At 56.2% G+C, this 45,422-nt stretch carries 23 protein-coding genes and 1 pseudogene (1 of these 24 only partly in view); 3 read left to right on the forward strand and 21 right to left on the reverse strand.

Features of this window, described 5'->3' with window-relative positions; genetic code table 11:
- The 10 genes from AC3WJN_RS09635 to AC3WJN_RS09680 form a co-directional block, all read right to left on the reverse strand.
- Positions 1-4,062, reverse strand: partial view of a beta-ketoacyl synthase N-terminal-like domain-containing protein gene (locus AC3WJN_RS09635; protein WP_492329255.1) — the 5' portion only. Its footprint begins 333 nt before the window's first position; the window shows 4,062 of its 4,395 coding nt (coding positions 1-4,062); it begins with the start codon at positions 4,060-4,062; its stop codon lies beyond the left edge, outside the window.
- 29 nt (positions 4,063-4,091) lie between these two features.
- Complete coding sequence (locus AC3WJN_RS09640) at positions 4,092-11,093, reverse strand: amino acid adenylation domain-containing protein (RefSeq protein WP_492329256.1); 7,002 nt, start codon at positions 11,091-11,093, stop codon at positions 4,092-4,094.
- Positions 11,086-16,023, reverse strand: coding sequence for an SDR family oxidoreductase (locus AC3WJN_RS09645; protein ID WP_492329257.1), 4,938 nt, complete (start codon positions 16,021-16,023; stop codon positions 11,086-11,088). Before AC3WJN_RS09645 ends, AC3WJN_RS09640 begins: the two co-directional genes overlap by 8 nt.
- Positions 15,941-18,208 (reverse strand): beta-ketoacyl synthase N-terminal-like domain-containing protein, encoded by a 2,268-nt coding sequence (locus AC3WJN_RS09650; RefSeq protein WP_492329258.1) that lies wholly within the window; start codon positions 18,206-18,208, stop codon positions 15,941-15,943. The genes AC3WJN_RS09645 and AC3WJN_RS09650 overlap by 83 nt, the downstream gene beginning before the upstream one ends.
- Positions 18,120-18,788 (reverse strand): beta-ketoacyl [acyl carrier protein] synthase domain-containing protein, encoded by a 669-nt coding sequence (locus tag AC3WJN_RS09655; protein WP_007786670.1) that lies wholly within the window; start codon positions 18,786-18,788, stop codon positions 18,120-18,122. The genes AC3WJN_RS09650 and AC3WJN_RS09655 overlap by 89 nt, the downstream gene beginning before the upstream one ends.
- Positions 18,789-18,826: 38 nt before the next feature.
- Positions 18,827-19,639, reverse strand: a complete 813-nt coding sequence (locus tag AC3WJN_RS09660) for a transglutaminase family protein (RefSeq protein WP_007786671.1) — start codon at positions 19,637-19,639, stop codon at positions 18,827-18,829.
- A complete protein-coding gene (locus AC3WJN_RS09665; protein ID WP_007786673.1) occupies positions 19,632-24,614 on the reverse strand; it encodes a non-ribosomal peptide synthetase in 4,983 nt (1,660 codons plus the stop codon). Before AC3WJN_RS09665 ends, AC3WJN_RS09660 begins: the two co-directional genes overlap by 8 nt.
- Positions 24,560-28,378 (reverse strand): non-ribosomal peptide synthetase, encoded by a 3,819-nt coding sequence (locus AC3WJN_RS09670; RefSeq protein ID WP_237716696.1) that lies wholly within the window; start codon positions 28,376-28,378, stop codon positions 24,560-24,562. The genes AC3WJN_RS09665 and AC3WJN_RS09670 overlap by 55 nt, the downstream gene beginning before the upstream one ends.
- 303 nt (positions 28,379-28,681) lie before the next feature.
- Entirely contained in the window at positions 28,682-28,936 is a 255-nt protein-coding gene (locus AC3WJN_RS09675) for a hypothetical protein (RefSeq protein WP_005833632.1), read from the reverse strand.
- Between the two features lie 21 nt (positions 28,937-28,957).
- The gene (locus AC3WJN_RS09680; protein ID WP_005833634.1) at positions 28,958-29,242 is read right to left on the reverse strand and encodes a hypothetical protein; all 285 of its coding nucleotides are present in this window, start codon (positions 29,240-29,242) and stop codon (positions 28,958-28,960) included.
- Positions 29,243-29,630: 388 nt separating this feature from the next.
- On the opposite strand from AC3WJN_RS09680, the gene AC3WJN_RS09685 reads away from it, so the two are divergent.
- Positions 29,631-30,002, forward strand: a complete 372-nt coding sequence (locus AC3WJN_RS09685) for a cytochrome P450 family protein (protein ID WP_007786678.1) — start codon at positions 29,631-29,633, stop codon at positions 30,000-30,002.
- A gap of 331 nt (positions 30,003-30,333) precedes the next feature.
- Here the strand turns inward: AC3WJN_RS09685 and AC3WJN_RS09690 are convergent, their stop codons facing one another.
- The 8 genes from AC3WJN_RS09690 to pdhA all read right to left on the reverse strand — a co-directional run bounded on the left by AC3WJN_RS09690 (position 30,334) and on the right by pdhA (position 40,012).
- Positions 30,334-31,326: an ABC transporter substrate-binding protein gene (locus AC3WJN_RS09690; RefSeq protein ID WP_007786684.1), complete on the reverse strand. Its 993-nt coding sequence runs from the start codon at positions 31,324-31,326 to the stop codon at positions 30,334-30,336.
- Positions 31,327-31,477: 151 nt separating this feature from the next.
- The gene (locus tag AC3WJN_RS09695; RefSeq protein WP_492329259.1) at positions 31,478-33,115 is read right to left on the reverse strand and encodes an ABC transporter substrate-binding protein; all 1,638 of its coding nucleotides are present in this window, start codon (positions 33,113-33,115) and stop codon (positions 31,478-31,480) included.
- Positions 33,116-33,287: 172 nt separating this feature from the next.
- On the reverse strand, positions 33,288-33,545 hold the full coding sequence (locus AC3WJN_RS09700) for a hypothetical protein (RefSeq protein ID WP_051353883.1): 258 nt from the start codon (positions 33,543-33,545) through the stop codon (positions 33,288-33,290).
- A 70-nt stretch (positions 33,546-33,615) separates the two neighbouring features.
- Positions 33,616-35,034, reverse strand: a complete 1,419-nt coding sequence (locus AC3WJN_RS09705) for an FMN-binding glutamate synthase family protein (RefSeq protein WP_026557221.1) — start codon at positions 35,032-35,034, stop codon at positions 33,616-33,618.
- Between the two features lie 134 nt (positions 35,035-35,168).
- Entirely contained in the window at positions 35,169-36,596 is a 1,428-nt protein-coding gene (lpdA, locus tag AC3WJN_RS09710; protein ID WP_197186566.1) for a dihydrolipoyl dehydrogenase, read from the reverse strand.
- Positions 36,597-37,946 carry a dihydrolipoamide acetyltransferase family protein gene (locus tag AC3WJN_RS09715; protein WP_026557223.1) on the reverse strand — a complete coding sequence of 450 codons (1,350 nt, stop codon included), beginning with the start codon at positions 37,944-37,946 and terminating at the stop codon, positions 36,597-36,599.
- Positions 37,947-37,964: 18 nt separating this feature from the next.
- A complete protein-coding gene (locus AC3WJN_RS09720; RefSeq protein WP_026557224.1) occupies positions 37,965-38,948 on the reverse strand; it encodes an alpha-ketoacid dehydrogenase subunit beta in 984 nt (327 codons plus the stop codon).
- On the reverse strand, positions 38,945-40,012 hold the full coding sequence (gene pdhA / locus AC3WJN_RS09725) for a pyruvate dehydrogenase (acetyl-transferring) E1 component subunit alpha (RefSeq protein WP_005833651.1): 1,068 nt from the start codon (positions 40,010-40,012) through the stop codon (positions 38,945-38,947). Before pdhA ends, AC3WJN_RS09720 begins: the two co-directional genes overlap by 4 nt.
- A 188-nt stretch (positions 40,013-40,200) precedes the next feature.
- Here pdhA and AC3WJN_RS09730 point away from each other — a divergent pair, with 188 nt between their 5' ends.
- Both AC3WJN_RS09730 and AC3WJN_RS09735 read left to right on the forward strand, forming a co-directional pair.
- Positions 40,201-41,610 carry a sigma-54 interaction domain-containing protein gene (locus tag AC3WJN_RS09730; protein ID WP_005833653.1) on the forward strand — a complete coding sequence of 470 codons (1,410 nt, stop codon included), beginning with the start codon at positions 40,201-40,203 and terminating at the stop codon, positions 41,608-41,610.
- A gap of 60 nt (positions 41,611-41,670) precedes the next feature.
- Positions 41,671-42,603 carry an aldo/keto reductase gene (locus AC3WJN_RS09735; protein ID WP_007786701.1) on the forward strand — a complete coding sequence of 311 codons (933 nt, stop codon included), beginning with the start codon at positions 41,671-41,673 and terminating at the stop codon, positions 42,601-42,603.
- Here AC3WJN_RS09735 and AC3WJN_RS09740 read toward each other — a convergent pair.
- The 3 genes and pseudogenes from AC3WJN_RS09740 to AC3WJN_RS09750 form a co-directional block, all read right to left on the reverse strand.
- Positions 42,573-42,776 (reverse strand): hypothetical protein, encoded by a 204-nt coding sequence (locus AC3WJN_RS09740; RefSeq protein WP_007786703.1) that lies wholly within the window; start codon positions 42,774-42,776, stop codon positions 42,573-42,575. The two genes, AC3WJN_RS09735 and AC3WJN_RS09740, sit on opposite strands and share 31 nt — an antisense overlap.
- Positions 42,777-42,849: 73 nt before the next feature.
- The gene (locus AC3WJN_RS09745; RefSeq protein WP_005833659.1) at positions 42,850-43,308 is read right to left on the reverse strand and encodes a GreA/GreB family elongation factor; all 459 of its coding nucleotides are present in this window, start codon (positions 43,306-43,308) and stop codon (positions 42,850-42,852) included.
- A 159-nt stretch (positions 43,309-43,467) separates the two neighbouring features.
- Positions 43,468-45,279: pseudogene (locus AC3WJN_RS09750) on the reverse strand (putative bifunctional diguanylate cyclase/phosphodiesterase); the annotation flags it as partial.
- Between the last annotated feature and the right edge of the window lie 143 nt (positions 45,280-45,422).

The raw sequence follows: 45,422 nt of genomic DNA on the forward strand, positions 1-45,422 counted from the left end.
CTGCAACGTAATATGCTCGTAGCGGCGAATGCGCACGATTTTTTTCTGCAAGGCGACAAACCACTCTTTGACCTGGTCCGCGTCGTTGTAGGTCAGCCGGACGGGCAAGCTGTTGGTAAACAGTCCGACCATTTTGTCCATTTGCCCGATTTCCGGGACGCGTCCCGATGTCATCAGCCCGATCAGGACGTCGCGCTGTTCGAGCAGTCGCGCCTGCGCCAAGCCCCACGCGCCCAAGACTACCGTATTTAGCGTTATTTGGTTCTTTCTGGAAAATTCTCTTACAGTATAGACCTCGTCTTGTGCCAGAGCAACACTTTTCACGGCGCTCACATAGCCGCTGCGCTGGCTCGGTGTCGTCGGCACAAGCTGTTCGCGATAGCGGAACGGCCCCAGCTCCCCTGTCCAAAATTGCCGCGCTTCCTGGTCGTCCTGCCTTTTTTGCCACTTGACATAATCGAGGAAAGGCGTCGCGGGCGTCTGCGGCTCGCGGATGAGCGCTTCGCCGAGCTGATAGTTCGCCCACACTTCCTGCAAAATGAGATTCATGCTCCAGCCGTCAAACAAGGAATGTTGATACGTCCAGACAAACTGGTAGCTTGCCTTGTCGTATTGGATGAGCTGAAACCGCATTTGCGGAACTTCGTCCACCTTGAAGCTCTTTTGCCGTTCCTGCGCGATCCATTCGGCCAAAGCTTGCTTTTGCTCGTCCGCAGACAGCTTCGTCCAGTCCAGCACGTCGATGGCAACGTCGACATGCCTTTTCACGAATTGAACCGGATGCGATATTTTTCTCCAGATGAATCCAGTCCGCAGCACGGAATGGCGGTCGATAACCCGCTGCCAGGCCAGTCGGAAATGGTCAAGCCTAAGCTCCTCTGCAATCGGGAACGCGAGCAGGCTGACCGTGCCTTGCCGCGCGTGCAAAATGTTGTGGTTCAGGACCAGTAACTGCATGAAGGTGAGCGGATAGACGCTTTCGACTTCCCGTGTATCCACTGTACGCAGTAAAATCTCCTGGTCGGCCTGGTCGACGTTGTAGAACAGCGTGCTTGGGGCGGATGGCTGGCTGGTGCTTTCCAGGCTGATCTGCCGCGCCTGTTGCTCCTGCGTCGGGTCATCTGCCGCCAATGCTCCTGTGGTTGATTGGCTGTCGCTTTCCCGCCCGACCTGCCGCGCCTGCTGCTCCTCCATCGTCGGGTGATCCCCCGCCAATGCTTCCGTGGACGGCTTGCTGTCGCTCCCCAGCCGAATCTGCCGCGCCAGCTCCTCCATCGTCGGGTAATCAAACAGCAGATCGGAGGCAATCTCAATGTGATGTTCTTTCAGACGCGAAGCGAACTGGATGGCCGTCACGGAATCGCCGCCCAGGTCAAAAAAGTCGTCTGCCACACTGATCGGGCTTTTTCCGAGCAACTCCTCCAAAATTGTGCACAGCCACGAAGCCATGTCCTCCTGACGCTGATTGCGCGGCTGCTGCTCGGTGGCCGGAGCGGAAGCCGAAGCGCTGGCGAGCGGTGCGAGCTTTTCTCCGGGAGAATCAGCAGCAAAGCTCGCCAACAACTCTTCTACTTGCCGCATCTGGTGCGCTTGTAACGTGTAGCTGGCCTGGCCGTCCTGGATGAACTCGCCGCCCTGTCTTATCAGGAGCGTAGAGGGAGGCAGACGCTTTTCATTGCCAAGCGTCTCCGCAGGCGCAGCGAACGCCCGCTCAATCCAGTAATACTTCCGTTCAAAAGCGTAGGTCGGCAGCGGGAGGCGGCTCGGGTGCGCTGGCGCATGGACGTTTTTCCAGCGGATGTTCGCCTTGTACAGCCACAGTCGCCCTAACGAAGCGAGCATCGTCTTGCAGGCCGATTCGTTTTCTCCGGGGGCGGGCAAGGACGGCAGCAATGGCGCGGAACGGAACCGTTCGCTTGCTGCCAGCCGTTCAAGCTGCGTTTTCCCTGGGCCGACTTCGAGAAATACCGGCTTTTGCACATGGGAGAGCACAGGCAAGCTAGCCACATCCACCCCTTGACCGGAAAAGCTGACCAGCTCCCGCCAATAGTCCATGGAGCTGGCCTGCTCCTCGGTGATCCACGTGCCGCTTCTGTTCGACAAAAACGGAATGCCCGGTTTGCCAAGCGCGATGGCATAAGCACAGTCCCCACGGAAACAGAGCAGCTTCAAAGCGTCTTCCCAAGCCAAAACGCCTGCGAGACACGCGCTGACGTATTCTCCGAGCCAATCTCCTGCCAGCGCTTTTGGTGTCACTCCCCAGTGACGCCATAGCTGCGCCAGCGAGTATTCCAGGATGAATTGGGCGATTGGGCCATGGGGCGAATCGTTTTCCAGCCATGTTTTGGCATCCAGCCGCAGCACCCGCTCCACGAACCGGAAGCATTGGTCCATCTGCTCGCGGAAGAAAGGGAACTGCCGATACAAGTCGCGGGCCGTGCTTCCACACGCGATTCCCGCCGGGGAAAAGACAAAGACGACCGCTTTCTCTTCCGCGCTTTCCTCCGTTTCGCTGCAAACAAGCCGCAGCGCATCCGGATGGGCAACCGCCTCTTCCGTGTGGCACAGGACGATCCCGCGAAAATCGAAATGCTCCCGGCCCGTTTGCAGCGTGTAGGCGACTTGCGACAAGCTTGCCTCGGGATTCTCGCGGAGATAAGCCAGCACATTTTCATAGTTGCGCTGTCTCGCCGCACTGGTTTTCCCCGAAATCGCCAGCAGATTCCACTCGCTCGCCGCTTCTAGGGCGGGCGTCTTTGGAGCCGTTTCGACAATGACGTGCGCATTGGTCCCGCCGATGCCAAAAGAGCTGACGCCTGCCACTCTTTTTCCCGACTCCGCCTGCCACCTTACCGGGGTGTTATTCAAGCGGAACGGGCTGTTTTCCAATTCGAGCTCCGGATTCGGCTTTTGCAGGTGCAAGAGCGGCGGAATCGTTTCGTGGTGGATGGCGAGAACGGTCTTCATCAGGCCCGCGATGCCGGAAGCGGTGTTCAAATGCCCCACATTCGCCTTGACCGAGCCGATGTAACACGGATCGGCCGGATCGCGCTCCTTGAACACTTCCTTGAGGGCGGCAATCTCTACCCGGTCCCCCAGCTTCGTCCCCGTGCCGTGCGCTTCCACATACCCGATCTCGTGCGGAGTCACTCCGGCCACTTCCATCGCTTCGGAAATGACTTGAATCTGGCCCTCGAATCCAGGCGCGGTGTATCCGACTTTGCCTGCGCCGTCGTTGTTGATGGCTGAACCGCTAATGACCGCGTAGATATGATCCTTGTCTTGCAGCGCCTCGTCCAGCCTTTTGAGCACAACGACGCCCACGCCGTCGCCGAAGACGGTCCCTTCCGCTTTTTCATCGAAGCAGCGGCAATGTCCGTCCGGCGATTCGATGCCCCCCTGCTTGTACAAATAGCCGTGCTTGCCGAGAAACTGGACGGACACGCCTCCTGCCAGAGCCATGTCGCACTCCCCGTTCAGCAGGCTCTGGCACGCCAGATGCACGCTCACCAGCGAGGAGGAGCAAGCCGTCTGAACGGAAAAGCTCGGGCCAGTCAAATTCAATTTGTAGGAAACCCGCGTCGTCAAAAAGTCTTTGTCGTTTCCGACCTCGATTTGGCGATGGTCCAAAATGCGCAACAAGTCGGGGCGACTGACCACATGCGTCACATATTTGTTCGCGCCGATCCCGGCGAACACGCCCACCGCACCCTCAAGCTGCGACACGCTTTGTCCGGCATCTTCGAGGGCATTCCAGGCAGCTTCCAGAAACAGCCGTTGCTGCGGATCAATAATCTCGGCTTCCCGCGGCGTATAGTGGAAAAAGGCTGCATCGAACCATTCGATCCCTGCCAGTTGACCGCAAGCGGGGACGTAGTCCGGCCGAGCGAGCAGAGCCGGGTCTACGCCCGACTCCAACAGCTCCTCTTTTGTGAAAAAGCGGATTCCTTCTACGCCGTCCACCAGGTTGTTCCAATACTTACGAATATTTTCGGCTTGCGGAAATTTTCCCGCCATGCCGATGATCGCGATTTTCTCGCTTGGCGCATGCGCATTTTCCATTCCGATTTTCCTTTCCCCCAAACGGCTCCCTAGCTTCGCATCGTTCTTCGTTTTTTGCGCAGCTCCGCTCTTTTTTGTCCCGTTTCCACGCTGGATCGGTTCACGGCCGTTCTTTTGATCTGTTCGGCTATCTTTTCGATCGTCGTATATTGGAAAAGCTCCACAATCGACAGCTCATGGAACAGCTCCGTCTGAATCATTTCCTGCAACTGCACGATCAGCAAGGAATTTCCGCCGATGTCAAAAAAGTTGTCGTGAATCCCGATGCTAGGCGCGCCAAGCAGCCTGCTCCATATTTCCGCGAGCTTTTGCTCGACGTCGTCCCGGGCTTCCGAAAACAGAGGCCCCGCGTCCAACTGCTGGCAATGTTGCTCCATTGCCTTCCAGTCCATCTTGCCGTTCGGAGTCAGCCAAAATCGCTCGACATGGAAAAATTGGGCGGGAACCATGTACTCCGGCAGTTTTTTCCGCGCGTACTCCTTCAATTGGCCCATCGGCAGCGGTCTGTCTGCTGTGTAGTAGCAAACGATTTTGCTTGTCTCCCCGTCTTTTACCGTCGTCACGGCGATCTGCTGAAGCGGCGCGGCATCCCGGAGCGCATGCTCGATCTCGCCAAGCTCGATGCGGTAGCCGCGCACTTTTACCAACTGGTCTTTTCTGCCGACAAATTCGATGTTGCCATCCGGCAAGTATCGACCGAGATCGCCTGTCTTGTAGCAAAGCTGGCCGCTGGCTCGCCGGATGAACGCTTGTCTCGTCCGTTCCTCGTCCTGGAAGTAGCCGCTGGTCACATTTCGGCCTGCTACGTAGATTTCACCGATCACGCCCGGCGGACAAACGTTGCCGTCCGGAGCCAAAATGATGATTTGATTATTGGCAATCGGCTTGCCGATGAGTACAGCTCCATAAGGGGCGTCTGCGTCTGGCTCCACCTTGTAGCTGGACACCCAGATCGTCGTCTCGGTCGGTCCGTACATGTTGCAAATGTCGGCAAACGGCAGCATCTGCCGCACCTGTTTCGCCAGGGCGAAGCTCCACGCTTCCCCACCCAGCAGCACATGCCTGAGCGCTGGCAGCACGGGAGAATGACCGTACCGCTCCTTGTTGGCTTTCCAAAACGTAGTGAGCTGTACCATCAAGCTCGGGACGGAATGCCAAACCGAAACTTGCTGCGTCTCCATGTACGCGAGCAATCCGTCCATATCCCGGAGCCGCTCTTGCGTCACGATGCAAAGCTGCCCTCCGCATAGCAGCGCGGCGAAGATTTCAAAGACCGAGATGTCAAAGCTGATGGACGTGACGAGCATGAATACATCGTCTGATCGCAACTGGAAGTCAGCGATGCTCCACGCCACAAAATTGTGGACGTTGGCATGGGTAACCGGCACGCCTTTTGGCTTGCCTGTCGAGCCGGAGGTGTACATGATATACATCCAGTCAGCGCCGCTGCTTTCCGTCGGCGGATTGGCAGTTGTCTCGAAAGCGGCCTCCGTCGCGGCTGCTTCCTGGAACACGCTCAGATTGACGATGTCGACCTGCTGCTGTTGTCCGATCCGCCCGGCTTTTTCGAGCAGGCGATTTTCGGTCAAAAGCAGTCTGGCTCCGCTGTGAGCGAGAATGTAGGCGATTCGCTCCTCGGGATAGCCCGGATCGAGCGGCACATAGACACCACCGGCTTTCAAAATAGCGAGGATGCCGACGACGGACTGCAAACCTCTGTCGACGAAAATGCCGACGGGCACGCGTTTGCCGACGCCCTTGCGGATGAGCAGCCTGGCGAGCTGATTGGCCTGTTCGTTTAACGTCTGATACGTCATCTGCTGCTCTTCGCAGGCCAGCGCGATCGCATGCGGCGTTTTTTGCGCCTGGGCTTCAAATTGCTGGTGGAGCGGCAGCGGCTCGGGCCAGTCCAGGTGCGCCCCTTGAAAACGGTGCAGCAGTTCGTCCGCCTCGGGGCCAGTCAGCAAAGCCACTTCTTTGATCGGCATTTCCGGACGCTCCGTCACTTGCGCGAGAATGTGCAGGAAAAAGCGGGCAAACTGCCGGATCGTGCTGTCCGCAAACAAGTCCGAGTTGTACTCAAAGGAAATCTCGATCCGCTGATCGCCTTCCTTCGCGAGACAACTGAGTTCAAACTGGCTGATCCCGTCGTTTTCCAGATGCAGCTTGTCAAAAAACTGGAACAGCACGTTGTAGACGGGATTTCGCGCCAAATCACGCTCGGGATTAAGCTTTTCCACCAGCAGGTCAAACGGGTATTGCGCTTTGTCGATCGCCGCCCACACTTTTTGCTGGACAGCATGCTGCAACTGGGCAAACGTCGCGACGTCCTGAAAAGAAAGGCGAATGCACAAAGTGTTGATGAATATCCCCACTACTTCTTCCCATTTCTTTTGGTTTCTTCCAGCCGTAGGTACACCGACGATCAGCTCGTCGTCCTGCGACAGCTTGTGCAGCAGCAGGAAGTAGGCGCTCAGCAAAACGTTGCTGTACGTAATCTGCTGCTGCTCGACGTGGCGCTTGAGCGTTTCATAAAGCGCTCCGCTGATTTCGAACTTGTGGTAGCTACCGTTGTACGTCTGGACGGGCGGCCGTTTTTTGTCAGTCGGCAGCGACAGCGTAGGCAACGGCTTGGCAAGCTCGGAAAGCCAGTAGCTTTCGTGCTTGGCAAACTCTTCGCTCGTTTCCCATTCTTTTTGGGCAGCAATCCAATCAAAGTAATCGGGCTTCGCCTCGGTCAGCCTTGGGGGCTGCTCTTGCAAAAGCGACTGGTAAATGCCAAACAGCTCGCGGTAAAAAATGTCGATGCTCCAGCCGTCCGTAATCACATGGTGAAAATTGACGTACAGGCAAAAGCGCTCCTTGGCAAGCTGGTACAAATAGATGCGGTACGGAGGCGATTCCAGATCAAACGGCTGCATTTTCTGCTCATGAATGCTTTTTTCCACAAAAAGCGCCTGGTCTGGCTGCTTCGTCGCGTCGATCACCTGGATCTCCGGACGGTACTTCGGCAGCGCTTCTTGCACAGGACTTCCGTCTTGCAGAGTGAACCTCGTGCGCAGCATCACGTGTCTGTCTGCGAGATAGGCGACGGCCTGCTCCAACAGCGCGACGTCAATGGCCATGTCATACGTGCGAATAAACGGCAAGTTGTAGGCGACCAGCTCGGGGGTCATCTTTTGCAAAAACCATATGCGTCGCTGTGCGTGCGACAGCGGCATGATCCGCTGGTCTGGCGCTGCTTCTCTTTGCTGCGGAGCGTCTTCCCCGCTTCGCTCCCGTTGTTTTTGCGAGACAAACTCGGCCAAGTCCGGGATGGTTAAATGCGTAAACACATCCTGCACCGACAGGGTGACCTGGCATTGCTCGTTAGTCCGGTTGGCGATCTTGATGCCCATGATCGAGGTTCCGCCCAGTTCGTAAAACTGATCGTGTATATCAATCGTTGGCAGCCGGAAGACGTTTCCCCAAATTTGCGCAAGCTGCCGTTCAAGCTCGGTATAGCCGCCATCCGCCCGGCCCGTCAGCTCTACCTGAATCTCGACCTCCGGCAGCTTGATTTTCGCCCGAATCCCCGCGGCAAGCGCGATCGGCAGGCTGCTGTTCCAGAACAAGTCATTGTCCGTGTTGATTTCCCCGATGACGACGTTGGACAAGTTTTTACGGAGAACATGCTCGAACGCTTTGACCGCCCGGCGAGGCGAGAGGGAGCGAAAAGCAGCATCGAGGCTCGCCCCTGCCTTTTTCGCCATGCCCGTATTCATCCACGTCGTCCAGTTGATCGCGACGATTCGCGTGGGCGCGCTTGCGACGCCGGAAAAAGCATCCAGGTAGCAATTGGCGGCGACGTAATCGCCCAAGTAAATCCCGCCGACCACTGCCGCGATGGAAGAAAACAGCACGAGAAACTCAGGCGGGTTTTCCCGCGTCAGCGCGTGCAGATGCTGCGTCCCTCTGATTTTGGCAGCGAGCGCGGCCGAAAAATCGGCTTCGTCCTTGTCGACGAGCAGACCGCTGCCCGGCAAGCCTGCTGCGTGGATGATGCCGTCGATTTTTCCGTGGATGCGGTAGATGTCGCGGATAGCCGCGGCGATCTCATCCCGGTTGGCTACGTCGGCGCTGTATGTAAACACCCGGGAGCCGTTGCTCTCCAAGCTTTGCAGATGGTGAAGCAGCCTGCCCTGCTTATCGTGCTTGTGCTGGCTGAACTCGTCCCACAGGGCACGCTCGGGCAATGCGCTGCGGCTGATGAGAACGAGTTTTACCCGGTGGTGCTGGGCAATATGCTTCGCAAGCGCAAGGCCAATGCCGCCCGTACCGCCTGTAATGACGTACACCCCTTGCTCCTTGAAGCGCAGGCCGCTGTCGTCGACTGCGGACAAATCCAATGGCGCCAGCTCAGGATAGTATCTTTGTCCAGAACGATACGCGATCTGGTAATGTCCGCTACTGCCCAACGCTTCCGCCGCGATGTCGCTGACAGGTGTGGCATCATCAAAGTCGATGCACTTGCAAGGAAGAGCGCTGTACTCCTCGCGAATGACTTTTCCCAATCCGAACAAGGCCGCGAACTCCGGCTGGACGGTGTGATCGTCCGGCAGAACCCGCTGGGCGTTTTTCCCGACCAAGACGATTTCGCTGGGGGCAGGACGATTTTTCGCCAATGCTTTCGTCAAGAAAAACAGCGCGTGCAAAAGCTGCTCGGCATCGTCGTTGGCCAATCCGGGCGCCTTTACGACCGCGAATACGACTTTGCTAAAAGCAGCCTCGCTTGTATCGCGAATGAGCCGCTCAAAATCGGCTTGCGAGCAAGTAAGCCCATACTCGGTGGCACTTTCTTGGCGATAGGAAGTCGTCAGCCGGGCATGCACGACGCGCTCGCTGTGCGTCGCGATGGCGTCGGCCAGCTCGTAGCCCCAATCGGTAGAGTCGGTGATGACCAGCACCTTCGCTCGTTTCTGTGCTTGTGTGGACAAAGGCTCGGCAGGGACCCACTGGATGCGCTGATAGAGAGCCTGCTCGGCTGCGGGTAGTGCGGCTGGCGCTTCGCTCGCATGCCCGCTTGTTCCCGATGCGCTTGGCAAAGGGCCTTGCGCTTTTTTGTCCGCCGTCGGCCAGATTTTGATTTTTTCAAAGGGATACACGGGCAAATTCAGCTTTTGCCGCGGTTGGCGGTACACCGTCTCCCACGGGATCGACATTCCCGCGACGTATTGCTCCGCCAGCTTTTCCAGCGACGCTTTCGTCAGCCAGCCGTCACAATCAGTCTCGGCATGCTCGCCCAAGCCAGCAAAAGAGCTGGCGGGAGTGCTGCCGTCACGGCTGGATTCGGCACTCTCAAAGAGGTACATTCCTTTGTCTTTCGCCCCTTCTGCTCCGGACAAATCGGCTACGCGCAATTGCTGCCGCAACTCTTCTATCGACTGGAATACGAACGCGACCCGGTTTTCGTATTGCCCGCGACCCGTGTTTGCCGTATAGCACAAGTCCGCCAGATTTATGGATGAGTGAGTTTGCAAATAGGAATGGTAGGCTTTTAGCAACTCCGCCAAGGACGACTTGCTTTTGGCGGAGAGCGTCAAAAGATGCACCGGCGGCAACGGCTCCGCTTCTGTTTCCGTTTCCGGGCGGTCGCTTTCCGGCGCCTCTTCCACGACGACATGGCAATTGGTGCCGCTGAAGCCAAAGGAATTGACCCCTGCGCGCAGCGGGGTGCCCCCTCTTTTCCAGTCTCTTAGCTCGGTCACGATTTCGACCGCAGCGTTGCGCGGATCGAGAAAAGGGTTCGGAGACTGGTAGTGCAGCGTAGCGGGAATTTTTTTGTGCCGGAGGGCGAGCACGACTTTGATGAGCGACGCCAGACCCGATGCGGCAACCGTATGGCCGATATTCGTCTTGACCGAGCCGATCCCGCACACATGGGGCCGGGACGCAGATTTTTGAAAGGCGTCGTTGATCGCCTGCAATTCGATCGAATCGCCCAACAGCGTCCCTGTGCCGTGCGCTTCGATGTACGAGATGGACAGCGGATCGATTTTGGCTTTTTCCCACGTGCGCAAAAACAATTGCGTCTCGGCATCCGGATTGGGGGCGGTCAAGCCGTTGGAAGCGCCGTCGGCATTGACGCCGCTTCCTTTAATAACCGCGTAGATCGGGTCGCGATCCTCGCGCGCCTTCGCCAACGGCTTGAGCATCACGGCTGTGATTCCTTCGCTCCAGATCGTTCCGTCCGCATGTTTGTCAAACGCCTTCACTCTGCCGTCCGACGTCTCCAGATCGTGCAGCTTCCCGGTCACCTGCGGAATGACCATCAGATTCACGCCGCCGACCAGCGCTGCTTCACATTCGTTGTTCGCCAGGGCCGTGCACGCCTGATGCAAGGCGACAAGCCCCGATGAGCACGCCGTATTGAGCACGAAAGCAGGCCCGCGCAAGTCCAGAAAATACGAAATCCGGTTGGACAACAGCCCTACGAGCGAGCCGACCAGCGAAGAAATATCTTCGTTTTGCAAGAGCGAGCGATAATGGGACTGGTAAGCCGTCTCCAGTCCCACAAACACGCCCGTGTTGGAATGCTTCAGCCTCGCTCCCCCGTATCCGGCGTCCTCCAGCGCGTGGTAGGCCGTCTCCAGAAACAGGCGCTGATACGGCTCCATCGCCAGCGCTTCGTTTTGTCCGATCTGGAAAAAAGAGTGATCGAAGCAGCAAATCTGATCGAGGTAGCCAGCCTGGTGATGGGCGCTCTCCAGCATCTCTTCCAGCTCTGGCAGGAAGCCGGACAAATCGCGCAACCGCTCTTCCGGAAAGTAGCCGATGCTGTTTACTCCCTGGACCAGATTGTCCCAAAACTGCTGGGGGCTGCTCGCTCCGGGGAAGCGGCAGGCCATGCCGATGACAGCAATGTCCTGACGGCTCTTGCGCTCTGGATGGCGATTCAGCTTTTCCAAAATGGAAACCGCCATTTCCTGGCTGAGATGTCCCGCTTTCAGCAGTTGCAGGATGCTGTCATTCATCTCTTTTCGGCTACTCATCTTCTTCTCCCCACTCTTTCTGGTCTAGGTAGTCCAATATGTTTTCCATCGAAACATTGCCCTTGAGAAAATCGCTCAGTTTGTCCTGCAAGGGGACAGTCTCGCTCTCCCCGGCCTTGCGGGACGTCTCGTGGGCACTCGGCTTGTTTTCCAGATATTCCGCCATTTTCGCAATCGAAGGATAGGCGAACAGCGTGGCGATGTTGATCCGCCCCGGGTAGAGCTGCTCGATTTCTTTGACGAGACTGGTCGCGAGAATGGAGTTTCCGCCTGCCTCCTGAAAAGACTGGTACACATTCGCTTCCGGGATCCCCAATACTTTTTGCCAAACGGCGGCCAGGCGCGTTTCCACCGCGCTGTACGTGTGGTCGGTCCTGCCTGTGAGCATCGGCGCAAGCGGTGTGGCGTCCGCTGTCTCCGGCTCCCAAGCAACAGGACGCGCGAACATGCTCCTGATTTCCGGCGAGATGGCAAAAGGCAACGGATAGCGGTGGGTCTGAAAATGCGCCTCGTTCAGTTCGCCGACGATGACGCGCGCGAGCTTTCGTCTCAGCACCGCATCCAAAATGCCGATCGCCTTGTCCGGATGCATGCCGCAAAACGGCGAAGCCTCTTTCTGGATGCGGTATCGCGCCGCCATGCCTGTGTCGTTCCAGGCAGGCCAGTTGATCGTCACGCTCTGTCGGCCTTTGGCTTGCCTGTAGTCGCTAAACGCGTCCAAATAGGCGTTGGCCGCCGTGTAATCCGCCTGTCCGAGCCCGCCGAGCAAGCTGGTTACCGAGGAAAACAGGACAAAAAAGTCGAGGCGGTCCTGCTCGGTGTAACGGTCCAACAGCCAGGTGCCGACGACCTTTGGAGCGAGCACTTGCGCGATTTTGGCTCGTCCTTTGTTGATGAGCAGACCTTCGCCTGCCACACCCGCGCAATGGAAAACGCCATGGATCGCACCGTATTGCTGGCGGATCGTCTGCAACACATCGGCCAACCTGCGCTCATCGGCCACATCCACCGTATGCACTTCTACGCTGGACCCGCTGTCCTCGATGCTGCGGATTTGCCCGATTTGGCCCGCCAGTGCGGAATGGGGCTGCTCCCGGACAATTTCGGCCCATTGCTCGCGCGCAGGAAAGGCGCTTCTGGCGAGCAGGCACAGGTGCACGGGCTGCTTGTTGCCGAGATAATGAGCAACCTGCAGCCCGATATCGCCAAGCCCGCCCGTAACCAGGTAGACGCCGTTTTCCCGGATGGAGACGGCCTGCGGCTCTGCCGCTTGCAGCGTCTGCGCTTCCAGCCGTTCGACATATCGGACATTTTCCCGATACGCCACCTGGAAGTCTTCCTCTCCCGCTTCCCACTCAGCCCAGAGCGTAGACGGCGCAGTAGCGCTGTCCAGATCAATGCAGCGGCATTTCAACTGCGGGTACTCCTGCGCGACCACTTTTGCCAGGCCGAACAAAACGGCGTGCTGCGGGTTCAAGGCGGCTTCTCGCCTGGTCACCGAAAACGCCTGGTCACCCAAAAGATACAGGTTGATCTCCTGGTGATACGACTGGTTCAACAGCTCGCACACAAGCTGGCAGAAGCTGTAGACGCTCCGGTTTTCCCACTCGTGAAAGTCGTCCGCACATGCGAGCTTCTCCTCCGTCATGCCCATGCAGTGGACGATGTGGCGAATGTCCCGGTGCGCCAGCTCTTGCAGCAAGCGCGGAAAATCGTCCGCCGAGCCGATCTTGTATTGATGATCGCCGCCTTTTTCAAAAGCAGCGCCGAAAGCAACTTCGATGACATCCGCTTCCCGCGCTTGTAGCTCCACGAGCAACTCATGACTCCTGTAGCCCGTTCCGCTCAAAAACAGCCACGTGCCCGGTTTCGCGCCAGCTTGCCGCAACGGCGCTGTCGCTTTGTCGTCGCGCACCCAATGCAGGCGATAGCATGTGTCTGTTGTTTGCGCCGGGCCTTCGGAGTTTTGCGGCCCGGTCCCGATCCAGTGACGGACCGATTCGTACGGATAGGCTGGCAATGCGATGATGTGGTGCTGCTCTTTTGCATACAGGCGCTGCCACTCGATATCGGCCCCGTCCGTGTACATGGCGGCGATGGTTTGCAGGCTGTCCAGCGCAAACGCGGTTCCGTTTTCCTTGTATTGCCGGATCGTTCTTTCCGCGAGCGCCGTCCGCTTGACTTTTTCTTCCTCCATGATCCCGTTTTCAGACGGATCGTTTTCGTCCACGATGACGCGGCTCGCCTTGTAGAAAATCCCGCGCTCGGCAGCCTCCTGCGTATTTTCCAGCCCTGTCGCGTCCGCGTATTTGCATTTTTCCCGCAGCTCGGCCTGATCGCGGAACAGGATCGCTACGCGGTGCTCGTAATGGCCGCGAGTCGCATTGGCCGTATAGCACAAATCGGGCACATCGACCGCCGGCGTCTCGTTGAGGTATCGGGCGTAGCGGCTGAGTAGCGCGCGCAAGGAGCTTTTCGTCTTCGCCGACAACGCGAGAAGCTGCCAGCCCGGACTGCTCTCGCGCTTCGCCGGAGTGGACGCAGGCGGTTCTTCCAGCAGCACATGGCAATTCGTCCCGCTGAATCCGAACGAGCTGATGCCGCATCGACGCGGCGTCTCGGCTGCACGCCATTTCTGCAGCTTGTCGTTGACATAGACCGGAGAATCGGCAAATTCGATGAACGGATTCGGCTGCCGGAAGTTGGCGACCGGGGGCAATTGCCCGTGCTTGAAGGCCAAAATCATTTTGATGACCGAAGCCATCCCCGACGCTCCGACCAGGTGGCCGATGTTCGCTTTTACCGTACCGACCCCGCAAAATTGCTTTTTATCGGTAAATCTGCGAAAAGCATTGGCGATGCCCTTCAGCTCGATCGGATCGCCCAATCTCGTTCCGGTGGCGTGCGCCTCGAGATACGTAATCGTTTCGGGATCAATCTTGGCTGCCTGCCACGCCTCGACCAGCGCTTTTTCCTGCGCTTCCGCATTCGGTGCGGTAATACCGTTCGACGCTCCGTTGTTATTCATCGCCGAGCCTTTGACCACAGCGTGAATGGCGTGGTTGTCGCGCACCGCCTGATCGAGCCGCTTCAGCACAATCGTGCCTACTCCCTCTCCCCACATCGTGCCGTTTGCCTGCGCATCGAACGGGCGAATCGTCTCGTCGGCGGAATCAATCAACGAATTGTGCTGCGTCGGCAAATAGGCCAAAGACACGCCCGCTACAATCGCCACATCAATTTGCCCCGCCTGCAAAGCCTGGGCGGCCAGACACAGTGCTGCCAGACTGGAGGAACACGCTGTGTCCACAACGAGGCACGGGCCTTTCAGATTGAGGAAATAGGCGATCCGGCTCGCGAGTATGCCTGTCGAGCCAGAGGTGACCTTCAACGGGTGCTGAATATCAATCATGTTGTTGTACTCGTTGCGCCCGGTCGTGTCTTTGCCGATGTACACGCCCGTTTTCGTCCCGAACAGGCTTTTCCCGCCAAGCCCGCTGGTTTCCAGGGCCTCGTACACGTTTTGCAAAAGCAGGCGCTGTTCCGGGTCCATCAGCTCTGCTTCCTTGGGCGCGATGTGGAAGAACGCGGAGTCAAAGCGGTCGATCTGTTCCAGGTAGCCGCCCTGGCAGTAGGTTTGGGTTGCGCTCAAAAAGCGGTCGGTATCCTTTCTTCGGGAGGCGGGAAACGGGCGGATCGCATTGACGCCTGCGGTCAGGTTGGTCCAAAACTGCTCGGCGTTTTCCGCCAGCGGAAATTGGCAGGCGTAGCCGATGATCGCGTACTCGTCCTTTTGTTCGGACGGCGCAGTCTCGCCTGCTGAAAAAGCGGTCCACTGTTCCAGCAGCCGCTTGGTTTCCTCCTGCGAGTATTTGCTCGTTTTGTACCCTTCGAGGATCGACTCGACGGTAAGCGCGGCAGGCTTTGGTGCCTTTTTGCCGTCCAAGTAGTTCGCCATTTCAAAAATGGTCGGATACAGGTAAAGGTCTGCGACGTGAAGCGTGCCCGGGTACTTCTCGTTCCACTGCTTGTACAACTGGGCAGCGTGGATCGAATCGCCGCCCAACTGATGGAACGTGTCGAACAGGCTGATCGAGGACAGTCCGAGCACCTCTGCCCATACCTGTGCCAGCTCTTTTTGCGTCGCGGTAAATCCGTCCTGCTCCTTGAGCGTCACGGGTACAGGTGCGGCGGCTGCACGCCCCGGCTTTGCCGTCTGGCGGAACACGTCTTTCTTCACTTCATCTGCCAAGCGGAACGGCCAGATGTGCGCAAGCTCTAACAGCTCGTTCGCCTGATTGAACTGGCCGACGATTGTCCGGAACATTTGGCGGCGGAGAATCGAGTCGAGCGCTTGCAGCGCCTGATGGGTAGGCAGAAAGCGGAAAACGTGCCGTTCCTCCTGCATCGAAAGCCGCTCGGCCGTCTCCTCCCACGTAGCCCAGTTAATGGAGAATACTTTTTTGCCTTGCCGCCTGATCGCTTCTGCCCAGCCGTCCAAAAAGGCATTGCCAGTGGCATAGCCAAGCGCCCCGCGTCCACCCGTGACGGATACCGCCGAGGAAAAGAACAAGTAAAACCCGGTGTCGATCTCCTGCGTAAGCGTGTACAAGAGCCAGCTCCCATCTGTTTTCACGGCATGTCTGCGCGCAAACTCCGCTTCGCCGAGCGCCGCATCTTCCAGCTCGCCAACGCCTATGCCCGCACAATGAATCACTCCGGCAAGCCGCTGGTGTGTCTGGCGGATCGCCTGAACGGTTCGCTGCAACTGCGCTTCGTCGCATATGTCTGCACAGTGGTAGTCAAGCGTGGAGCCTAGCGCTTCCACAGCGAGCACCGCATTGATTTTATCCGCCAAGCTTATGTCTGGCGACTCCCGCAGCACGGCCGGCCACGTCTCCCGGTCCGGCAGCATCGTCTTGCCGAGCACGATCACCCTTGACTTTGTTTTTCTGGCTCAAGTACTTGCATACTTCCGTTCCCAACTGGCCCAGCCCGCCCGTTATCAGAAACACATCGCCTGCTTCGACCGCGAAGCTGTCCTCCTGCGCGCCCGTCTGCTTTGCTCTTTCGATAATTTCGATGTAGCGACGGTTTTGGCGCAGCGCTACGGAGTAGTCCGTCCCTTTCCGCCCTAGCTCGGCGAAAAGCGGCTCAGGCGCGAAGCCGTCCGGGCTGATGTCGATATGGCGCACGGACAAGCCGTAGTTTTCCTGGCGAAGCGATTTTCCCAGTCCGCCCAGCATATGGTGAAAAGGATCGCAGGCCGCATCGCCCGGCTGTACCGCCTGAGCGTTTTGCGTCAGCAGGACGACGTCGATTTCGTTTGCCAGCTTGCCTGTCGTAGCGAGCGCTTTGGCGAAAAGCAGCAGCGACCCGGCGGTCTGATCCATGGCCGAGCGAAAAGCGGCCAACGACTCCGGCAGTGCAGCGCGAGCCGGAGGCATGAACACAATCTGAGCGAGCGACGCCAAATCGAGCTGCGCGCAAAAGGCGGCGATATCGTCCAGCGTGCGCGAAACCTGGAAATAGTCTGGCGCGACTTGCGCAGAGCGCGCCCCCAGCTCGACTGTCACCAGGCGTCTCGCTTGGTGTTTTTGCAAAAAAAGCGGCCGCCAGATGGCTGTATCTGCCGCATCGACAATCAGCAGCACCGTATCGCAAGCCGTTTGCTGCTCGCTGTCTGTGGCGGGCAGAGCTTCTTCCTTCCAGGCCACTTGGTAAAGAAAGTCTGCCTCTGCTTTTTTGGGCTGTGCGCCTGCGGGCCAAAACTTTTGCCGCTCCAGTATATTTCCCGGCAGCGCCAGCTTGCGGCCACCACAGTAAAGCATCCCCCAGTCAATGGTTGCTCCTTGTATGTACAGCGGCGCGACCTGCTCCCAGATCAGCCTCTGGTCAGATGTCTTCCCGATCCATTCCTTGATCGCTTCGTTTGCTTGCCTATCTAACGATTTTTTCGCTCGTTCCCTGATTTCCCACGCCTCGACTGTCTGCTTGTTGTCCGGCACGACTTCGTGCCGTTGGTAGCGGATCGCCGGGTTTGCCGTCCACGCGGATACGCGGTTCGCCGTTTTCAGCTCATTTACCTTCACTAACAAATCTTCATAGCTGTCGAACACAATCGTCGCCCGGTGCGCATAATGATGGCGCGACGCGCTGGCGGTAAAGCACAAATCCCCCAGGTGGACGTCCCGGTTTGCCAGTAAAAACTGCTGGTATTGCTTCGCCAGCTCCTGGAGTTTTTGCTCGCTTCTCGCCGACAGGACAAGCAAGTAGCTGTCTTGTCCGCGGCTGGCTTGCCGGACGGCCTTGGGCGGTTCCTCGAGCAAAACGTGGCAATTCGTTCCACTGAATCCAAACGAGTTAATCCCGATGCGAACAGGCTGGTCCTGCTGCTCCCATTTCGTCAGCGCGTCGTTGACAAACACGGCCGAGTTGGTCAGGTCCATGTATGGGCTGGGCGACTGGAAGTGCAGCGAAGGCGGGATTTCCCCATGCCGGAGCATCATCACTGCCTTGATGAGCGAGACAATCCCGGAAGCTCCGACCAGATGCCCGATGTTCGTCTTGACCGAGCCGACCCCGCAAAACTGCTTTTTGGACGTAAAAGCTTGAAAGGCGTTGATGATCGACTGTAATTCGATGGAATCGCCCAGCACCGTGCCTGTTCCGTGCGCTTCGATGTAGCGGATCGTTTCCGGGTTGATCTGCGCCTGCTTCCAGACGCTTTTCAAAAGCGCTTCCTGCGCCTCCCCGTTGGGGGCGGTAATGCCTTTGGACAGGCCGTTGTTGTTGATCCCGCTGCCTTTGATGACGGCGTAAATCACGTCGTTGTCCGCAAGCGCCCTGGACAACGGCTTCAAGAGCAGCCCTCCGCCCCCCTCGCCCCATACCGTGCCTGTCGCTTCCTTGTCAAACGCGCGAATCTTCTCTTCGGCGGATTCGACCTGATCGAGCGATCCGTCTTCTTTAACGGGCGGAAAATAGAAAAGGCCGCTGATGCCGCCTACAAATGCCATCTCACATTCATTTCTGCGCAACGATTCGCATGCAAAATGAACGCCTACCAACCCGGACGAGCACGATGTATCGAAGACGATGCTCGGCCCTTTCAAAGTTGTAGACGTACGAGATGCGGCTTGCCAAAATTCCCGGCCACGAGCCGGTCAGGCTGAAAATATCCGGGCTGACGTAGTGGCGGTACTCGATCCCTGTCACATGGTCTTTGCCGATAAAAACGCCTGTCTTGGAGCCGCTGATCTCCCGCGTCTCGTAGCCGGCATTGAGCATGGTCTCATAGGCAAGCTCCAGCATGATTCGCTGATAAGGCTCCATGGACAAGGCTTCTTTTGGCGAGATGCGAAACATGTCTGGATCAAAGAAGCTGATTTCATCCAAATAGCCCGCTTTTTTGAAGCGTTTGTGCGCAAAGCTCCGGTCGGAAAACAGCGCCTGTCCATCTTCCTTGCGATGGACAGGAAAGTCGTCGAGGCATTCTCGGCCAAAGCGAATGTTTTCCCAAAACTGCTGTACCGTATTCGCCTTGGGAAAGCGTCCGGCGATGCCGATAATCGCGATGTCATCGCTTTTTGCTTCGCTTGCTTTTTGCAGGCTCGTGATGTATGCCGTCGCTTCCTTGGCCGATAGCTTCCGGTCTGCGACCAGCTCGTAAATGTACTTCTTCAATTTATCCATCTTCGTATCACCGCTTCGAGTTTAATCGAACAACTGCCCTATCCTTTGAAATGCAGGAAGTCATGCTCGGAAAACAACGCTTGCAGTTGTGCGTAATTTTCATCGGGGTCTTGCAAATAGAGAGCAATCTCATCGAGCAGTTGCAGTTCTTCCCAGTCCAGGTCGTCCATCTCTTTTTGGCAAAGCGGAGGATAGTCCCAGTAGCCCAGCTCGTTTCCGAGAACGGCGTTTAAGTCGTAGCACAGGTTGTTGCGGATGTAGTGCATGCCCCACGATTTTTTCACCCCGAAAAGCTGTGGGTTGATTTCTTTGTCCCGAGCCATCAGCCATGCATCGCCCGCCAGCAGGAACTCGTCGCCGCAAATGTCAACAAGCTCCCAATCGGGGTCGACCCGAATCCACCGTTTTTCGGCTTGTTCCCACACTTCGCAAATCCAGTGATCGATGTATTTTTGGCCGTTCTCGGACAAATAGCTGGCGAATCCGACGCGGCTGCGCACCGGGATGCCCCGGGAGCGCAGCATGGAAATGAGCAGTAACGAATGGAAGCGGCAAGAAATGAGCAGCCGCTCGCTTGGCAGGCGGTCGTAGGTGAGGCCGTCTGCGTTGCGTTCGACCAGCGCGTCGAGCATGTCTGCGACCGTGTAAAATTTCTCGTCTTCATTTCGCGTATAGTCGGTCAGCGCATGCCTCACTTTTTTTATCATCGTGGGATGGATCAATTGGCACTTGATTAATCGGCACAGCTCTGGCAGGCCTTGGGGCAACTCGTAAAAGAGATAGCCGTATTCGCCGGGATCGGTGTTGGGAGTAAACGTCGTATAAAATTGCAGCAGTTCGGCTTTAGTCACTTTCGGAGTTCCTCCTTCTTTTGGCGTTTCTTTGCTTGATCCGTTCTCTTCCCTGGTTGCGGGCGTTGATCGTCTCCTCCTGCCCTTCGTCTGGCAGGTCGTGGTTGTCCGCTGTCAAATACGCGGCAAGCGCGTTGATGTTGGCGTGCTCAAACATGGCAAGAATCGGGATTTCCCTGGCAAACACGTCTTTCAGCCTGCTGTGAATCATTCCGATCTGCAGCGAATGAATGCCCAGCTCAAAAAAGTTGTCGAACACGCCCACATGGTCCATCTGCAAAACCTCCTGGAACAGAGCGACGATTCGCGCCTCCGCTTCATTGCGCGGGGCGACGTATGCCGTTCCGTTACCCGCGCCAGTCGGCTTTTGCTTCAACAGGGCTTGTACATCTACTTTTCCGTTGGCCGTCAGCGGCAGTTGCCCCACGACGATAAAATGATACGGTATCATGTAATCCGGCAAGGCTTTGGCCAGCCTTGTCCTGATCTCGCTGACAAAACGGTCCCGCTCTTGCGGTTCGTTTTCCGGCACGAGATACGCATACAACCGCTTGTCTGTATCGCCCGCCACCAGTACAACCGCATTTCGCACCGTCTCGATTTGCAGCAGCCGCGCTTCTATCTCTCCTAATTCAATTCTATATCCACCAATTTTTACCTGCTGATCCTTTCTGCCCAAAAATTCCATCTGCCCGTGGCGGTGCAGTACGCCGTAATCCCCAGTCCTGTAGATGTACCCGAGCTGCGGATGGTGGACAAAGGATCGCGCGGTCTTCTCATCGTCATGCAAATAGCCGTCCGCAACGCCGCGTCCTCCGATGTACAGCTCGCCCGGTACGGCAATCGGGCAAAGCTCTCTCTGCGAGTTGAGCACGTAAAACTGCTGGTTGGCTAATGGCTTCCCGTAAAAAATGCTTTTCCAATCAGCGCCTACCTCTTCAATCGGATAGTAAATCGACCAGATCGACGCCTCGGTAGCGCCGCCCAGGCTGATGACTTCAGCCGCAGGGAAGCGCTCGCGGATCGCATGCGGCAGCGTAAGCGGAATCCAGTCACCACTCAGCATGACCAGGCGAAGCTGCTCATCTTTCTGCTCGCCGCCCCGCTCGTTTTTTTCCGCGACCACGCGATCCATAATCGCCGGGACGGAGTTCCAGATCGTAATGTTTTTCGCTGTAATCGTCTCGGCAAGCTCGGTCATGTTCTTTTGGTCCTTGACCAGCACGAGCGTCGCCCCTGCGGCAAACGCGCCAAAAATGTCGTAGACGGACAAATCGAAGCAGAGCGACGATACGCCCAGCAGGCGATCCCGGGCGGTAACCTGAAACTTTTGATTGATATCCTGAATCGTATTGCATGCGGCTTCGTGCCGAATCATGACTCCTTTTGGATTGCCCGTGCTTCCCGAGGTGTAGATCACGTAGGCGAGCTGCTCCGGCTGCACCGCGACAGCCTCGCGCTTTTCCGCAGCACGCTCCAGCCCGTTTCGCTCGTAAAAGTCAGGCGCTATGACGAGCTTGCATTGACTGTGCTCGCGGATGTAGTCGACGCGCTCCGCCGGATAGTCGGGATCAATCGGCACGTAAGCTGCGCCGCTTTTTAAAATCGCTAACAAATAGACGAAGGTAGTTATTTCCCGTTTGGCAATGACGCCAATCAAGTCTCTCGGACCGACGCCGCAGTCCTGCAAGAAGCTGGCGACTTTATTGGCGCGCTCGTTCAGCGCCTGGTACGTGATCTGCTGCTCGCCATCCTCAATCGCGACGGCAAAAGGCGTTTGCGCCACCGTTTCCTCAAACAGCCCGTGCAGCGTTTTGCTCGGAATCTCCACGGCCGTATCGTTGTACGCATCAATCGCGGCTCGGTCACTGGCGGACACCGCTGGCAGCTCCAACTCGGCCTCGTCGTTCAAAATCGTATCAATCCGGGCCAGGTACTGGGCAAACATCGTGTCAATCACGACAGGGTCGAACAACTCGCTGATGTAGTCCCAGTTGATGACGATGTTCCCGTCGAGCAGCGCCACCTGATTGTCCAAATAAACTTGCGAAGTTTGCGTGATCCCTTTTGTATCGTTCTCCTGTTCCGATATGCGCTGCTCGTCGTCTGCCGCTTGCTGCTGGACAACATCTTCGTTTTCAAACAAGGCGCTCGTAAATACGATCGGCATCAACGCTTTGTTGCCCAGTTCCCGCTGCTTGCCGATTTCTCGCATCACATCAATCCCGTCAAAATGACGGTGCGCCAAAGCTTCCATCAGCGCTTGCTGTACGTTGCCCGCCTTCTGCCAAAACGTATCCGCCGGACCTAGCCGCACCTCGACCAGCACAACAGAGGTAAAGTCGCCGACGAGCTTTTCCACATCCGGGTGCAGCGGCAGCCGATTGAACAAGGTCAAGTTGAGACTAAAGGCGAGCTGATTGCTCCAGTTCGCCAGCACTTCCGCATACGCCGCGCACAACACGGCCGAAGGGGTCAAATTGCGCTTCTGGGCGGCCTTTTTCAAGGCAGGCCAGCTTTGTTTGGCGTATCGCTTCGACTTTCTTTGAAAGTACGGGTTTTGGACGCGGGACGGCTGCACCAGCAACGGAATTTCCGGGGCCAGCGGAAAATCGGGCAGCTTCGCCAGCCAATATTCCTTGTCTTGCTGATACAGCTTGCTGTTTTTCAGCCGCTCATAGCCGATCATATAATCCCGGAAGGAAATCGCTAGATCGTCCAGCTCGTCCGTCTTGCCTGCGTAAAGCGCTTGCAGCTCTTTCCCTAAAATTTCCATGCTGTACGCATCCATTATGAGCAGATCGAAGCTGATGGCCAATAAACTTTTCTGCTCCGTCAAGCGAAACGCTTTGATTTCAAAAAGCGGCCATTGCTCCGGACGGAACGTCGCGTGGGACATCCGCTCCCGTTCGTTTGCGATGATCGCAGCCTGCTCATCCGCTTCGCATCCTTGCAAATCGCGAATTTCGATTGCGTACTCGGGGATCTCGGCCAAAATCTGCTGGCGGGCATCCGGCAAAAAAATCGTGCGCAGCGCGGGGTGCCTGCGAATCAACACATTCAAGCAATCGTTCAGGCGCGGGATATCGAGTGTAGTGACAACCTCCTGATACGAGTGCGTCGAGACTCCGCCCAGCTCGAAGCGGCTGCTTCTGCCCAAATAATAGGCCATTTGCACATTCGTTAACGGAAACGGTTCATGCAACCGGCTTGGCTCCGGTGTCAGCGCTGGCAAGTCCGCCTCGCGCTCTTCCTGGATCGCGGCGCGAATCCATCCCGCAATCGCCTCGATCGTTTGCAGTTCAATAAAGTCTTTAAACGGCATGGCGCATGAAAAATGGCGGTTGATTTCATACACGAGCTGCATCACCTGAATCGAGTTTCCGCCCAACTCAAAAAACTTGCCGCGAACGCTTATCGACTCGCGCCGCAATCCTTTGCGCCAAATGTCATACAGCTTCGCTTCCACCTCGTCGCCCGGGCCGACCAGCTCCTGGTGCGCTTCTGCCACCTCGGTTACGGCAGGCAGCGACTTCCGGTCGATTTTGCCGTTGATGGTGAGCGGAATTTGCGCAAGCCGCATGAAAAATGGCGGGATCATATATTCCGGCAGTTGTTTGCGCAAATAATCGCGCAACTCCTGGTTCGGTACGGCATCTGCCGAAGTATAGTAAGCGACAAGCAAAGGTTCGCGCAAAGCGTCCTGCTGGACATGCACCACCGCTTTTTCGATGGCGGGATGGGCCTCGAGCTGGTTTTCGATTTCGCTTTGCTCGATCCGGTAGCCGCGTATTTTCACCTGAAAATCGGTTCGTCCCAAATATTCGAGCAAGCCTTCGCGCGTCCACCTCGCCATGTCTCCGGTCGCGTACATTTTTTCGCCAGGCCGAAACGGGTTGTCGATAAACTTCTCGCTTGTCAGCTCCGGTTTGTGCAAATACCCGCGGGCCAAGCCGTGCCCGCCGATATACAGCAGGCCAGGGACGCCGACAGGCTGCGGCACCAGCTCCTGATCGAGCACGTAGACCTGGGTATTTTTCAGTGGTCTGCCGATGGCGACAGGCTCGCTGTCTGTCACTTGCTGAAGCGTGGACCAAATGGTCGTTTCGGTCGGACCGTACAGGTTGTACACCCGTCCCGCCGGCAACAGTCGCACGGCTTCGTCTGCCAGCGCTTGCGGCAACGCTTCGCCGCCGATCAGCAAGTAGCGCAAGCGGCTCAACTGCCCGGCCAACTCCGGCTCCGCGAGCAACAGCTTCAAGCGCGACGGCGTCGTTTGCAGCACGGTAATTTCCTCGCGCCGGACCAGGCTTGCCAGCATGCGCACATCTCGCTGGCAGTCCTCATCGGCAATGACCACCTGCTGCCCCGCCAACAGCGGCAAGATGCTCTCCAGCCAGAAAATATCGAAAGAAATGGTCGTCAACGACAAAAACTTTTCTTTTTCGCCAAAAGACAGCACTTCCGTCATGCCGAAAAGGAAATTCAGCAAGGCGCGGTGCTCGATCAAAATTCCTTTGGGAAATCCGGTCGTGCCCGAGGTGTACATGCAGTACGCCACATCGGTGCTGCTGTTTTGCAAAGGCAGCCTTGCTTGAGGCTGCGCCGATATGCGCGAATCGCGCATGTCAACAACTTGCCGCTCGCCTGCTGCCTCTACGGTTGTATTGGTCAAAACGACCTGGACACGGCTGTCGTCCAGCATGTAGGCGATCCGGTTGGCTGGCAAGCCCGGATCGACAGGCAAGTACGCGGCGCCTGCTTTTCCGATCGCCAATAGTCCGGCGATCATGTCACACGAACGGGTGGCAATGAGGGCGACGACCTGGTCCGGTCCGACGCCATGCGACTTGAGCGCATGGGCGAGCTGGTTGGCCCGCGCATCCAGTTCGCGGTACGTCATGGTTTGCTGTTGGAACGTCACCGCAGGCTCGTCCGCGTGCTTGTCGGCGATCGCTGCAAAACGCTCATGCACCAGCAACTGCTGCGGATATTCCCCTGCCGTCTGATTGAACCCGGTGACGAGCAGCGCAAGCTCCGCGGCATCGAGCAAGGAAAGCTGGCTCCCACGCTTTGCCCAGAGCGCTCCAACGCCTCCGCCCATTTTTGATACGAATGCGTCTTCAAAGGAAGCGCGGCGTCTTGTCCGAGGCAGCTTTGCTTGAGCAGCGCGTTCAAATCTTCCAGGATGATGCGCCAGGACACGCCATCGACTGCGAGATGATGGGCAGACAGCAGCAAAGTGCGTGTGCTCCCCAACTGAATCAGGCACGCTTTCAGCAAAAGGTCGCGGGACAAGTCCGTGCGCTCCGCCAGCTCGTGCGCCGCTTGCTCCAGCCTGCCGTAGCGCTCGGCAGGGGCAACGCCTGTCAAGTCGCGCTGTTCGAGTTTGAAGCGGGCCAGCAGGTGGTCATTGTTGTAAAACAGCTCGCCGCGCGCGTCGACGTTCATCCGCAAGCTGTCGTGGTGCTCCACGAGCTTGAACAGCGCTCTTTCCAGCATGTCTGCCGTGATCGCCGGACTGATTTCCACGAAGACGGTCTGATGATAATGCTGCGGCTTGGGGAATGCTTGGGCAAAAAACCACGCTGCAATCGGCGTAGGCAAAATGCTGCCCTCAGCCAGCCCCTGCTCGACAACGGTTGGCTCTACTGCTTCCACAAGCTGCGCCATCTCTTCCATGACAGGGTGGGACAGCATCTCTTTGACTTTGATCCAGTAGCCTTTGGCGCTCAGCTTGGAAGCAATCTGAATTGCTTTGATCGAGTCTCCGCCCATATGGTAAAAGTTGTGCTTCCGGCCGATCTGCCGAACGCCGAGGACTTCTGCCACGGTCTGGATGAACTGCTGCTCTTTCTCGCTCGAATAAGCGGCATATTCGCTATGTTCTGTACTCGGCAAAGGGATTTTTGCCAAGGAGCGCGCATCGACTTTGCCGTTTGCTGTGAGCGGAATTTCCTTTACCTCTACAAAATATTGCGGGACAAGGTAATCCGGCAACTGCCGCCCCAACTGCTGCTTCCAGTCCAAAATGTCGATCTCGCCCGCCGCGACGTAATACGCACACAGCATTGCGGGTTGCTGCTTGTCTTCCCGCACGAGGACAACCGCCTCTTTTACGAGCGGGTGCTGAAGCAACCCGTTTTCGATTTCTCCCAATTCGACCCGGTAGCCCCTGATCTTGACTTGCTGGTCGCTCCTGCCCAAATACTCCAGCTTGCCATCCGGCAAAAATCGGCCGAGGTCTCCCGTCTTGTACATCCGCTCGCCAGGCGCGAACGGGTTGTCGATAAACTTTTCGCGGGTCAGCTCTTCCTTGTGAAAATACCCTCTCGCCACCCCGTCGCCGGCAATGTACACTTCCCCGACGGCGCAGGTCGGGACAGGAGCCAGGTGCCTGTCCAGTACGTAAATGCGGACGTTGTCGGCCGGCTTGCCAATGGGCACAGCCGCTCGCGTGTCCGTCGCGGGATCATAAGCGTGAATCATGCACCCGACTACCGTCTCGGTCGGCCCGTATTCGTTGAAAATTTCGATGTTGCCGCCGAAGCTGTCATAGATGCCTTTGGCGAGGCTGGCCTTCAAATTTTCCCCGCCGACGATGAATCGTTTCACCGAGCAATTCCGGTTGTCCCGATCCAGCAGCAGCGACAAATGCGCAGGCGTAAGCTTGACAACTGTCGCGCGGTTCTCGCGCATGATGCGGAACAGCACGTACTCGTCTTCTTTGTGGCTGTAGACCAAAATCGTTCCGCCGCTAATGAGCGGGGTAAAGACGGACGTAATCGTCAAGTCGAACGCCAACGACGAATAGAGCGGGAACACTTCGTCGTCCTGCTTGACATACATTTTTTTGGCCCAGCAAATATAGTTGACCAGCCCGCGATGCTCGATCATCGTGCCTTTGGGCTTTCCGGTAGAGCCGGATGTATAAATCAGGTAGACCAAGTCTTGAGGCTCGCTCTCCGCCTGCAGGTTGGACGATGCATACGCTGTACAGTCGACGTCCGGCAGGCGGATGACTTGTCCGTTGAAGTCCCACTCGTCCGCTGTGTCCACATTCGTCAGCAAAAGCCTGGTGCCGGAGTTTTGCAGCAGGTAGCGAATCCGCTCGGCAGGATTGTCAGGGTCGATGGGCATGAACGCTCCGCCCGCTTTTCCGATGCCGAGCAGCCCGACCACCGTTTCCAGCGAATGCGTGGTCAAAAGGCCTACAATCGTTTCCCGCCCGACTCCTTGCTCGCGCAAATATCTGGCAAGCTGATTGGCTTTTTCATTCAGTTGGCGGTAGGTCAAAGTCGCTTCGCCATGCTGCACCGCGAGCTTGTCCGGCGTTTTGGCTGCCTGCGCTTCGAACAGTTGGTAGATCGTCTGGTCGCGCGGATAAAACGCATCGGTTCGGTTATACGCCTCCACCAGTTTTTGCCGCTCATCCGCGAAAAAAAGCGTCAACCGCCTGATCGGCTCGTCGGGCTTGTCCACGATTTTCCCGGCCAGGGCAGTCAGGCGAGCGAACAAATCGCGGATTTGCTCCGCTGTGTAGTCGTTCGTTTTGTAGTCAAAGCTGATGCTGATGCGACCGGAATCGGACCATTCCTTGATGACCAGTTGCATGGAGTAAATCTGCTGCCCGCTGTAAAACTCGACATTCTCGACCGCGTAGCCGTCCCACGTTGTATCGAGCGCTGTGTTGTAGTAATTGACGCACACATCAAACAGTTGGTGGTGGCCCTTTTTCTTCAGCTCCACATCCTGGATCAGCAAGTCATACGGATAGCGTTGATGGAAAAAGCAATCCCGCAGCTCCCGGTTGACCTGTCCGATCATGTCCGCAACCGAGCAGCTATCGTCGACCAAAAACCGAAACGGCATCGTGCTCGTAAACATGCCAAACATGCTTTTTTGCTGCTTGCCAGACCGATTGAGCACCGGCGTGCCAATCACGAGATCCGCGCGCCCGGTGAACTTGTGGACATACAGCAAATACACCGCGACAAAAACGGTGTTCAACGACCAGTTGTTCGCGTTGGCCCACTCTTTTACCCGGGTGGACAGCTCGGCGCTCCATTCATACGTGAGGCGGTTTCCCGGCAGCGTGTCTGAGCTTTTTTCCAGATGCGAGTCGGGCAAGTCGCGGAATTTCTCCTTCCAAAACATCCGGTTTTTGCAGAAGCGATCCGACGAAAGGTACTCCCGCTCGTGCTCGATGTACGCCAAGTAGCTTGGAGCAGGCTCTTCGTCTGCTGCCTCTGTGCGCACGAGCTTGTCGTACCGTTCGCGAATCTCGTCGGTCATGATGTTGATCGACCATCCATCGGCGATCAGATGATGGAACTTGGCCAGGTAGCCATGCTCGCGGTCCGAGAGGCGAAACAGGGCAAAATAAAAAAGCCTTTCGTTTTCGATGACGAACGGCTTTCTCGCTTCCGCCTGCACCCAGTTGGCAAAGTCGTGCTGCGGCTCTGTGCCAGTTGAGAAATCTAGGCAGTCCAATGGGAAAGGTTCATACGGACTCACGTATTGCTGCGGCTCGCCCTTCCGGTTCAAAACGCGCAGTCGCAACGCTTCATGTCTGCCGATAAACAGATGAACAGCTTTTTCAAGCGCAGGCAGTTGCACAGGGCCTTTTATGATGACAGTTCCGCCAATGTTGTGCAACGGAGTGTCGGGATAAATTTGCTCGATTGACCAGATTCTTTTTTGCGGATGAGTCAGTGGGTAGCAGTTGATTGGCTCCATGGCTAGCGATTCCTCCATTATCTTGGAAACCTCTTTCTCTTTCGGGTCTTTTCTTTTGCTTTTGGATGGCAAAAACACAAAAAAACGGCAAAGCTTCGCCCCTTCATGTATCCGTCAGCCGATACACTCCAGTGCGCTTTGCCGTATGACCCCTTCATTCCTCTAAAGTGCCTAAGCTTCAATAGATTCACTCAGGTTGTTGTGCTATTAGATTCAAACGGGGCTTTTACGAGCGGCTCATCGTCCCTTGCTGCTCATGATCGCATCTTTTTTGCTTACGTCCGTGCTTCCTTTAGCAAAATTTTAATTCATCCGTCCGTCGATTTCAATCTTTTTCCACTTTTTTATAGAAATGACAAACTCGTGACCGCTTCCCTCATCGCGCTTTCGTCGATCGGGAAAGGGCAACATGGCAGCAGCCGCCACGCCGAGCGCCATCAGGGAAAAGACGATGCGGGCCGGGCCAGAATGCCGCCGGGCGAGCAGGCCGCCATCCGTGCGGCCGCACCTCTTCGTTCTCGAAGCAGCAGCTCCGGGATGAACCGACAATGAGTTCACCCGCAGCCGCTCCTTTTTCGTCTACTCCAGGATAGAGACGCGCTGCCCCAATGCGTTCAGGCCCGTGTACGTCCTCGTATCAAACTGCTCGACGCACAGCACCTCCGAGACCATCAGCGGCTGCTCGCGCACAAGCTCTTGCATTTGCGAATCGCTGTAAAATTCATACGCGTAACGGTGGAGAAGCCGTATGCGCCAAATTTTTTGTCCTTCTGCGGAAGTGAAAAACTGTTGCAGATGCGGGCACAGCCCCTTTTCGGACGCGAAGACTTGTTGGCAAGTCAGACAAGTATATTCCACGTTCATTCCCCCTGGCGAAAGCATTTTTCCTCCATAAAAACGGCTCCCACACGCATGCGCAAGGCAAATACGGGGAGCCTTCAGTGGACTGATCGGCGTGGGTGAATATCGGTATGTGATACTTACAAGTGTAAATTAAATAAAACATATCGGTCAAGTTGGTATTTAGCCCAATTGCTTTCTGTCCGCGCTTTTTTTGCCGCAGACCGCGCGTGAAAATCTCAAGCCCCTGACTCCCGTTCCTCTTTTAAATAGAAAAAGCTGGATGGGCATGCTATTACAGGATTAGCGGCCGGAGGAACCTCCCTTCCATGCTTGTCGGGGAGCCTTCTCCGCATCCCTTTCCTTTTCATGCGCCATTTTACAAACCAATCATTCAAAAGGAGGTATATAGATGGAAAATACGGTATATCCACCGTCTGAGATCACGAATTTTAAAACGAAATCCGAACATTTTTTTCCTGTAGCGTGGTATAAGAAAATGCTTGAGCAGCATCCGGTTTACTACCACGCGGGCACGAACACTTGGAATGTTTTCCGCTACGAAGACGTGAAACGGGTGCTGACCGACTACGCCTTATTTTCGAGTGTTCGCGAGCGTACCCTTGTCAATGTCGGAGCTGGCACAAAGGAAGGGACGTTTCCAGAACGCCTGAACATCCATGACAGCGACCCGCCCGAACACCGCAAGGCGCGCTCTTTGTTTTCGGCCGCTTTCACGCCGAGAAGCCTAAAAACGTGGGAGCCGCGGGTGGAACAGTCGTGAATGAGTTAATTCGCGAGATGGAAACGAAAACAGAAGTCGATATTGTCCAAGATTTTACAACCCCGCTGCCAATCATCATCATGGCGGCCGAGCAGGTCGTACTCGTACAAGACGACGGTGGTGTCCGGATAGGCGCGGGTAGTCAGGCGGCCGAAAGAGTCAGTATATCAACATGCGCAACGCTTGCCTGCGCTAAAAATTTGGATAGACTGGGAGCGGCCTTCACAGAGAGGAAGTTTTTGCAGGCAAAAAATAAACAGCAAAAAGCCGCCAGAACACAGCAGTGTCTGACGGCTTCCGGAACAAGAGGAACGTTTTTCTATCGCAATGCTTATTTATTCGCTTTCGCACCGAGCAGCTTCTCGGTCGCGTCTTCCAGAATCAAGCGGTTCGCAATCGGGCCGAAACCTTGGAACCACAGATCGTAGTCTACTTCGTACACGCGGTTGTTTTTCACAGCGTCCAGCCCTTTCCATACAGCGGTTTCCCGCAAGGACGACACGCGGTCTCCGCCTTCGTGCAGCAGGAAAATATGGTCCGGGTTGACCTCTGGCAGCTTTTCAATCGAGAGTGGCTGAAAGCTCTTGGCCGCATCCGGAATATTCGCCGGCTTGGCCAGTCCGAGGTCGTCGTACAGCACCTCGAACAGCTTCGGACTGTAGTAGCGCAGCTCTTTATCGGTGACGCGCAGGAACATGACGGTCTGGTCGGCCATCGCCGCTTTAAGCTGGGCGTGGTACTTCTCCACTTCTGCGTCGTATTCCGCGATCTTTTTCTTGGCGATTTCTTCTTTTTTCAGCATCTTCGCCAGACGCAAATACGTCTCGCGCATTTTTCGCACGCCTTTGTCATCTTCAACCGGCTCGATGAAAATCGTCGGGGCGATTTTGGACAGTTGCTCGTTCAACTCGCCGAAGTTTTGGTTGCCGATGATTAAATCCGGGCTGCTCTGCACGATCAGCTCCAGGTTCGGCTTCGGAATTTGCCAGCCCAGGTTGACCGAATCTTTCAGTCCGTCTTTCAAATACCAGGTGAACTCGGTGGAGTTGGGGCCTGAGCTTGGCGAAGCCGATGGTGTGATCTCCATCGAAAGCAAAAAGTCACTGATCCATGGATGAAGCGACAATATTTTTTGCGGGTCGCCTTTGACGACCGTTTTGCCCATATCGTGCTCGATCGTCTGCTCCTGGGCAGGTGCCGGGGCTGGCGCTACTCCCGCCTGCGCTCCCTGCTGAGCGGGACTAGTTCCGCAGCCCGCTGCGGTCAGCGCAAACAGGCAGAGCGCCCCGGAAATTACTTTTTTAAACGGTTGAAAGGATATCATGACTGAACCTCCGCGTTGTTATTGATAATCATTTTCACTTTAGTGATTATAGAGTAAGCCGCTGACCTGGCACAATTGACAAAATCTTGTTCCTATATGGACAAAATCTTGCGGCCGTCCATGAAAAAAAGCCACTTGCTGACGAAGCGGCTTACATAACAGAGACCTCCCATTGCTTGCTCCCGGCCAGATGGCTGATGGCGACGTCGATGGACAGGCTGTGCTTGATCGGAGCGTGACCGTTCAGCCAACTCTCCACCTCGTACACCTGATGTTTCTGCACCGCCCGCAATCCGGACCACGCCTTGGTCGCCTGGAGGGCCTTGATCTGTTCTTTGCTCGGATTGGAATTGTTCGTCGACAAAAAAATGTGGTCGGGATTCATCGCCTGGATTTGTTCGAGTGTCACACAGACGTAATGCGTTTTAATCGAAATCCCCGCCGGAGGTGTCAACCGCAAATCTTCGTACAGCACCTTGCCGAGTTGCCTTCTGCCGCCGTACACCCGGTATTCGTTGCAAGTCACGGTGAGAATCATGACGGACTCGTCACGGGCTTTGGACAAGGACAAGAGCGCCTTCGCCTGATTTACCTTTTGCTCGTATCGCCGCATCCAGTGCTTCCCTTCTTCTCCTTTGCCGAAAAAACGAGCCAGTTCCAGCAAGAGGCTTTGCCAGTCATCCCGCAAAATGATCGGGATGGTCGGGGCGATTTTTTTCACCGACTCCAGATTGATGTGGAACCAGTTCGAGCCGAGAATCAATCCGGGCTGGGCCTCTGCCAGCTCGTCCATGTCCGGCTTGTTCCAGCTTCCCGTCAGCTTTGTCTCGCTCAACTCGCGAGCCAGATAAGGCAAGTAGCCATCCACCTGGTCATTCCCGCCGTAGGGCAGCGTCGCAAACGGCTTGACCCCAAGCGCCAGCAAGTAATCGTTCAAATGCGGCAGCAGCGTGACGATCTTGTCCGTCTGGCTCTGTTTTCGATAGGCGGACGGTGTGACGCCGACTGTTCGCTTGAAAATGCGGCTGAAATAGAGCGGGTCTTTGAAGCCAACCTGCCGGGCGACGAGCTCAATCGGTTGGCTCGCCTTCAATTTTCGCTGCGCCTGGGCCATTCGCAGTTGTGTCACATAGTCAAGCGGGTTCAGTCCGACATGCTTTTTGAACACGCTGGAAAAATTCGAGGCGCTGATGCCGTGCATCTGTGCGACTTCCTTTAAAGAAATGTCCTCCTGATAATGCTGCTGCACATAAAGCAGCACTTTTTCAATCGCTTCCCGCGTCCCGCCTGTTTCTTCCGTTGTCAGCGGATCGGAGGCGGCGAGGTACATGATTTCCTGGAACAAAATCGACTGCTTCCACTTGGCGAGCGGCTCCTCTGTTTCCGCAAGCTGCTCCATTTGCTCCAGCAACTGCGCAAAACGGGCGGCAGCCTGGGCAGACAGCGCGTGATGGCCCGGGGAAAAGACAGCCTTTGCTTTTTTTGACTGTGCTGGCGTGTCGCTCGCCACGGTATATGTAAACGAAAAATCGTAGAGAGACAGCGGCTTGCAGGAGCGGCCCTCCACCTCTACGCAGCAATCCGGGGCGAGCAGCACGATTTTTCCCGGCTTTAACAGGAGCGGGTCGCCGTCCACGCGCAAGATCCCCTCCCCTTCCTGGACGTAGAGCAGATGGTGCCCATCCTTCCATACGGGAGGATGCTCCTGCTGCAAACCGTATTGCTGCCGCTCCACTCGCTGTAAAACGAAAAACGTCTCTTTTGCGCATTCTAACGGATGTAAAAACACTCGGATGATTCTCCCTTTTGCGAATGAATGTAATTGATAATCATTATCATTATATAGCATGATCGCTTTGCGCAAAAGCCTGAACGATAACGAGCTAACAAAAAGCCCTATTCAGGCTTCCGGCTTTTGCCGGACCTCTTGAATAGGGGGTAAACGATCCATCAGAAATCGCTTATGATTTGTCGCCTTTTGCCATGAACAGCGGGAGCGCCAAATACAAACCGTAGGCGAAAGCCATCCAGATCGTAAAGGCGAGCAACTGCTCATTGGAAAGCTTTGCAAAAAATACATCGCGGTTCCACAGTGCGAACGCATCGAGAACCAACCCGACTGCGCTCCCGATAATCCCCAGCTTGACTAACGCATACGGGCTGGAATCCAGCTTACGGAAGATCACGAATACGAGATACAAAGCCGCGCCTGTTGCCACTTCCAACCCCAAAAACGACAGAAGGAAGCTTTGCTCGTACGGGTTAACCGATCGTGTCTTGTTTTTGCCTTCATGACGGACTGTGCGGGATGCGCGGGGTGTACGCGAGCGGGATGTTTGTGACTTTGCTGGTCATGCTGTCGAGAGCGATCAAATCGTCGACGCCTACCTCGCGAACGGATGTCTTGCCCAATGCGAGAGTGGCAATCCGCATTTCATCGACAAACGCGCAAAAAAAATGCTCCAAATACTTGGCCGCCTCCTGCTCGTCAAACTCTTTTTGAGAGTGCCCGCCATAAAACAGGAGCTGGGTGGGCGGCTCCCACGGAATGGCCTTCGTGACCTGATCGTGCGCCATCCCCCAGAGCATGGCCGTGCCCAAATAGACGCCATCCACCCCCAGGGCCAGCGCTTTCAGGCAATGGCTTGGCGTATAGTACCCACCTCCGCTCAGCAGCGTAATTTTGTCCTTGACGCCGCGTTTTTGCAAGTAGCGGACCGCTCTTGACACCGCGTAGATCGTCGGCAAGCCGAAGTCGTCCTGCAAGATCGGCGCGCTGCCCTTGTAGCCGCCTTGGCCCCCGTCCATACTGATAAAATCGACGCCAGCCATGATCGCCACTTCCAGATCGGCTTCCATGTTCGCGCTGGCACACATCTTGACCCCAATCGGCACACCCTCTGTCAACTCGCGGAGCTGGTCGACGAGCTTGCGAAGACCGTCTGGCTTCTGCACCTCTTTATGCCGGGAAGGGATGACGATGTACTCCTGGTCTGACAGATGCATGACTTGGCTGGCCTTGCCACGAAGATCACGATGCGGGATAAAAGTGGCAGCTCCGGCGGTAGCGCCTTGGCCGATCCGGATTTCTATCGCGTCGGCTTGCTTGAGAATCTCCGGACTCTTTGTCCATGTCGCGGAATGATATTGATAGATCAAATATTTTGCGATTTCTCTTTCTTCGGGTAAGAAACCGCCTTCTCCCGTATTCGTGACGGTGCCGACCGCAGCCGTCCCTTTGGCAATGGCGATCTTGGTTTTATCCGTCACGCCAACGCCAAAGCCGATCCCGCCAGCCAACAGCGGAATCTCCAGCGTCAACGGTTTTTTGGCCATCGGCCCGATGGTGAGGCGCATATCGACCTCGGCATTTTCAGGCGCAGGAAGCACCGACAATTGCGCGGGGGAAAACAGGAGACCGTCGTAATTCAAAAATTTTCGCGGCGTGCCGAACGGCCTGTCAATCGCGGTGCCCTCCGCAGCGCGCAAGCTGTTTTCCAGCACCTTTTGGGGAGAGACGCGCGTCAGCGCCGAGACGATTTCCCATATGTTTTCCGGATAGCGGTCGTTCATCACGATTTTGGCGAAGTGGCCGACCGCCCAGCGCACGAATCCGCGCGAAAAGCAAAACGCTACGGTCGCGAGCAACACGATCGCCAGAAATGACCCGATACTTGCTCCGATCCAAATCGTCACCCAGTCTCCCATCGTGCCCTCTCCTTTTTTGCAGCCGAACGTGCCGTTTCCTACTTAGTTTGGTTTCATGCAGGAAAAGATATACTTTCGGGCAGACAAGAAAAAACCCCCTTTCGCGTTCCATTCGCGAGCAAGGAGGTTTTCGCTCATTTTTTGTTGACGATGTGGATGGCGTGTCCGAGGGCGGCTTCCGCTGCTTCCAGCCACACCTCGCTCAAGGTCGGGTGCGGGTGGATGGTGAGCGCCAAATCCTCGACTCTGGCAGCAAGCTCCAGAGCCAGCGCACCTTCTCCGATGAGGTTCGGTGCATCCGCGCCGACTACGTGCATGCCCACTAGCAGGTGCGTGTCTTCCTCGACGACCACTTCTGCGAAGCCGTCACGCTCGTCGATCACCAAAGCTTTGCCGTTCGCCCGATACGGAAACGACGCCGTTCTGACCCGATAGCCCTGCTCCTTTGCTTCTTCTGGCGTCAGGCCGACACCGGCGATTGGCGGGTCGGTAAAAATGACGTAAGGGACATACGGCGAGTCCACGCTGCTTGGCAAGCCCGCGATGACTTCGGCGGCCACGATGCCTTGCTTCGAGGCGCGGTGCGCCAGTGCAGGCCCGGGTGTCACATCGCCAATGGCAAAAATGTGCGGCTGGTTGGTGCGGCACTCGGCATTGACGGGAATGTAGCCTTTTTCATCGATCACGACTCCGGCTTGCCCCAACCCGATATCCCCCGTGTTCGGCACCCGGCCAATCGTCACCAATGCTTTGTCCACCGTAAGCTCTTCGCGTCCGTGCGGCTCAGAGAGGACGGCAAGTGTCACCTGGTCACCGCTACGCGAGATTTCCTCGACTTTTGTCGCCGTCTTCACGCTTATCCCCAGCTTTTTCGCCTGCTTCCGCACTTCCTGCGTCAAGTGGGGAGCCGTCTGCGGCAAAATGCCTGGTGCTGCCTCTACGACCGTCACGCTCGTTCCCAGCTTGGCAAGCGCCATGCCCAGCTCCATCCCGATATAGCCGCCGCCAATGATCGCAAGCGACTTCGGCAGTTCGTGCAGGTTCAACAAGTCCGTGGAATCCAGAATACGCTCATGGTCCGGCGCCAAAGCCTTCGGCGCAAAAGGGCGGGAGCCTGTGGCAATGATCGCCTGGCGGAACTTGTACGTCTCAAAATCGCCTCCAGTCTCGACTCCGATCCGGTCGGCAGAAAGAAACGTGGCGGAGCCTTTGACTACCGTCACTCCGTTTGCCTGGCAAAGCTGCTCTACCCCCTGGCTCAATTGCGCAACTACGGACTCTTTCCACGCTTGCCAGTCCGGCATGTGAAACGCCGCGCTTCCGTCCGGCAGCCTGATCCCCAGCTTGCCCAGCCCGGCCAGCTTATGGTACTCGCCTGCGGCATGAATCAACGCTTTGGAGGGAATGCAGCCCCGGTTGAGGCACACGCCGCCCAACACCTCTTTTTCCACCAGGACGACCGATTGGCCCAACTGGCCGAGGCGAATGGCCGCCGCATAGCCGCCAGGGCCCCCTCCGATGACGACAACGTCTGTTTCGATTGCGATTTCCCCAACTACCATTTAGACCATCTCCGCGAACAATAGATTCGGATCTTCGAGCAGCTCCTTGATCCGGTTGGTAAAGCGCACTGCCGTCACTCCGTCGATCAGCCGGTGGTCAAAGGACAGCGATATGTTCATCATTTGCCGGATCACGCCTTCCTCTTCGCGCACGACCCAGCGCTTTTCCATTTTGTGCAGGGCCAAAATCGCAACCTCCGGATGGTTGATGATCGGCGTCGCTTGCAGGCCGCCGATCGGCCCCACATTGCTGATCGTAAACGTCCCGCCTGTAATCTGCTCAAGCGTCAGCTTGCCTTGGCGAGCAAGCTCAGCCAGTTGTTTGATCTCCGCTGCCAGTTGAAAAATGGATTTGCGGTCTGCGTCCCGGATAACAGGCACGATCAGCCCGTCCGGCGTATCGGTTGCAATCCCGATATGATAAAAGCGCTTTAGCAAAATTTCGTTGGTAGCATCGTCAATGGAAGCGTTCATGACCGGATATTCCTTCAGCGCGATCACCAGCGCCTTGATGAAAAACGGCAAAAACGTCAGCTTGAGCTGCTTTTTCTCGGCATGCGGTTTCAGCCGCTCCCGCAGCGCCTGAAGCTGATCCATTTCCAGCTCGTCGACAGAGGTGACGTGCGGAATGACCGTCACGGATTTCACCATGTGCTCGGAGATTTTTTTGCGGATGCCTTTCAGCGGCAGACGTTCGATCAGGTGATCGCCCACGCCCACGGGCAAGGCCGACGCCTGGGAGGCCGCTTGCTTTTGCACGGGCTTTTCCTGTTCTGCCGTCTTGCTAACGGCTGCTGGCGTCACTGGACGCGCAGGCTCCGCCGGCTCGTTCACGGGAGCTGCGGCAAAAGCAGTCGCCGATACTTCTTGCAGCGCGCGCTTTTGCCCGGCGCTGGCAAACTGGCGCAAATCTTCTTCGGTGACGCGTCCGGCTGGCCCCGTGCCGCTCACCTGTTCAATGTCGATTTTCATTTCTCGCGCCAACTGCCGCACGTACGGCGTCGCCAAGGAACGGCGCGCCCCTTGACGAGCCGGAACCGTAGCGGTCGATTGCTTTTCCGGTGCAGATACAGGCGTAACAGTCGGCTTCGCTTCCGTGCCCTCTCCGCTTGCTGCCCCTGTGTCGATCACCAGCAGTACCGTTCCCACCTCGACCGTGTCGCCCTCGGCAATGCGAATTTCCTGGACGACCCCGGTTGCCGGAGCGGACAGCTCTGCGCTGACTTTGTCCGTCTGTACCTCAATGACAGGCTGGTCCTGGACGACTGCTTCGCCCGGGCGAACCAGCACCTTGAGGATTTCCCCTTCATGCATGCCTTCTCCCACATCCGGGAGTTTGAACTCCACCATGTTCCTCGCTCCTTTACGCTAAAACGTAAGCGTTTCCACTATGCCGCTCATGACGCGCGCGGGCGTCGGCAAATAATCGTCCTCGATGCTGAACTGCGGGACAGGCACGTCAAAGCCCGTAATCCGCTTCACGGGAGCCTTCAAATAAATCAGCGCCTCATCGTTAATGATCGAGATGATTTCCGCTCCCATCCCTGCGGTCTTGTGCGCCTCGTGGACGACGACGGCGCGCCCGGTCTTTTTGATCGACTGGACAATCGCGTCGCGGTCGAGCGGGTAGATCGTGCGCAAGTCCACGACCTCACAGCTCGCTCCCTGCTCACGCTCAATCCGCTTCGCCGCTTCCTCGGCTACGCGCAGCATCGCTCCCCAGGCAAAAATCGAAATATCCGTGCCTTCGCGCACCACTTTTGCTTTCCCGATAGGCACGCGGTACATCTCTTCGGGGACTTCTTCCTTGAAAGCCCGATACAGCTTGGTCGGCTCCAAAAAGATGACCGGGTCCGGGTCTTCCATCGCGGCGATCAGCAAGCCTTTTGCGTCATAGGGCGTGCTCGGCGCCACTACCTTCAGCCCTGGCACGTGGGCAAAAAACGTCTCGACGCTCTCCGAGTGCAGCTCCGGCCCGCGAATGCCTGCGCCGTATGGCGTGCGAATGACCATCGGCACATGGTACTGGCCGCGAGTCCGGTAACGCATCCGCGCTGCATGGGACACGATCTGCTCGAAGCCGGGATAAATAAAGGCCAGAAACTGAATCTCGACGACCGGAATCAGCCCGTTCATGGCAAGCCCGATGGCCGCCCCGATCATGCCCGCCTCGGACAGCGGCGTGTCGACGACGCGAGTGGCCCCGTATTTGTGAATCAAGTCTTCGGTCGCGCGAAAAACCCCTCCGTTCACGCCGATGTCTTCGCCGAGCAGCATGACGCGCGAATCTTCTGCCATCTTTTGATCCATGGCTTCCGTAATTGCCTGAATCATCGTCAGTTTGCGAATCATGCCGGGATGTCCTCCTTCTTCGCTGGCTTCGCAAGCTCGCCTTCCTGCTCGACTGCCATCCAGGTCGGCTCTGCGTACACGTGCTTGAACATGTCTTCCGGCCGGGATTTCGGATAGCTCTCCGCTTCCGCCAGTGCCGCGTCAATCTGCTCGTTTGCCCGGGCGATCAGCTCCGCTTCCTTGGCGTCGTTCCACAGCCCGCGCCGGACGAGGAACGTGCGCAGCCGCTGGATCGGATCGCGCTCGCTTCTCCACTCCTTTGCCAGTTTTTCCTGATCGCGGTACTTTTTCGGATCGTCTGCGGTCGTGTGGGCGCCGTAGCGGAATGTCACCGCTTCGATCAAGGTTGGCCCTTGCCCGTTCAAAGCCCGCTCCACCGCTTCTTGCATCGTCAGCCAGACGGCGAAAATATCGTTGCCGTCGATGCGCACGCCGGGAATGTCATAGGCGGCTGCGCGCTGGGCAATCGTTTTCGAAGCAGATTGCTGGGAAAACGGCACGCTGATCGCATAGCCGTTGTTTTGACAGAAAAAAATCGTCGGCGTCTGGAACACCCCGGCAAAGTTGAGCGCTTCATGGAAATCGCCCTCCGACGTCGCCCCATCGCCAAAGTAGGCCAGGCTGACGTGCTGCTCGTTTTGCAGCTTGCTCGCCCACGCCGTGCCAACCGCGTGAACCATCTGTGTCGCAATCGGCACGCATGGCGGCATGATGTTCAAGCCTTTCGGGCTGATGCTGCCCTCCATATGGCCCATCCAGTACAAAAACACGCGCGCCATCGACTGTCCATGCACAATCGCCGCTGCGTGATCGCGGTAAGTGGGAAACAGCCAATCCCCGGGCTTGAGCGCCAGCGCGCTTCCGACCTGCGAAGCCTCCTGCCCTTCAAACGGCGCGTACGTCCCCATCCGCCCCTGGCGCTGCAAATGGATCGACTTGCGGTCGAACAAACGCACCCGCACCATCTGTTCATACATGTTTATCATCATGGACTCATCCAGTCGCCCGTCAATCGCCGCTGTCAGCTCTCCCGCAGGAGTCAATACCTGATATAATGAAGACATGAAAACATCCCTCGCTTTCTCCATCGTTCACCATAACGTATGAGCAAGTTGCGTGCCAAGCGAATGAAAGCGGTTTCTTTACAACGAATGTACTTGATGATTCATTTTGCATATGCATTTTTGCGCACGGATGCTCAATTCTGATTATTTTGCAAACAAGCAACAAGCCATGCCCAAGGAGGAACACCATGTATCAGACCAAATTTTTCCAGGGAAGCGACAATACCGAGCTCGTCCAGTTGATTATGACCATTTTCAAAACTTCCCACGACGGTCTGGCGATCTGCGACCGCAACGGCTATGTGCTCCTGTACAACGACGCCTATTTGAGCATTACCGGGATTCCTGCTGATATCCTGAACAACTTCAGTTATATTGAACAAAAAGAAATGCACATGGTTCCGGATTCCTCCGCCGCCAGAGCGATCGCGACAAAGCAGACGCATAGCGTCGTCATCCATTACGCCAACGGCCGGACGGCGATCAATACCGCGACGCCGCTGCTCGATCCAAACGGGGAGCTGCTGTTTGTCGTCGGCAACGTCCGCGATATTACCGAGCTGAACAAGCTACAGCAGGAGCTGGAGGAAACGCGCCAGATCAATTCTTCGTTTCAACGCGCGCTAGAGCAGATCCAAAACGACATCGACTCGGGCGGCCAGATCATCTACCGCAGCAGCATGATGCACCGGATCGTCTCGCTGGCGAATCGCTTTGCGGCCAACGATTCGCCGATTTTGCTGCTTGGCGAGTCCGGCGTCGGCAAAGACGTTTTGGCGAACTACATTCACGCACAGAGCGGACGCTCGGGCGAGTTTATCAAAATCAACTGCGGGGCGATCCCCGACCATCTGCTGGAGTCGGAATTGTTCGGCTACGAAAAAGGCGCGTTCACCGGAGCCAGCCAGGCGAAGGAAGGACTGTTTGAGCTGGCGCACAGCGGCACGGTCTTCCTCGACGAAGTCGGCGATTTGCCGTTTCCGTTGCAGGTCAAGCTGCTGAACGTTTTGCAGGACGGCAAAATCAGGCGGCTGGGCGGAAAAACGTCGCGCCAGGTGAACATGCGGATCATCGCGGCGACCAACAGCGACCTGGAAGCGATGGTCGAGCAGAAGCAGTTTCGCCAGGACTTGTACTACCGGCTGAACGTGCTGTCGCTGACCATCCCGCCCTTGCGCGAACGCCGGGAAGATATTCCCGCTCTCGTTTTCTACTATTTAAAAAAGCTGGAGTGGAAATACCAGCAGGAAATGCGCCTCGAAACCGACGCGCTGGAAGCGCTCGTCGATTACGACTGGCCAGGGAACGTCCGCGAGCTGAAAAACGTCGTGGAGCGCTCCTACCACATGTGCGAAAATGGACGCATCACGTACGATCAGCTTCCCGCCTCGATTCGCAATTCGCAGCATAGCGCGCTCCCGCTGCATCTGGCTAAAATGGAGCAACCGCTTGCGCTCAAGGAAGCGGTCGAACGGTTTGAGCGGGAATACATCCAGCGCGTATTGAAAGAAACGAGCACGATGCAGGAATGCGCGGACAAGCTCGGGGTGAATATCTCGACGCTCGTGCGCAAAAAACGCGGGCTTGGAATCAAATAGCGGTAGGGACAACGATCGCGATTGCCGAAAGTATTACGGAGCGAAAAATTGGATGGGGGAATGAACGTGAAGGTTTATCCGATCAAAAACACCGAGTTGCACGCTTCCAACATGATTATGGGCAATATGCGCCTGACCCAGCTTTCCCTGGCAGAAGCGGAAAACTTGATCCGTACAGCGCTCGAAGAAGGGATCAATTTTTTCGACCATGCGGATATATACGGACAAGGCCGCTGCGAGGCGCATTTTGCCGACGCTATCCAGATGAACCCGGCGATTCGCGAGAAAATGATTTTGCAGAGCAAATGCGGCATTCGCTCCAAGGAAAACTACTACGACTTTTCCAAGGAGCATATTCTCGCCTCGGTCGACGGCATATTGAAACGGTTGAAAACGGACTATCTGGATATTCTGCTCCTCCATCGCCCGGACCCGTTGATGGAGCCAGAGGAAGTCGCGGAAGCTTTTCAGCAGTTGCAGGACCAGGGCAAGGTCAACTATTTCGGGGTGTCCAACCAGAACCCCGCGCAAATCGCGCTCTTGCAAAAGTACATACCGCAAAAGCTCGTGGTCAACCAAATCCAGTTCAGTATCGCGCACACACCCTTGATCGATTCCGGCATCTCCCTGAACATGAAAACAGACCAATCGCTCAACCGCGACAGTAGCATTCTGGAATACTGCCGTCTGCACGACATTACGATGCAGGCGTGGTCGCCTTTCCAGCACGGCATGTTCAGCGGCCCGTTTCTCGGCGACCTGATTCATTTCCCGGAGCTGAACAAGGTGATCGACAGCATCGCGGAAAAGTACGAGGTGACGAACACCGCCATCGCTGTCGCGTGGATTACCCGCCATCCCGCCAATATTCAAGTGGTGCTCGGGACGACCAATGCGCAACGGCTCAAGGACGCTTGCAAAGGGGCAGACCTGAGCTTGACCCGGGAAGAATGGTACCGCATCTACAAAGCGGCGGGCAACCTGATTCCATAAAGGGATGATGTGGGAGTCACTTGCCACAGTGTGCTCTGATGCTCGATCAGCGGAGCGATTTTCTCGTAGGCGCGCGCTGCCATCAGCGCAGGCAGCTCGGTTCCTCGCCCGTATGCGGTCGTCAACCGTTGCCAAGGGATGTGTACGCCATCGAGCTGGTCGTATCCTGTCATTTTGCTCTCCTCCTTTTGCCTGGAAAAGAAAAGACACTAACCGAACCGTTAGCGCCTTTTCCCTTCATCATGACTACTGAGCTGAAAAACCGCCCATATATGTAAAGCTTATCTCCCGCACTTGCACCTGCTGCCTGCCGACCGGGCTCTCCAGAACAACAAAATCGTGTGGAGCGGCCAGCAGCAACTGTCTGCCGATGGGCGACAAGAATGAGATTCTGTTGTTATCTGGATCAATGTCTGTGGGGTACACCACAGTGAATGATTCCTCAAAGCCATCCTCTTCAAATAGCACCTTCACGCTGCTGCCAAGCAAAGTCACTGACTTGAGCGACTCAAACAGCGCACTGTCGTCTTTGGCGAGCAGTTGTTCCAGCGTCTGCTTGTAGCGCTGGATCATGTCGTCAACCGTCTGTTTTTCTTTTCCGTAATCCCGGACATAATGATCGAAAAAGAGCGAATATTGCTCATCGAAAAAGACAAGCTGGTTAATCAGATGCTTTCGCGTGCCTTGCAAAATACTAGGGTTCATAATAAATGTCACCCCCCAGTTGTTTTTCATAGACGAGTTTGATGAACGCCATGTTTTTCATCGAAAAAACCTCCTTAGAAAAATAGCCCCCGAAGGGACTCTCTTTATTGTAGCAGGAATTACAAAATGATTCCATTCTATGCATCGGCTGTCAATCTCTTAGGAGAGCTGGGACAGTCTGTAAGGGACAAAAAAAGTTTCCTCTACTTCGGTTGCTGGCAACGGTCGGCTGAAGTAATAGCCCTGAATTTCCTTGCAGGCGTTTTCCGTCAAAAAGTCCAGTTGGCCTTGTGTTTCGATTCCTTCCGCGATCACGTCCATGTTCAAATGCTTCGCCATCGAGATGATCGTCGCCACGATAGCCTGGTCGCTCGCATTTCGCGTGATGTCGGTAATGAAGGAGCGGTCAATTTTCAGCTTATGAATGGGCAACAGCTTGAGGTAACTCAACGAGCTGTATCCGGTACCAAAATCGTCGAGACTGATTTTCACCCCAAAATCGTTCAGCTTGTTGAGAATTTCCGTGGACAAATCCGGGTCCATCATCATGCTCTCCGTAATTTCCAGCTCCAAATATTTCGCTTCCAGCCCCGTTTCTTCCAGGATGTCGCGAATGTATTCGACCAGGTTCGCCTGGTGGAACTGCCGCGAAGACAAGTTGACGGAGACGGGAATGAGCGGCCCGCCTGCATCATGCCATTCTTTCATTTGCCGGCAAGCTTCCCTCAGCGTCCATGTGCCGATGTCGTAGATGAGTCCTGTTTCCTCCGCCAACGGAATAAAAATGCCCGGCGAGAGCATGCCCTTTGTCGGGTGGTTCCAGCGGACAAGCGCTTCGACCCCGATGATTTCATTGCTGAGCGCCTGCACCTGCGGCTGGTAGAACAGCGTAAACTCATTTTCCTTGACTGCCTTGCGCAAGTCGCTTTCCAGCTCAAAGCGCAGCAGCAGTTGGTTGTCCAGCTCGTTGGTGAAAAACTGGTAGCCGTTCTTGCCGTTTTTCTTCACCTCGTACATCGCCGTGTCGGCATTTTTCAGCAATTCCTCCACAGTTGTGCCGTGATCGGGATAGATGGCAATGCCGATGCTCGCCGAGACGTAATAGTCGTTGCTCTGCAGACGGTACGGAATCTCAATCTCCTTGACGACCTGCTCGGACAGCTCCGAAAAATCCCGGTCGGAGGACACGTTTTTGCAAATCAGCGTAAATTCGTCTCCCCCCATCCGCGCGATCATGACGTCGAATCCTTCGGTGCTTTTGCGAATGCGGTCGCTCACCTCTTGCAAAAAGCGATCTCCGTACGTGTGTCCAAGCGAATCGTTAATCAATTTAAACCGATCAATATCCAGCACCAGCACAGCAAAACGGGAGTTGTCCTCCCTGCTTATCTCAATCGTCTCCTGCAACGTTACATGCAGCTTCCTCCGGTTGGGCAAGCCCTTCAAATCGTCGTGAAGCGCCTGGTATTCGATAATCGCTTTCGCCCGTTGCTCCTCCATCCGCGTCTGATGCTCGTACGCTTCCAAAACCAACTGCTGTTCGAGGCTGAGCAGCTTGGTGACAGCCTGTGCCAGACCGGAGCAGTCCGGGTGAGTGCCTTGCAAACTATCGACGATGCGCAGCAAGGTGCTGAGCAGATTTTGAAACGAGCCCATATACCACTTCGAGGGCAACCCGATTTTTTGGTGCACCATGGCAATTCGCATCCGTTTTTCAACAAAAGCCTCATCAATACGGCCGTCGAACATCTCAATCAAATGGCTGGACAACGTTTGCCGCAGACGATTGACCGTCGTATGGCTCGTAATAATCTCTTTTAATGAATCGACGTGCAGGATCGCTTCGTAGAACGAGGCGGTGATTTGCTCAATTTGCTCCACGACGACAGGACGAAGCCCTGCAATCAGCTCCAGGTCTTTTTGCGTCAAATTAATCATGTTCAATTGAGCCAAAACTTCTGGGTTACCTTTTGAGACTCCCACGGCTAAAGCCGCAAGCCTTCCACCTTGCGGTGTACGGGTGGGATTCTTGAATGACTAAGCGTTCGCAGTCCATTTCTGTTTTGAACAGCCTTCAAGATGAGGGCATCTCATTGCCCCTCCTAAGACAGTGC

This window comes from Brevibacillus sp. FW306-2-1A-C05A, assembly GCF_058781555.1.

Excerpts from the sequence above, each read along its gene's own strand:
- AC3WJN_RS09640 (WP_492329256.1), bottom strand. The coding sequence starts at position 11,093 with ATGAGTAGCCGAAAAGAGATGAATGACAGCATCCTGCAACTGCTGAAA.
- AC3WJN_RS09655 (WP_007786670.1), bottom strand. The coding sequence starts at position 18,788 with ATGGATAAATTGAAGAAGTACATTTACGAGCTGGTCGCAGACCGGAAG.
- AC3WJN_RS09670 (WP_237716696.1), bottom strand. The coding sequence starts at position 28,378 with ATGGAGCCAATCAACTGCTACCCACTGACTCATCCGCAAAAAAGAATC.
- AC3WJN_RS09680 (WP_005833634.1), bottom strand. The coding sequence starts at position 29,242 with ATGAACGTGGAATATACTTGTCTGACTTGCCAACAAGTCTTCGCGTCC.
- AC3WJN_RS09685 (WP_007786678.1), top strand. The coding sequence starts at position 29,631 with ATGGAAAATACGGTATATCCACCGTCTGAGATCACGAATTTTAAAACG.
- AC3WJN_RS09690 (WP_007786684.1), bottom strand. The coding sequence starts at position 31,326 with ATGATATCCTTTCAACCGTTTAAAAAAGTAATTTCCGGGGCGCTCTGC.
- AC3WJN_RS09705 (WP_026557221.1), bottom strand. The coding sequence starts at position 35,034 with ATGGGAGACTGGGTGACGATTTGGATCGGAGCAAGTATCGGGTCATTT.
- lpdA (WP_197186566.1), bottom strand. The coding sequence starts at position 36,596 with ATGGTAGTTGGGGAAATCGCAATCGAAACAGACGTTGTCGTCATCGGA.
- AC3WJN_RS09715 (WP_026557223.1), bottom strand. The coding sequence starts at position 37,946 with ATGGTGGAGTTCAAACTCCCGGATGTGGGAGAAGGCATGCATGAAGGG.
- AC3WJN_RS09720 (WP_026557224.1), bottom strand. The coding sequence starts at position 38,948 with ATGATTCGCAAACTGACGATGATTCAGGCAATTACGGAAGCCATGGAT.
- pdhA (WP_005833651.1), bottom strand. The coding sequence starts at position 40,012 with ATGTCTTCATTATATCAGGTATTGACTCCTGCGGGAGAGCTGACAGCG.
- AC3WJN_RS09730 (WP_005833653.1), top strand. The coding sequence starts at position 40,201 with ATGTATCAGACCAAATTTTTCCAGGGAAGCGACAATACCGAGCTCGTC.
- AC3WJN_RS09735 (WP_007786701.1), top strand. The coding sequence starts at position 41,671 with ATGAACGTGAAGGTTTATCCGATCAAAAACACCGAGTTGCACGCTTCC.
- AC3WJN_RS09740 (WP_007786703.1), bottom strand. The coding sequence starts at position 42,776 with ATGACAGGATACGACCAGCTCGATGGCGTACACATCCCTTGGCAACGG.
- AC3WJN_RS09745 (WP_005833659.1), bottom strand. The coding sequence starts at position 43,308 with ATGAACCCTAGTATTTTGCAAGGCACGCGAAAGCATCTGATTAACCAG.